This is a genomic window from Fructilactobacillus sanfranciscensis DSM 20451 (assembly GCF_001436035.1).
Taxonomy (GTDB): domain Bacteria; phylum Bacillota; class Bacilli; order Lactobacillales; family Lactobacillaceae; genus Fructilactobacillus; species Fructilactobacillus sanfranciscensis.
On record NZ_AYYM01000001.1, the window covers coordinates 1 to 57,671 of the forward strand.

A 57,671-nucleotide genomic window follows, 5' to 3' on the forward strand; every position below is an offset into this window, starting at 1 on the left:
CCAACTGAGCTATGTCGGAATGAAAACTAAAAATTAATTGCCCTATCAGACAACTATATAATAATAACACGATAAGCGATATAACGTCAAGAAATAATTTGAAATTAATCATCAAAATTATTTCTCAATCTCCCTTACCGGCATTAATAATATTACCAGTAAAGATTAAAAGCGTCAATATCTTTTTTAATTAAATTTAATCAATTTTAAAGTTTTATCGTTTCAATTGTTTGATAGAATATAAGTATTGCATAAAACACATTATGAACGGAGATTTATAACTAATATGAGTACATTGATTGATTTTGTTTTACACATCGATAAGCATCTAATTACCATTGTTAATAATTTTGGTGATTGGACCTATCTAATTTTATTTCTAATAATATTGGTAGAAACCGGTGCCGTGATTCTTCCGTTTCTTCCGGGAGACTCACTTCTCTTTGCTGCAGCTACTTTATCAGCTAATCCTAAATACGGACTAAACATTTGGATTTTTATAATTTTATTTCTAATTGCTTCGGTAAGTGGTGATTCATTAAACTTCTTTATCGGTAAGAAAATAGGAATGGCAATTACCGAAAACCGTTTTCTTAGTAAATTTATTAAGAAAAAGGATTTCGATCACGCTAGAACTTTCTTTGATAAATATGGAGCGGTTGCAATTTTTATCGCGCGTTTTATGCCAATTGTAAGAACTTTCGCCCCATTCGTTGCCGCAAGTAGCGATTACAAATATAGTAAGTTTATCAAATACAACTTAACTGCTTGTATTGCATGGGTTACCCTTTGCTGTGGTGGTGGTTATTTCTTTGGAAATATTCCCTTTGTACAAAAGCATTTCTCAATTGTAGTAATTTCAATCATCTTCATTTCACTTATTCCAGTCATCATTGGAATAATCAAAAGTCACCTAAATAGTAAAAACGAACAAGCCTAATGCTTGTTCGTTTTTATTTGTAATTTGCCATAACCATAAAAACCAATTAATAATAAAAACACTAAACCAAACCACACTGCAAAACAACATAAAAAATATTGATCCGGTAATACATTAATTATCGGATCTTTTTTTGGACTAAAGACCCAGTTATGATTAGGAAAAATCATTTCGTGTAAATAGATAAAAATATCATTAAAATCGATTAAACAAATTAACATTAATAACCATAAAATAATCATGGTACGTTTTAAATAATCAGTTAATTTCCAAAGTTCTCGTTGAATAATTTTTTTATACCAAGTAATTATCAAATAAAGAGTGCTTAACGCTAAAATTAGATAATCAAGCATAACTAACTTACGTACATCCGTAAAATGCTCATACGCACCTTTAGATAAGTGATAAGGGGTTAAATTCATGCCATTAATAAATGGATCCTGAATAAAATCCGTCATCACTTTCAAATTATGTAGCAAAACATTTAGTGAAACATGATATTTATCATTCAAATCTAAATATTTAATCACAATCCCATAAATGAAATTTGCATTGATAACCAAAAAAGTACTCATAGTGATTGAAAATAAAATAATCATCATTAAAAGCACGTAATCACGTTTATTATAAAATCCATTCATCAAAATTATCAATCTCATTCGTTGGTTTATTTGGTAATTTAGCAACTTCATCCCGTTTAGAAACACCAGAATAAACTAATAGAGTGTCGACTCCCGCTTTAATTCCTGCAGAAATATCAGTATCATAATTATCCCCTACCATCACAACTTCATCTTTTTGTAATCCCATCCGTTTTACCGCATTATTCACGATTAAATCATTGGGCTTTCCAATAATAAAGGGATTAGTATGAGTGGCGTAACGGACAGAATCAATAATTGCTCCAGCACTGGGAATCATACCTTGTTCACTGGGGATTAAAGTATCGGCATTTGTTCCAATGAATTTAATCCCCGCATTTACGTAAAGTACAGCTTGCGCTAGTTTTTGATAGGTTAAATCTCGATCTAGGGCAACTACTACATAACTAGGATTGGATGAGTACAAATCAAATCCATTTTCAGTAAGGAGTTGTTTTAACCCCTTTTCACCAATCACATAGGCACTTTTAGTTAACCCATGCTTAACAACATCATTTAGTAAGTATTCAGTAGTCGCTTGTCCAGAAGTATACACATTACTTTCATTGACAAAAATATCGTGATTGTCAGCTAAATTTTTAACCACGTCAGCTGGCTGCTTAGTCGTATTATTGGTGACAAATAAAAATGGAATCTGGTTCTTTTGAAGTCTTTCGACAAATCGTTTGGCCGCTGGAATTTTAATTTTACCTTGATAAATTGTTCCATCAAGATCAATTAAATATCCTTTATATTTTTTCATGAATATTAGTCCCCACTTTTTTGGCGAATAGTAAACTTACGATGATGATTAGGTTTAGTTTGCTTTTGCGGTTGTCGCTTGGGTTTATTTTCGTGATTCTTTTGGATATTACTCTTTTGATGATTACGGTTTCTTGGACGAGTAATTGGTTTCTTGTTTTCCTTTACTTTACTTGCTTCAAGATTATGTAAAACAAAATAACTCGAACCAAAATTACAATAATCAATTAAGTAATCTTGAATTGAACTCTTTTTTAAATCACTTTCAACATTACGTTGATCGTCATAAAAACCTTTTAATCGTAATTGTCCATAACCAATATCACCAACAATATAATCAAAATGAGTAAAAATAGGATTAAAAGTATTCTCAAACTGTCCTAACTCAAATCCATCATTTTTATTAACAATTAAATTATACAAATGACCGTTAATTTTTAAAGTATTTTCATCAACTCGCTTTATATCTGCAAGCTTCGTTCTAGCATCTTTACGAGTATCAATTAATTCTTCAATTTCACTATGCTTCATTCTTTTCATTCCTTATTGGATATTTTTTTGCTAAATACTCAGCAAAAATTTGTTTTAAAGTTCCATCAAAATATATTTTATTTTTACCAGCAATATCAACAGTTGGAAAAAATGGAATAAAATCATAATGATCAATTAATCCAACTTCATATTTTTTAAATAAAATTATTTGTTTTCCATGCCATAATACGCGATTACGTTTATCATCATATTCAACTCCATCGTACTCTAGCAAGCCAAAATATTTCCCACGAAATCCCATTCCTTTTTGTTCAAAATGAATCAAGAACTTTTTATTCTTTTCCATTTCTTTAATTAAACGAACCAAATCAAATCCCCAAAGAGTTGTCTTCATGGCATGGATGTTGTGTGGAAGGACCTGTTGAATTTGATTCATATCAACAATTCCTTTTGGCAAATCTTTTAAAAATAAACCGGTATTCAAAATTGCCGCTTCAGTTTTCGTATAAGATTCAAGTGCTTTCAATCCAACCTCTATCATTGAATTATCAGACTCTAATGAGGTAGTTAAGAGCTTAGGTAAATCAGCAATTTTTTGATCAGCTAACATCGTGTGTCCTTGCTGATCAATTTCTTCGATCCAATCTTTGTCCTCGGGCTGACTAGCTAATTCGCTAACTTTAACTACTTCTGCTTGACGATTTGAAACTTGCTTACCATCAACATCAAAAGTAATCACACCAACATAATGTCCCCATTTTTCTGCAGCAGTTAGCAAAGTTTGGTTTACTAACTTACCTGTTTTCAATAAATGATGGGTGTGACCACCAATAATTATTGAGATTTCTGGAAAACGTTTTGCAATTTCACCATCGTAATTAATACCGAGATGAGAAAGTAAAATCAAAACGTCATAATCTCCACTCCACTTTTTTAGTTGCTTGTTAATTGTTTCGTAGACTGGATAAACATTCCAACCAAGCATTTTAAAGGTGGGATAAGGAAAAGTTAAGGCCATAAATCTAAGCTTAGAACCATTCGGTAAAACATAATCAGCGTATGAATCAGACCATTGTGGTTTTTTGCCTGTTTCTTTTTCATCAACATTGTCTAAAATAACTTTGAAGTTAGCTTTATCATATAGATGTTCTAAGTCGTCATGAGAATTAGTCAAAACTTCATTATTTCCGACGGTTGCAACGTCATAATTAAGTTGATTTAAAAGTTCAACATTTGCTTGACCGTTAGTCACATCTGTTAAGGGATTAGAACGATCCATTGCGTCACCATCATCAACGCGAAAAACAGAGTATCCTTGGAATTCAAGTTCTTTTGTTTTACTTTGCATAAAACGTTTAATCTTAGGGAAATTTTCAAAATGTGAATGTAAATCATTAGTATGTAAAATGGCTACTTTATTTTTCATCTTCATTCCCCTCGTCTTAACATATATTTTAATTCTACCATCTCTCAAAAATTTAAACAGACAAAAAGGCCAACGTACCAAAAAAGCTCTCATTTGAAAAAATCAAATGAAAGCTTTTATTTTTAGATACTAATTAAACGAGCCCAAAATCCCATCTAATAAAGACTCATAATTTTCACCAAAATAATAAACATGCATTAAAGCGTAATAAAATTGATACCAACTAACTCTTTTTTCAAATCCAGGTCTTAATGGATATGTATCGTTATACCCACGATAAAAATCATTATTAAACCCACCAAAGACGGTTGTAATTCCTATATCAAATTCACGGTCGCCATAAAAAACATCTGGATCAATTAACATTGGTTGATGATTGGCAGTGAAAATTGCATTTCCAATCCACAAATCACCATGTAAAAGACTAGGTTCAATTTTGTGGTTTTTATCATAATCAATGATTTGTTGTCTTAAAATTTGATAATGTTGTTCACGTGATTGATTCCAACGACCCTTTTCTTTAGCAAATTTAATCAAGGGTTCTAACCGTTGCTCAATAAAGAATTTAGACCAACTAGTCTGCCAAGTATTAATTTTAGGAAATTTACTAGCTGTAAAATTATGATCCAACCCAAATTTTTGCTGATGAATTTGGTGGACTTGGGCAACCATCTGACCCAAATTGTATTGATTACCAGTACCAATCTCAATCCAAGCTAAAAGCAAAAAACCATCATGCTCAATTTCTCCGTAATCAATCGCAGTCGGAACATTAGCAGCCTGTGACAATAATTTAATTCCCTCAACCTCGTGAGCAAAAAAACTTTTGCCTCGATTCGGTTGAACTTTTAAGAATAAACGTCCTTCGTCACTGATTACTTCATAAGAATCGTTAATGTCCCCACCAGCAACTGGTTTTAAACTTTTTATATTTGTTAGTGGTAATTGAGCTAACCATTCATCTGATAATTTTTTCATCTGATGCCTCTTAATAATTTTAAATTATTTTAATTTATAATTGTCAAATAAATACATTACAACAAACCAAATTACTGAACCGAGTAACGCAATCAAAGTCGATAATTGGAAAAGAAGCACAATTGAAACCATTACCATAAAAGCGAGCACAAATAAGTTGGAATATGGAAAGAGTGGCATTTTAAAAGGTAATGCTTTGATTTCTTCAACACTCAATGACTTCCGGTACTTATAATGAGCAATCACAATTAGTGACCAAATGTATAAGAAACAAGTCGTTGCTACACTAGAAATGAAGTCAAACACGCCACTTGGAATAATGATATCAAGAATAACTGACAAAGCAATCAATAAAGTACATAAGAGAATGGCATTGGTAGGAAGACCTCGTTTTGAAAGAATTCCTAATTTTTTTGCAAACTTATTTTTGCTACCTGAAGTAAGAGAATACAACATTCTTCCAGTTGTAAAGACCGCACTATTACAAGAAGAGACGGCAGCGGTTAAAACGACAAAATTAACAATGGCGGCTGCTGATTTAATTCCAATTCCTTGAAAGACTTGAACAAAGGGACTTGAATCTGGTGATACATAAGTCCAAGGGTAGATACACATTAAAGCGACTAACGCTCCAATATAAAATAGGATAATTCTAACGGGAACATCATTAATACATTTAGGAATAATTTTTTGCGGATCTTTAGTTTCAGAAGCAGTCATTCCAATCATCTCAACTCCAACAAAACTAAAAACTACCATTTGGAAAGAAAGGAAGAACCCGCTAAAACCATGTGGGAAGAAACTTACATTAGTAATATTACTAACAGAAGCATTTCCAACGGGAGTTTTGTAATTAATTGCAACGAGGATTACCCCAACGCCAATTAATACTAAAATTGCAACCACTTTAATAATGGCAAACCAGAACTCAGTTTCTCCAAATGCAGATACAGTAATTGAATTCATAAAAAATAAAATTACTAATAAGAACAGAGCAGTTACCCAAATTGGAAGATGAGGATACCAAAACTGCATATATAACCCGGCAGCTGTAATTTCAGCCATTGCAATGGTTATCCAACAAATTAAGTAGGTCCATCCAGCAACAAATCCTGTTTTTTTGCCTAGATACTTATCAATGAAATCAATAAATGAAACACTGCTTGTATGTGACAATAATAGTTCGCCTAGTGCTCTCATCAAGAAGAAACAAGCTAACCCAGCAATCAAATATGCAAGTAGGATTGATGGTCCTGCAAGATGAATCGATTTACCAGCTCCCAAGAATAATCCGGTTCCTATCGTTCCTCCAAGAGCAATTAGTTGAACGTGACGACTTTTTAAACCACGTTCCATGTTTTGTTCATTATTTTCAGTCAATTAAATTACGTCCTTTCAAATTAACAAATAGATTAACTAAATTATACTTGTTTTTCCTAAATATGTCTAAATAAAAAAGACACTTGTTTAAAAAGTGTCTATAATTATGACTCTACAATTTTAAGTACTGATGGATTTAACATCGATACTTATTTTGGTTTAAATTTAAAATAAAAAACGAAAGATGGCTCGGAACCCCGTCTTCGTAAAGAAAGGACCATCCTTCATGAATTATTCTACCAAAGCTGCTCTTGAAATTAAAGATCCCTACTTTGAATTAGATACAGCACACTTTAAAGATGCAATTGAAGATCAAGGTAACCAGGTAATTGTGCATCTTATTCAGTCTTATCCTTTACATTGCCCGCGTTGCGGTCAATTAATGCTCAAGAATGGCTTTAACCTCGATCAATTCTTCAAGCCTAACTACCACTGGCTACCACGACACATTGCTTTTGATGATTTTAAGTCTGGTCGCTTTGCGCCCAGTGGAATGAGTATGATCTTGATGAACATTGAAAATCATCGTACTTTAGACATTATTTTGTCACGACGAAGTCGCTACTTACGCAATTACTTTCTGCGTTACGACCGCTCGGCTCGTTTAGCGGTTCAAACAATTACGGTTGACCTGTATACACCTTACCGTCATCTTATTCATGAATTGTTCCCTCATGCCATTATTATTGCCGACCACTTTCACGTGGTCGCCCAAGCATATCGTGCTTTGAATCAAATTCGTATCAAGGCTATGAATAGAGCCGGGAAAGGTACTCACCAGTGGCGAGCTCTTAAACACTTCTGGAAACTAATTTTAACTCCAGCAGGACTTCTTAAATATGATAACTATTGGTCACGCCATAATTTTGGTTACGCTCAGCTTACCGACGTTGAAGTAGTTCATCGCTTACTGTCTTTCGATGATGATCTAAGTCAAGCCTATCGTTATTATCAAAATCTAATTTTAGCCGTCAGTCATCGTGATCAAGGTGAATTGAATCAGTTACTCAGTCAAAAATGGACCACGCTACCTTGGCCACTCCAAAAGGTTCAACGAACCTTGCGGAGCCATAAATTAGAGATCATTAACAGCTTCAAATACCAAAACTATACTAATGGCCCAGTAGAAGGGACAAATAACAAAATTAAAGTCATTAAACGAACCGCTTATGGTTTTCGCAACTTCTTCAATTTTCGGGCTCGTATCCTGCTCGCCCTACCTAATTCATATATTGCCATCAACTGGAACCATAAAAGAACAGCTCATGCCAAATTCCAGACACGAGCTGCTTGAAAACTTATTCTATTTTCTCATCAGTACTTCTTGACGAAGAGCCATAATTATTTAATTTTATTTATTTGCTAATGTTTGAACATCGCGTACAATCATCAATTCTTCATCAGTAGGAACTAATAAAGTCTTAATCTTTGAGTCTTTTGCACTAATATCTCTAACAACACCACGAACGTCATTCTTTTCGTTATCAACGCCAATTCCAAAGTAGTTTAATCCTTCTGCTACTTCTTTACGAATAGTAATGCTATTTTCACCAACACCGGCAGTAAACACAATTGCATCTGCACCACCCATTTCAGCAAGGTAAGCACCAACATAACGAATAATCCGGTTAACGTAAATTTCACGAGCTACTTTAGCACGTGGATTAGTTGCTTGAGCTGCTTCAACTTCACGCATATCAGCAGAAACTCCAGAAATTCCAAGAAGCCCAGATTTTGTATTAAGTACTTTAATCATTTCATTGATATCTGTCATGCCTTCTTTTTCCATTACATAAGCAAGCAATGAAGAATCTACATCACCAGAACGAGTAGCCATGGTAATTCCTGTTACGGGAGTGAATCCCATTGAAGTATCAAATGATTTACCATTTTTAACGGCACAAATTGAAGCACCAGCACCTAAATGCATAATAATCATCTTCAAATCTTCAACTGGTTTGCCAAGTAATTCAGCAGCACGTTGACTTACATAACGGTAACTAATTCCGTGGAATCCATATTTACGAGCACTATATTTTTCATAATATTCATAGGGAAGACTGTATAAGAAATTCTTTTCAGGTAAAGTTGCATGGAAAGCAGTATCAAAAACGGCCACACTAATAATATCAGGCAAAACTTTCTTAAAAGCTTTGATTCCAAGAACATTAGCTGGTTCATGAAGTGGTGCTAATTCAGTTAAGCTTTCAATTTTTTTCAAAACATCAGGAGTAATAACTACTGATTTATCAAAGTATTCACCACCAGCAACAACTCGGTGACCAACTCCATTAATTTCTGAGTATTCTTTAATAATATCAAGATCCAATAATTGATCTAATAAAATTTGAATAGCTTGTTCATGATTTTTTACATCTGTTGTTTTTTCATATTTCTTGCCATCACCATATTTAATTTCAACATGTGAAGCAGGAAGTGCAATTCTTTCAATTACACCTTCAGCTAAAACATTTTCTTCAGGCATTTCATATAATTTGAACTTTAAAGTTGAACTACCGGCATTAACAGCAATAATCTTACTCATAATTATCTCCCTTATTTTTTGAAATTTATTTCTTCAATAAATCTTTTTCTTCCCAATCAACAACTTCTTGCATGAATTTTTGAAAAGCCTCGGTATCTTTAAATGATGGGAATTCTCCAAGCATTACTTTGTCTGCCTGTTTAGCACCATTACCGCGTTTTTGTAAAATCATAATTGCTTTTTGAGCACTTTCATTTAAAAACAATTCTTTTGGTAAATTTAAAACACCTTGTAAATAGACAGTGTCTTGCATCCATTTTAACAAACCTTTAGCTTCATTAGTTTGAAATAAGTTACTTGGAACAAGAAAGACTGCAAATTCACCCTCTTTTAAGTACTTAACTGATTGCTCAATTAAAAGGTGATGAACGTATGAATGACCTTTACTAGCTCTAGTTTCAAAACCAACTGTATTTTCATCAATTGGATAATAGCCAACTGGCAAATCAGAAACTACTAAATCGATATCTGGAATATCCATTTCAGCAAGACTGTCTTGATGAATCAATTCAATATCTAATCCTTGCATCTTAGCACTAATACTTGCAATTGAAATCATAGAATCGTCATTATCAATCCCAATTCCAGAAACATTCTCATGTAATTCCAAATTCAGTTGATTCATCACCGCAGTTAAAAGATTTGCCGATCCAACTGCGGGATCAAGAACCTTAACTGACTTTTGTTCTTTGTATAAACGCAAAATCAAATATCCCATAATATAGGCAATCGTATCAGGAGTGATTTGATGAATTGCTTGGATTTTATCAACTTTAATTGCTCTAATCATAGCCATTTGGATAGCTCGACGAATCGAAGGAGCATCCATCTTTTTATAATCAACCGTTTTATAAAGTTCCGTCAATTCTTTGACAATTTTTTCATTTGGAACTCCATCTTCAACACGTACCGTCCCATTATCAATAATGTTATCAGCCGTTTCAATAAAGGCATCCAAATATGAAGTATTAAGGGCTTGCATTAATACCGTGGTAGATTGATCAAAGACTTGATATAAATCTGTGGTATCTTTTTCAGACAATATCTTCAGCTCCTTTAGCTTGTATCTAGGTTAATATTAACGAAATTATTGTCGTTTTTCAAGATTCATTGTTCGATTGTTCGTAACATATGAGCAATTCTTAAATTATTACTGTGAACCTGTGTATCGACAGTTTTTAATTGATAAGTAATCACGATAGCAACTAAAAATGAAAAAATAATTGCAATAAAAGTTAAACTACCTTTTCGTTGTGAGATTACTGGTAAATTCATAAGTATGTCCCCTTAGCTTAATCGTTGAAATCACATGATTTTGGTCTATTTTCCAATTTGCATCTTCAACATGCAAAATTAATGGCATATAGCCACCATCAGTTGTTTTCATTTTAATTTGATCTTTATAACGACTCACAATATAACTTTTTTGTTCTGTTTGACTATATAAAAATAATTGATTGTTTTTAATCATCAAACTTTTAAAAGCAAATTGTTTGGATTCAATTAAATCTAAATAACGAAAAATTTCACTTTCTTGTTGTTGGTTTAAATTATTTTTACGCATTTGTTGGAATGTAAATCCAATCAAACTAACTGCAATTGAAATAATTAATAAAGAAAAAATGGTCTCCACAAGGGAAAAACCATTTCTATGTTTATTTATTTTTAAATTCATAGATTCTCCTAGTTTCCATCAATTTATGATTACTTTGACTTAACCTTTGATTCATAACTTGGCTTATTGAAAAATAAAGGGTCCCAGCTGTACAAATAATGAAGAAACCAATTAAAGTATCTACTAAGGTAAAACCCGATCTACTTATCATCTTCACAATAATAAATCCCCCATCCTAACTGAAATTTTTGATGAATTTTACAGTGACGATTTTGCGAATACCAATTTAGCGTTTGGGGTTTAACAAACCCTTTTTCGGTAATCTTAATTTCCCGAAACTCTACTGGTCTTAATCCATCAGGTAATTGAACTCGCTTATAATGAAGTCCATTATTCCTGTATTGTGAGAAAACCACTTCATCAGAATTTGACCAAAAACTAACCGTTGTAATTTGTCCATTATCTTTTGCCATTTGAATAGCCGAATTCCATTGTTCATCAAAGCAACGCCAAAAAGCTTTTTCTTTTATATTACTTTGTGGAAACATAGCAACTGCAAAAACTAAAAATATCAAAATTAAGGCACTTATTCCGAGTACAATAACAGTTTCAATCAGAGTAAAACCTTTTCTAATCTTTTTTGGCATGATTATCTTGAATTGTAATCTTTTCTTCAGTCGCCTGTTTAACTTGTTTCTTAGTTAAATAATTATTTTCGACTAATTTATCAAATGTTACATTATTATCAGAATGATCATCTTCAAACGCATCAATTTGTGTTTGCACAACACTAACCATTGCATTTCCATGCACTGAATTTGCATGATCCTTTTGCGAACTTAGATTGGGAATGATAATCAAAATTAATAATGAAATTATAAATAGCACAACTGTCATTTCGATTAGGGTGAAACCTTTTCTTTTTTTCATTAATAAATATTCTCCATTGAATGATATAGGGGTAACAACATTTTTAAATAAGTAACAACAATTGTAATTCCTATAATCACAAACGCTGTAGGTTGAATTAGGCTAATTAATCTTTCTGATTTTTTGATTAACCGTTGAAAGCATAATCTACTTAATGCACGTAAATTTTTTGCTAACATTTCATTGGTACTTCCATTGGATAAAAAAACAACTAGTTCATTAGATACAAAATAGTAACGTTTAAAAATTTGCTCAATCCCAATCCCTTGTTTTAAAGATCTATCCATTTCCTGACCAATTTCAAAAAGTAACGTTCGTTCTTTAAATTTTGCGAATACTTGGACAATCTTACGTAAATCTAACCCATTTTGGAGCATAATTGCTAAATTACTGGTTAAATAGTATTCATAATATGAACTAAAAATCATTCCTAAAAATGGAATTTTTGCTAGAAAATTTGCTTTATAGATTGCTTGTTTAGCTAAGAAATCTTTAACACGATAGAACCCAGATATTCCAAAAAATCCAATCACAACAATCGTTAAGTAAGTAATCCAATTTTTGGAAGCAGTTATATTGCCTAAAGCATTTGTTTCTGGTAAAACGAAGAGTTTAATTGATATCAACAATAAAATTAAAAAGAAAAACAAAATTAAGGGATAAATTGCAATATCACGAATCTTATTCTTTTGTTTTAAACGAAGTTGAATAAATTCACTAATTTCTTGCATTCCATCCTCAATCTTACCGTGTTCATCAGCAATTAATAATTGTTGATACATTGAATTGTTTAAAAAGAATTTCATTGATTTAGGCAATGGATAACCACTTTTTAATCCTTGTTCGACTTTTAAAATTATTTTGCGATTCTTTTTCGAAACAGTTTTAATAAAATCTAATGCTTGTGAAATTGAAAAACCAATTTTCATCAATTCCGAAATTGTAGAAAAAATAAAAGATTGTTGTTGCAATGTGACCTTATCCGAATTGATATTTTTTCTGAATTTCACTAGAAATCTTCCCTTCCTTGTACAAATTACACAATTTATTTTTCCAATCTTCCATATCGTACTTTTGGTTTTCAAGCATTTCTAAATTTGAGACTGAAATTAAGGCTTGATTATTTCCTGAATTTGTAGGTAATAATCGCTGATAGACAATCGAATTGGTTGCACTTTTTAATTGTTCATATTTAATCCCTAACTCTAGCATCCGCTGCACAACTCCCGCTGGTGTTTTTGCATGAACCGTGGTAAATACAAGATGTCCACTTAAAGCTGCCCGAACAGCAATCTTGGCAGTTTGTTCATCACGGATTTCCCCGATAATAAAAACATCAGGACGTTGTCGCAAACCAACTTTCAACAAATTGGCGTAACTCATATCAGCTTTTTCGTTAACTTCTAACTGTAAAAAACGATCCTCAAAGATTTCAACCGGGTCCTCAATCGACATAATTACTTCATTTTCGTGTAACGAACGGGCAATTTTATAAATTGTACTAGTTTTTCCTGAGCCAGTAGGCCCTGAGAAAATCATTAAACCCCTTTGATTAGATAATGACTTTAATTTATGTAGCATCTGTTCCTCAAAAAATTGACAATCCTCGTTTCCATTATCGTAAATAATTCTCATTACTAGTGATTCATGATGTTTAAACGTTCCTACAGATGATAATCGAATTCTTAAATTCAGCTTTTGATGCTCATAGGAAAGTGATCCTAACTGTGGTCTCCTTTTTTCTGATACTGACATTCCGCTTTGATATTTACAAAAAGTGATTATTCTTTGTGCTTTTTCAAAAGAAATTTCAGATAACTGAATTACTCCTTTAACTGTATGAATTTTAACTTCATAATTGGTACTTTTGGGCAAAAAATAAATGTCGGAAGCCCGTTGCTGAACCGCTAATTCAATTATTTGATCAAATAAATTACTAATTTCCATTTTTTCACATCCTTTTTTATAAGATACGAAAAAAGACCCAATCTAATTTAAGATTGAGTCTTTTTAGAAATCTATTTAATTATGCTTCTGCATCTTCAGGTAAAACAGCAGCTTCATAGACATCTTGAACATCATCATTTTCAGATAATTCATCAATTAGTCCAGTGTATTGCGCAATTTTATCTTCAGGTACTTCTGTAACAGTTTGTGGGAATAAACGAACTTCTGAGTTATCAAGTTTGTAACCAGATGCTTGTAAAGCATCTCGAACTGCAACCATGTTTGAAGGATCAGTGAAGATTTGATATTCATCATCAGTAACCTTCATATCATCAGCACCAGCATCTAAAGCTTCCATTAACATTGTATCCTCATCGTCTTCAGTATCGTCACGTAAAACAACGATGTATCCCTTACGGTCAAAGTTGTAAGAAACTGAACCATTAGTTCCTAAAGAACCACCATGATGAGTAAAAGCAGAACGAACTGCAGCAGCTTGTCCGATTTCTATTATCAGTCAAAGCTGAAACCATTACAGCAGTTCCACCAGGTCCATAACCTTCATAAGTTACTTCTTCGAAGTTAGCAGCTCCAACACCAGAAGCTTTGTCTAAAGCACGTTGAACGTTATCTTTAGGCATATTTGCAGCTCTAGCTTTTTCTAATTCAAGTCTTAATTGTGGATTACCATCTGGATCAACTCCACCTGATTTAGCAGCTTGGTACAAGTTACGTGAAATCTTTTGGAAAATTTTACCTCTTTTTGCATCTTGAGCGTTTTTACGACCCTGAATATTATGCCATTTTGAATGTCCTGACATGATTCAGCACCCCTCTCTATATCTGAAATTAACAATTTCGATTATACCAACAAAAACCGCCATAATCAAATTTACTGCTATTTTGTTGAATTTCTGTCTTTTAAACCAAACGGTAATAAAATATTTCGTTCAGAAACTTCTTCATTTTTCATTAATTTTGTTAATAATCGCATTGAAACTGCACCAATATCATAAAGCGGTTGAGTAATGGTTGATAACATTGGCCGTGTCATTTCGGTTAATTTAGTATTATCACTTGTTGCAACTTCAAATTGTTCAGGAACATTGATTCCACTATCAGACATTGAGTTCATAACACCGGCAGCAACATCATCATTGCTTACGATTGCTGCAGTAACTTCTTCTTGAACTAACTTATTTCTTAGTTTGTATCCACTATCATAAGTGGCTTCATTTGCCTCAAACAACAGAGTCTTACGGAATGGAATTCCCGCATCTCTTAAAGCATCTTTGTAACCTTCAATTCTGTAATCTTTATTGATTGAACGGTTCAAGTGAGAAGCAACAAATGCCACACGATCATTTCCATTTTTTAACAATTCATTAGTTTGGGCATAAACAGCTTTACGATAATCAATATTTACACTATTAAATTGGTTTTGGGAATCTACTGATCCTGCTAAAACAACGGGAATCCGTTCGTTACTCATATCAGATCGAACGGCTTCACTAATTTCATTACCCATAAAAATAAGTCCATCAACTTGTTTTGAGTATAAAGTGTTAAGTGCTTTAAGCTCCTTTTTTTCATCACCATCTGAATTGGTCAAAATAATATTATATTGATACATTTCTGCAATATCATCAATTCCGCGAGCTAAAGCGGCAAAATAAGAGTTCGTAACATTAGGAATAATTACTCCAACCGTAGTAGTTTTTTTACTTGCTAAACCTCTAGCGACATCGTTAGGACGATAATTTAAACGTTTAACGACATCTAAAACTTTTTTTTCGGTTTCCGGTTTAACGTTATGATTATGATTAATCGCTCGTGAAACTGTTGCCATTGAAACGGAAGCTTCTCTTGCAACATCATAAATTGTAACAGTTTCTTTTTTCTTCATTTTAGTTACTCGACCTTCTTTCAATATAGACTTATTATCTACAAGAATAGCAGAGTAACCGTTTACATTCAAGTAATAAAAAAAACCATTCAAAATGGTCTTTTTCAAAACTAAAATTTAATCACGATGTTCTTCAGTAGTTTTTTCAACAATTCTATTATCATTATCATTTTCGGTAGAAAATGCGTCATCCATATCTAAAGTAATATCATCAGATTCTTTATCTTTTTCAAGATCTTGTTCAGGTGTTTTAGGAACTGTAATCAAGTTTAAATAAGTTTGTAAATCACTTAAATCTTCTTTTAAATCTAAAAGTTTGTTGCTAACTTTTTCACTAGCATCATCAAAAGAATCCTTATAGCTATTTACTCTGTAATTTGCTGAGTCTTTGGCATCTGCAAATGAATCAGCTGCGTAATATGCATAATCAAACGCACGATCCTTAGCATCTTCAACTGCGTCTAAGACAGTATTTCTAAGTTCGTATTGTTTTTCTTCATCAAGTGAATGATATGCAGCAAATGCAGCAGCTCCACCTAAAATTGTTCCTAAAAATAAACCTTTTTTAAAGCTCATGATATTCTCCCTTTTTTAACGAAAATTATTTTTTCTTATTCTTTTTTGAAAACAACTTCATTGCAGTGTTAGCCACAATGCTAAGAATTGATGTCTTGGTAAATAAATTGAGTTTATTCTTTAAATTATCAGTCGTGCTTTTAGCTTTTTCAGTTGCTTCGGTAACAGTTGTACCTATTTCAGCTGCTGCTTGAAAAACTGGGTCAATTTGGTCAATTCGATCATTAACATTTTCAATTAAATCACTAACGTTGTCGCTTAAATCGTTGATATCAATGGTAATTGAATCTAAATTACGACTAGCATCATTTAAAGCCTTAACTAAATTAAGTAAAAAGATTCCGATAAATATTACTAATACAGCAAACGCAATTGCGGCGATTAAACCGGCTATTTGTCCAACAGTCATTGAACTACCTCCTAATGATTTATAACAAGTTAAGAATATCATTATTTCATAATAATGACAATTATTGCAACCATCTAATATAATAAAGGGATTACTTTTTTGATATAATCATAGTATCAAATTAATTATTAGATTGAGGTAACCATATGTACAACAACTTATTTTTGACTGTTACTAATGAAACTTTAAAACAATATACCAAAAATACATTTTTAAATAAATTTCTTAACAAATTTGATTTTGATGAAATCTTGTGGAGCTTAACTACCAAAGTAATCAGTATCATTTTAATATCGATTTTATTTTTTATCATTACTGAATCTGGTAGAAAAATCATCAATCATTTATTTAAAAAGTATCAATACAAGTTAAACGAATCAAATAGCGATAATAAAATTGATAATTCGAAAATTATGATTCAACGGCGAAATAAAACCATTTATACCCTAACCCAAAATGCTTTTCATTACTTGGTTATTTTCTTTTGGCTCTATTCCATCTTATCAATCATTGGAATTCCAGTTGGAACATTAATTGCTGGGGCTGGAATTTTCAGTTTAGCAATTGGACTAGGAGCACAAGGTTTTGTAGGCGATATTGTTAGTGGTTTCTTCATTCTTTTTGAACATCAAATTGATGTAGGAGAACATGTCATTATTAATAGTACCAACGGAATTGTAGATGCAATTGGTTTGAGAACCACGCAAATTCGCAGTTCAAATGGAACCTTAAATTTCATTCCAAATCGTAATATTACAACAATTTCAAATTTATCTAGGGGTAATATTTCAACCCTAGTTAACATTAGAATTATGCCAGATTCTCCCATTAAAGAAATTGAAGATATTATGAATCAAGTTAACGAACAAAAAAAAGGAACCAATGCCAATGTAGTTGGTGATCCCTTGATTTTTGGAACAGTTTATCTAGACGATGGTTCACTTGCCATTCAAGTTGTCATAACAGCTCGTAGCGGCACAGAGAGTAAAATTCAAGCTGATTACCTTGCTGACTATCTAAAAGCGCTTACCAATGCTGGAATTGTTCTTCCAATGTCTCCTCAAACTGTTGAAGTCCCCCAAAAACCTAAAAAGAAACCAGATTCAAACCCAATTACTATTACTAATCCATTACAAAACAAATAAATTAAGCTTTGTTCTGAAATTATCAGAGCAAAGCTTATTTTTTACCACCAATCATTAATAACATCTTTTAATTTTTGTAATGCACGCCCACGATGGCTTATTTGATTTTTTTCATCGTCAGTCATTTCTGCCATTGTCTTATGCATACTTGGAACATAGAATAATGGGTCATAGCCAAATCCATTTTCTCCACGCTTTTCTGTCAAAATTTCACCAGAAACAATTCCACTAACATGAATTTTCTCGCCACTTGGTTTTACTCCTACTAACGAAGTGTGAAAATAAGCATTTCGATCATCAGAATGGCCAAGTCGTTTTAATAATTTAGCATTATTAGCATCATCATCATGATCACCTGCATAGCGTGCAGAATAAATTCCAGGTTCATTATTAATTGAAGGAACAACTAATCCCGAATCATCAGCAAACACAGGTAACCCTAGTGCTTTAGAGACTGTTGTGGCTTTAATTGTCGCATTTTCTTCAAAGGTTTTTCCATTTTCTACTATGTCAGGTATGTTTTCAAAATCCTTAATAGATTTAACATTGTATCCCATTGGTTCCAACATTTCTTTAAATTCACGAAGCTTATTTTGATTACCGGTTGCAATCACAATTTCTTTATTTTTCATAGTCTTTAAGTTGATTTGGTGTAATCAACTCTGAACCCACCTTTCGATTTAACCATTTAGAAGCAACATTGTTAAAATGTATCACACCTTCTGTTGTATAATAGTTTATTTCTGTCGTTTTAGCATTATTTAATTCATTGTTATCTTTTAAAATCTGTTTAGCAACATTAACTGTTTCATAACCAGGATCAATTAATTTAACTTCGTCACCCATTACGTCTTGAATTAAGTTGGCAATAATTGGGAAATGAGTACAGCCTAAAATTAAAGTATCAATGCCCGAGTTTTTAATAGAAGCTAATCCGTTTGCAATTGTATCTCTCGCCGCTTGTGAAGTATAATCACCTTTTTCAACTAAAGGAATAAAGGTTGGACAAGCTAATCCGACTGTTTCAATCTCTGGAGTAAGTTTTTTAATTTCATCGCGATATGCATGACTATTAATGGTAACTTTTGTTCCAATTACCCCAATTTTTCCATTTTTAGTTGCTTTAACTGCCGCACTACTTCCTGGCTTAATCACCCCCACCACTGGAATTGATAATTTAGTCTGTAAATCTTTAAGTGCAGATGCTGTTGCAGTATTACAAGCAACTACCATACACTTCGCGTTTTGTTTTTCGAAAAAGTTGCCAATTTCCATACTATAGTTAACAACTTGATCAACACTCTTTTCGCCATATGGCATGTGTGCTTCATCACCTAAATAAATCATATTCTCATGAGGAAGTTCTTTAAGAGCCACTTTCAAAACGGTTAGGCCTCCGATGCCAGAGTCCATAAACGCAATTGGTTCGGATTTCATAGTGTTTCCCCCTCTTTTTATATATCCATTATACTCATAAATAACTAACCATGCACTCTGTATCATGCTTTATGGTAAAATTGAAATCGTATAAATAACGATTGGAGAACATTATGAGCAAAAAAGAATTAAATGACTATACCAAATTTTTTCAGAATAATCCCAATCCAGGATTTTGGGGAATAGAGCTTTTAAGAGATGCTCTTTTAAAGGATGTTTTATCAGAAGACATTCACGATATTCTTTATTGGGCGGGAAAAAATTTAGCAATTAAATTCCCAATTCATACTGCTGACTTGCCTACTTTCTTTCAACAATCTCAATTTGGTATTTTAGATTTAAAAAGTGGATCAGAAAGTAAGTCCATTTTTAATCTAACAGGACCAGAAGTACAAACAAGATTAAATATTGATAAAGATGCTGATTTCATGTTAGAAACAGGTTTTATTGCCCAAACCATTCAGCAAAATTCTGGTTTTGAAACCGAAGCTGAATATAAAATAAAACGAAAAGACATTATTGAAATTACTGTAATTTCTGATATTTCTCGTCAAATTTTAGATCCTAACGAAATACATCTCATTGAATTAAATCAAGCATAAAGTAAAAAGCCTTATTACAAAACGCAATTGTAATAAGGCTTTTTCTGTGACTACAAAAGTAGATTAATATGCTGCTAATAGCTTTTGTAATTGTTCTTTAGGATGATAACCAACAATTTGGTCAACAATTTTTCCATCTTTTTTAACCAATAAAGTTGGAATACTCATGATTCCTAAACTTGAAGCAGTCGCTTGATTTTCATCAACATTCAACTTGCAAAATTTGATGTTCTTATCTTCTTCAGATAATTCATCAATTACAGGTCCTTGCATTTTACATGGACCACACCAACTTGCCCAAAAATCAATAACAACTAAACCTTGTGCAGTTTCCTTTTCAAAATTTGCATCTGTAATTTCGTGTACCATAATAAAACCTCCTTAGTTCATCTACTTACTTGTTGTAAGTATACTATCTAACAGTTTCTAGTTCAACTAGATTGATTATAATCTACTTAAACTTAACAACGGTCGAACCATCTCCACCAGAATTAGCAGGAGAAAAACCAAACTCTTTTACTTGACGATTTCCACGCAAATAATTAATCACACCTTTACGTAAGGCACCAGTCCCTTTTCCGTGAATAATCGTAACCGATGGATAACCTGCTAATAGTGCAGAGTCAATGTAGCGATCTAAGCGTTGCATTGCATCATCATAGCGAACTCCACGTAGATCAAGGGTAGGCGATGTCGATGAAGAACGAGTTCGATGAACTACAGTTTGAGCTCGATGTTTTGGCTTTTCTTCTTTGACCCTATCCATGTCAGTCTCATCGACTTTCATTTTTAAGATGCCAAGCTCGACTTCCCAACTGTGATTTCCAATCTTTTTAAGCAATACCCCACGTTGGCCATATGTTTTAACTAGAACATCGTCACCAACTTTAAAGGATTTCTTGGCTTTTGAACGTTTCAACACCTTGTTATTCTTCAATTCAGTATGTTGTTCCAATGCATTAATTTTACCTTTTTGTTCGATTAATTCATTTTCTTTCACATCAATCGCAGCATTTTTTTGTCGTTTGTGTAAATCATCAATAATCTCGTTTGCTTGTCTTTTTGTTCTAGAAACAATTTGATTAGCATCCCGTTTAGCCTTATTAATCATAGCATCACGACGTTCAGTAAATTGATTAAATTTTTCAGTTAATTCTTGATGAAGTTCAGTAACTTTTTTCAGTTCAACTTCTAACTTCCGTGCTCGATCATCCGCTGCTTTAGTTTGCTGAGTCAATTTTTTTATCATTGAATTAATATCTTGACTATCTTCGTCAACCAATGATTCAGCTTCCATAATAATAGACTCATTTAAACCTAAACGACCAGCAATACTAAGTGCATTACTTTGTCCCGGAATTCCAATCATCAAACGATAAGTTGGACTCAACGTTTTTTCATCAAATTCCATCGAAGCGTTAATGGTTTCAGGGCGATTATATCCATAAACTTTTAATTCCGGATAATGAGTAGTAGACAAAACTTCAGCATCAGATTGACTAATGGCATCCAAAATTGACATGGCCAATGCTGCCCCTTCTCGAGGATCAGTTCCTGCTCCTAATTCATCAATTAGAACTAAGCTTCGGTTTGTCATCCGTTTTAAGATGCTAATAATATTATCAATATGTGATGAAAAAGTACTCAAGTTTTGTTCAATCGATTGATCATCACCAATATCAGCAAAAACTTCATCATAAAGTCCAGCTTGACTACCTTCATCAGCAGTAATAAATAAACCCGATTGCGCCATTAGTTGAAGTAGTCCTAAGGTTTTCATGGTAATTGTTTTACCACCAGTGTTAGGGCCAGTAATAATAATTTGCCGGTAATCAAATCCCAATTTAATGTCATTACCAACAACTTTTTCTTGATTAATGAGTGGATGACGAGCATTTTTTAAATTAACTTGATTATCAGCTGAAATTTCAGGACGAGTAGCTTTCATACTGGCAGCATACCGAGCTTTGGCATTAATTAAATCAAAGTGACCTAACTGTTTGGCATTTGAAAGTAACTCCATTTGATAGGGACGAATTAAGTCTGAGAGTTGCGCTAAAATACGTTTCTCTTCTTCACGTTCGTTAATTTGTTCCCGCCGTAAATCATTATTTAAACCTACTACACTTGCGGGTTCCAGATAAATTGTTTGACCTGAAGTACTTTGGTCATGCACAATTCCACCAATTTTTTGTTTGTATTCCGCTTTTACAGGAATAACATATCGATCATCACGAATTGTAATAATTGGGTCGCTTAAATATTTAGATTGCTTTCCATGAGTAAAACTTTCCATTTTACTCTTGATATTGCCCTCTAATCGGCTAATTTGACGACGAATTGAACTCAAAGTCCCAGAAGCAGAATCTAAAATTTTTCCCGAATCATCAATTGATTTTTTTAATTGAACGGTAATTTCCGGAAGATTGCTAAAAGTTTTGACTTCTTCATAAAGAACATGAAGTTCAACTTTTTCAGTTTCTAGATTTTCAAAGAAACGATTAATCACTAAAATAGCATTTAAAACAGCACTCACTTGAGCAAGTTCTTTACCATTTAAATTTGCTCCAATTTCTAATCGTTTAATTGATGGTGTAATATCAACTAGTTTAGGAATGGGAATTGTGTGATTTAATCGATAAATATGAGCCCCGTCATCAGTTTCATCAAGCCATCCGTTAACAGTCTCTGCTTCACTACTAGGAAGCAATTGTTTTAACTCTTTTTTACCATTCTCGGTCGCTAAATAATCACCGATTTTTTGCTTAATTTGCTTATATTCTAAAGTATCTAGTACTTTTTGATTCATTTAACCACCTATTCTAAAAAGTAAAAATTTGACCCAGGCCATTGACTAATAATTGTGCAACAGTTGAATCTTGATATGCAAAGGTAATCCAGTTGAGCTTAAATAGTAAAGCAACATCGATAACAATTGTAATTACTAATAAACAAATTATTAAACTAATCATTGCACCTAAAAGTGCATTTAATTGACGAAGAATGGGTAAGGAAACAATTCGATCCAAAAATCGGGTAAATAATCTAACCATCATTAAAACAATACTAAAAACAATTATAAAACCAATTCCATGCCACATTCCGTGATTTGAATACACCTTGTTAACCACAAATAAATTAAAAAAGGTCCTTAACCAAGTTGCAACTACATCGGCTAAATCACTTGCAATAATTAAAGCAAAAATTAATCCAATTAAACGTAAGAATTCATTTACAAAGCCACGATGATATCCGCTAACTAAAGCAAAAATTCCTAAAATTAAAATAATAATTGATAAAATCATTTTTCAGATACCTTTTTTCTTAATTCATCAAGTTCTAGTTGTTTATCTAACTGATCAGAAATCGCATTAAACGCTAATAAAATTGCAGCATCTTCATCGCTAATTCGACTAACTTGTCCCTTAATTTTATTAAGTTCATCATTTAAAATTTTGGTGACTGCTGTCATGTGTTCTTTGGAAGAAGTTCCTATCAAAGTAAAATCTTTATTCCCAATTTTAGCTTTAAATCTCTTTTTGTTATCCAATCTAAGTCCCTCCAGTAATAATTTAATTTTATCATGAATATACAAAAAAGGTATCAACATAACTGCTGATACCTTTTCGTTTTAATGATTCTTAATTATCATCTTCTGGAGCTAGAAATGTGTTCAAAGTTTCTTGTACCATTTCCCATTCTGCATCATCTTCGATTGGCTCTAAATCGCCATCTTCTGGTGAAGTAGGATCAGTTCCCTTTGGTAATGCATATGCTTCAATATTAATGTCTTCGTTTCCTTCTTCAGAAGCTGGATACATTAAAATATATGAACGATCATAATCTTTTGATTCAAAGGTAAATAATTCATTATAAAGAATTTCATCACCATTTTCGTCAATTAAAGTAATTTGTTCTGGTTCATTATTCATTTTAGTCCTCCTTTTTATTGCATATTTTTATCTAAATAGCCTTGCAAAATTAATTCTGCTGCCACTTTATCAATTACCTTTTTTCGTTTGGTCCTTGACACATCGGCTTTTTCAATTAACATTCGTTCTGCTTCGACCGTCGTTAAACGTTCGTCTTGAAACTCGACTGGTAAATGAAAGAAAGCTTTAACCATTTTACCATATCGTTTTGAAGCCTTAACTCTAGGACCCTCAGTATTATTCATATTTTTAGGTAAACCAATAACTACTCTCTGAACATCGTATTCCTTAATTAATTCTCCAATTCGATCTAGTCCGAACTCTTTTTCATCTTCATTAATTCGAACAATTTCAATTCCTTGTGCAGTCCAACCAAGAGCATCACTAATTGCAACTCCAACCGTTCTTGAACCGACATCTAATCCCATTATTCTCATATTTTATCCAATCTTTATGTTTAGAACTACAGTTATTTTTTAATTATTTGTTGTTCAACCATTCTTTTGCTGCTTGCAAGGCATCATCAATTCCAGCTGGATTCTTTCCACCAGCTTGGGCAAGATTGGGTCTACCGCCTCCACCACCTTGAATGTTACTTGAAATGGCTTTAACGATGTCACCAGCTTTAATTCCAGCTTTAACATTTGCTTCATCAACAGCAACTAATAAGTTAGCTTTGCCATCAGTTCCTGTTCCCAGAACCAAAATGTTTGAATATTTTTTATCACGCCAAGTATCAGCCAATTCACGAAGTTGATTCATGTTACCACTCTTTAGCTTGCCAGTGACAATTGAAACTCCATTGATGGTTTCTGGATGATTAAACATATCGCTTGCTTCTTGATTAGCAAGTTTAGTTTCAAGCGATTCTTGTTTACTTTCAAGATTTTTAATTTGTTTAAGCATCTCTTTAACTCTTGCAGGAGTGGCAGCATTATTAGCTGCTTTAACTGTTTGAGTAACTTTATTTAAAAGACGTTCTTCATCATTTAGGTAGTCAAAAGCTGGTTTTGCTGTAACTGCTTCAATTCGACGAATTCCAGCACCAACTCCAGTTTCTGAAGTAATCTTGAACAATCCTAGTTGGCTAGTATTCTTTACGTGGTCACCACCACAGAATTCAACGGAAAAATCACCGGCTTTAACAACCCGAACTTGATCGCCATACTTATCATCAAATAAGGCAATCGCACCCATCTTTTTCCCAGTTTCTTTATCAGTAACTACAGTTTCAACAGGAATAGCTTCAAAGATTTTTTTGTTAACTAAGTCTTCGACTTTCTTCAAATCTTCCTTAGTTACAGAACCAAAATGGGTAAAGTCAAAACGTAAATAACCTGGTTTAACTAACGAACCAGCTTGTTCAGTATGACCGCCTAAAACATTCCGCAAAGCTTGGTCTAACAAGTGAGTAGCGGTATGATTACGTTCAACACCAGCATGGAATTGGCGATCAACAACTAATTTGTAATGAGCACCTTGTTTTAATTCCCCAAGCACCTTAACCGTGTGCAAGTTTTGACCATTTGGAGCATGTTGCACATCTTCAACAGTAGCAACTAAATCGCCATTTTGGTTATAAATGTTACCAGTATCAGCAACTTGACCACCCATTTCAGCATAGAAAGGTGTTTTATCAAAAATTAATTCAGCTTCGCCGTTGCTTTTATCAACTGATTTAACCAGTTTTTCGTCAAAAATAATATCGTTTAATTCAGCATCATCAACCGTTAAATCAGTGTAACCAACATATTCGCTTGGAGTTTTGATTTCAATTAAAAGATCACGTTGAACTTTCATTGAACCTTTCTTACTCCGAGCGTTACGAGCCCGATTTCGTTGATCTTCCATTTCAGCATCGAAAGCTTCAGCATCAACTTTAAGACCACGATCACTAGCATATTCTTCGGTTAATTCTAATGGGAAACCGTAAGTATCATATAGTTTGAAGGCTGCTTTACCTGAAATTTCCGTTTTACCTGCTTGCTTAGTATCAGCAGTCACTTCATTTAATAAAGCAATTCCATCATTTAAGGTTGCATTAAAACGATCTTCTTCACTTTTAACAATCTTTTGAATATATTCACTTTGTTCTAAGACCTTAGGATAATGGGATTTCATAATTTCACCAACTACAGGAACTAGTTTGTAAAGAAAAGCTCCATCAATTCCTAATTGATGTCCATTAACTGTGGCACGACGAAGTAAACGACGAATAACGTATCCACGACCTTCATTTGAAGGAAGTGCGCCATCGCCAATGGCAAATGTAATGGCCCGAATGTGGTCTGCAATTACCTTAAAGGCAACATCATCATCCGCATTATCACCATATTTTTTATGGTCACTAAATGATTGCGTTTTTTCAATCAAAGGCATGAACAAATCAGTTTCAAAGTTCGTTGGTGCATCTTGGAAAACAGAAACTACTCGTTCAAGTCCCATCCCCGTATCAATGTTTTTTCTAGGAAGGGGTTCATATGTACCTTCTGCCGTATGGTTAAATTGTGAAAACACAATGTTCCAAACTTCAAGATAACGTTCATTTTCCCCACCAGGATAGTTTTCTGGATCATCAGGAGCCAAATAATCGTATTTTTCACCACGATCATAGAAAATTTCTGAATCTGGTCCTGAAGGTCCTTGACCAATATCCCAAAAGTTATCTTCCACAGGAATTAAATGATCGGGTGCAACTCCGGCTTTTTCCCAAAGTTCTTTAGTAGCCTTGTCTTCTGGATAATAAGTCATGTAGAGCTTATTTTTATCCCAGCCAAACCAATCTGGACTAGTTAATAATTCTAATGCCCAAGGAATAACTTCAGCCTTAAAATAATCACCAACGGAAAAATTACCGAGCATTTCGAATAAAGTTTGATGACGAGCGGTCCGACCAACGTTTTCAATATCATTAGTTCGGATACTCTTTTGGGAACTAGTCATTCTCGGATTATCTGGAACCACTGATCCATCAAAATATTTTTTCATCGTGGCAACCCCTGAATTAATCCAAAGTAACGTTGGATCATCATGTGGCACTAATGAAGCGCTAGGTACAATTGTGTGTCCCTTTTCCTTGAAAAATTCGAGGAACATTTGTCTAATTTCACCGCTACTAAGCTGTTTCATTTTACTTCCTCCAATAAATAAAATTAAATAAAAAACACCATTGCACACAAAGACGTCTACACGCGGTACCACTTTGTTTGCAACGATGTTTATCGTTTACCTCTCATAAATCTCTATAACGCGAGAACCGTATTTCAAATCAGGTAGCACTAAATAAATTTGTTTTTGATTGCTCTCACTATCCAATCATCGCTGCACAAACTCCTCTATTAGTATGTCCTTGTTGAAAATTATAGCTATAAAAGATATGAGTGTCAATTATTGATAACGTTCTGAACTACGTTTCTTTTGTTTCTTACGTGAACGAATTTGACTACGTAATTCAATCTTACGATTTTGGTCATCTTTATTTTTAATTGCTCGTTTGATTTTTCGTTTATACCCAGGCTTAACATTTTTCTTTTTCTTGTTAATCATGGCTAACGTTGACCCATCAAGCTTTTCATGATGGCCTTTATACTTTTCCCGACGACGTCGATCATAAGTATCAACAACTTCACCATTTTTGATTTCTTTAGGTTTAAATTTAATTCCCATTTTTTCTAATTCAAGCACTTTGGTATCTTCATCAGGACCGTAAAGAGTAATGGCAATTCCCTTCATTCCTTTACGTCCAGTCCGACCAACTCGATGAACGAAGTATTCATTATCAGTAGGAATATCATCATTAATGACATGAGAAACCCCATCAATATCAATTCCACGGGCTGCTAAATCAGATGCAACAACGAACTGGTAATCAAGATTTTGGATTTGCTTCATCACACGTTTTCGAACTCGGGGTTGCATACCACCATGAATCTTGGCAACTTTTAATCCCTGACCTTGAAGATATTCTTCAATTTCATCTACTCGTTCACGAGTATTGGCAAATATCAAAGCCAAATATGGATTCCCCATGGTCAATAATTTATAAATCAAACCGTTTTTATCTTGACCCTTAGTTGAGATTAACCAGTTGTCAACATCTTTATTGATGACCGTTTCCGTTGGAATATCATCCAATACTGGATTTTTCATGTATTTTTTTAAAAATGGCTTTAATTTTGGTGGAATCGTAGCAGAAAAGACCATCATTTGAATGTCTTTTGCCATGGCCGCTGCAATTTTATCAACGGTTTCCAAAAAACCAAGGTCAAGAGTCATATCGGCTTCATCAATTACTAATTGGTTAGCTGTATTGATATCTAAATGACCGGCTTTAGATAAATCTAAAATCCGACCAGGAGTTCCAACTACGATTTGTGGTTGTTCTCTTTTTAATTTTTCAATTTGTTTTTCTTTATCAGTTCCACCAACATAATTGGCAATATGAATTGTTTCTGAACTGAAACTGGTAATTTGTTTTACATTTTCATAAATTTGATAAGCTAATTCCCGACTTGGGGTTGTAATTACGATTTGTGTTTTCGGATTATCTGCGTCTAACTGGTTAATTAAAGGTAGTAAGAAAGCATGAGTCTTACCACTCCCAGTTGCTGATTTACCAATTACGCTTTTACCATGACGAATGGTAGGAATTACTTTAGCTTGAATTGGTGTTGGATTTTTAAATCCTAAGTCATTAATCGCATCGTTGATAAATGGCTTAAAATTATAATCCTTAAAAGATGCACTCATTAATTTTTACCTTTCTTGTTATATTCTTTGGTTAACTGGTCTAATTCGGCCACAACCTGTTTTATTTCATTTTCATCTTTAGCTACCGCACCACTAGCAAGAGCATGACCTCCGCCATTGTGTTGTTTTGCTAATTCATTAATTGAAGGACCTTTGGAGCGAAGTCGAATTCGGTAATCTCCTTCTTTTTGTTGAACAAAGATTGCCCAATCAACTACCGAACCAATGTTACCAGGTAATGGAACAACTGAAGAAGTACTATCATCACCTAGTTTGAGCTTTTCAACTATTTCATTAGTTAAAATAATGTAAGCAGCTCCGCTTTCTGAAATTTTAAGATTTTGATATACATAAGCAGCTAAATGAGCTAAAGGAACATCAATTTCATCTTCACGTTGCGCAATTTCATTGAGTGAAAAATCAAATTTGGTTAAGCCACTAGCAACTTTAAAAGTATGACTAGATGTTGATGGATATTTAAAACGTCCTGTGTCCCCTACAATTCCAGCATATAAATCACGGGCACCATCATCTGATAATTTCATTAAAGCGTTAGCAGCATAAAGATCATAAATCATTTCAGAAACACTAGATGCTTCTGGATTAACCCACATCAAATTACCAAATTCGTCATCATTAGGATGATGGTCAATTTTAAGTAAGTATTTACCTTGATTAAACCGATTATCATCAACTCGGGGTTGATTAGCAGTATCACAAACAATCACTAAAGCGTCTTTGTAATCTTCGTCAGATACTTCATCAGTTTCTCCTAGCCAGGCAAAACTTTTATATTGTTTTCCTACGCAATAAACTTTTTTATTAGGAAAAGTTGCTCTAATCAAGTGACCCAGTCCCATTTGTGAGCCTACAGCATCAGGATCAGGACGTTGGTGACGATGAATGATTATCGTATCGTATTCACTGATTTTTTCAAAAATTTGTTCTTTAATATTCATATTATCTACCTTCTATAAAAACTCTTAATAGTTAAGTATACCTTATTTTTGATACAAAGGTAAGTTAATATTTTGAAAACTTAAATTTGCCAGATTCGTAAGCGTAATTCCTAGCAACCGAATCCCTTTAGATGGATCGGGAAGTTCTTCGAAAATATCAATTACTTCGTTATAAATTAGTTTAGCATCATTTTCGATAAAATCCGCTTCAGTAATACGTTTAGTAATCGTTGTAAAGTCACTATATCTAACTTTTAAAACCACTGTTTTTCCGTGTTTTTGGTGCTTTTGTAAGGAATTTACTACTAAGTCAGCAATTTTACTCAATTCTCGTTCAACGTCCACCATACTATTTAATTCATGGGGATAAGTACGTTCTTTTCCAATTGATTTGCGTTCACGCTGATATTCAACTTTCCGATTGTCGGATCCTCGAACTCGTCGATACAAAATGTAGCCAAACTTACCAAATTCTTTAATTAAAAACATTTCTGATTTTTGATACAAATCAAATCCGTTATTAATGTTTAAAGCTTTCATTTTTTCAACTGTTTTCTTTCCCACACCACGGTACTTTTCAATTTTAAGGCGCATCAAAAAGTCATGAGCATCATCTTCGCTAATTACTGTCACTCCAGCTGGTTTCCGATAATCAGAAGCCTCTTTTGCTAAAAATTTACTATAAGAAATTCCGGTCGAACACGTTAAATGTGTTTTTTCCCAAATTTCACTTTGGATTAAATGAGCTAAATAAATAGGATCATCAATTTTCTTTTTATTTTCAGTTACATCAAGATAGGCTTCATCTAAAGCAACCGTTTCAATCTTATCAGTGTATTCATGAAAAATATCATGAATTTGATCAGAAACACTTCTAAATAATTCAAAGTCTGGTGCTTTGAAAATGGCTTTGGGACATAAGTCTAGTGCTTTACTGGCTGGCATAGCAGAATGAATCCCATACTGACGCGCTAAATAATTGGCAGTTGTAACTACCCCTCTTCCACCAGTCGTCCGCGGATCCTTAGCAATTACTAATGGTTGCGTAACAAATTCTGGATGTTCACGTTGTTCAATTGAAGCAAAAAAGGCATCCATATCAACATGAATGATTTTTCTTGATGCATCAATTTGAATATAACATTCAGTCATCTGAATACCTCCTCTCACTTTAGAACATACGTTCTTTATAAACCAATAAAAAAAGCCCTTTAAGAGGCTTTTTATTTTGCTTCATCATCTGTTTTTTCAGTTGCTTCAGCTGGTTTTGCTTCTGCTTTAGGGGCAACTGTAGCTTCAGGACGAGTTACATTGGCAATGGCATTTAAATCAAAATCTAAATAAATTCCATCGCAATCAATGGTAACTAAACCTTTAGCACGATCAATGTTGCTAACCACACCGTGTAAACGGCCGATTGTAATAACGTGATCACCTTTTTGTAAAGATTTTAAAGTTGCTTGATGTTTTTGTTGTTGTTTCTTTTGTGGTCTAATCATGAAGAAATACATTAAACCAAATAAAACAACTAAAATTACAATTGAACCATATTGTTGCATATTATTTCACCTCAATTAACTTACTACTTATATTTTACCAAAATTGACTTATAAACACCATAAATCTAACTTATTCATTTGGATATGGAATTCCTAAATGTTGATAGCCTTTTTCGGTTACCTTCCGACCACGTGCAGTTCGTTTTAAATAACCTTTTTGTAATAAATATGGCTCATACATTTCCGCAATGGTGTCAGTTTCCTCACCAATATTAGCAGCTAGCGTATTTAACCCGACTGGTCCACCTTGGTAATACTCAATCATTGTTTCTAATAATTTAATATCTGTTCGATCAAGTCCACGATTATCAACTCCCAAAGCAGTCAATGCTTGATCAACACTTTCAATATCAATTTCACTTTTACCCGAAACTTGAGCAAAGTCACGCACTCGTTTTAACAAACGATTGGCAATTCGCGGTGTCCCTCGTGAACGTAAAGCAACCTCATGGGCACCTTCATCCTTGATCTCAGTATGAAAAATTTGAGCCGAACGTTTTACAATTTTTTCCAAATCAGCTTGATTATAATAATTCATGTGCTCCACAATTCCAAATCGATTTCGGAAAGGAGCATCTAGTAACCCAGCACGAGTCGTGGCTCCAATTAAGGTAAATGGAGGTAATGCAAAATGAACAGGATGAGCAGTTGGTCCTTGTCCGATTACAATATCAATATAGAAATCTTCCATAGCTGAATAGAGCATTTCTTCAACTACTTTTGGTAAACGATGAATTTCATCAATAAATAAAATATCACCCGGTTCTAGTTCGTTTAATAAGGCGGCTAAATCGCCGCTTTTTTCGATTGCTGGACCACTGGTAATTTTTAAACTAACATTCATTTCATTAGCAATTACCATTGCTAAAGTAGTTTTTCCCAAACCAGGAGGCCCATATAATAATACATGGTCTAGCGATTCTTCACGTTGTTTAGCGGCTTTAATATAAACGTTTAAAGAACGTTTGATTTCAGCTTGACCAATGTATTGGGCAAAAGTTTGCGGACGTAAAGATTGTTCTAGTGAGTCATCTTGATCCGTACTCTGCGACACAATTCTATCATCTTCCACATTTTACCTCCTTACTTAGTTAACATTTTCAACCCATTACTAATATATTGATCAGTAGTTGTGCTTTCATCTAAAGCAGCTAATTTAGACTGAATTTTTTCAACACTCTTATGTGTAAAGCCTAATGCTTCCAAGGCGTTTAATGCATCGTCAAGTTTTGGATTTTGACCGACAATAGGGTTACTTTCACGAATATTCAAATCTAATTGGAGATTCTTATCAATCTTATCTTTAAGATCCAAAATAATTTGTTGAGCCGTTTTCTTTCCGATTCCTGGAAACTTAACTAAGAAACTAACGTTTTCGGTCTTAATGGCATTAATTAAACCAGTATTGTCATTACCTGCCATAATAGCTAGCGCACTCTTTGATCCAATTCCAGAAACATTAAGAAGCTGTTCAAAAAGCTGTTTATCATCTAAAGTTTCAAAACCATACAAGGTCATTGATGAATCAGTTACACTTTGATGGACATAAATTTTTTTCTTAGTATGAATGTCTGTTTCAAAGTGATAAGGATTAGCTACATTAACTAAATATCCTACTCCGTTAACATCAATGACAATATAACGGTCTGAAATGTCTGTCAATTCTCCATATAAATATTCGTACATCAATCATCACTCATTTCGTTTTTATTCCCATCCATCTGATTCATGGGGGTCTTGAATTCTCTTAAACATCGTTTGTAAATCACTGGGAGAAAAATGAATTAACACTGGTCGACCATGGGGACAATTAAATGGATTTTCACATTTATGCAAATTATCTAAAAGAGCCTGAGCCTGTTTGTGGTCCAAATGATGATTGGCTTTTATAGCCTGCTTACAGCTGGTCATAATTGCTGCTTGCTCTCTAAAGGAAGCCGTTGAAAGTTTGTTATTTTTAAGCACCCAATCAATCATTTCTCTGATGGTCTTTTCTTCTTGACCTTTTTCAAACCAAGTCGGGTGTTGGTGAATCACAAAACTATTGTTGCCAAACGGCTCAAGTTTAATACCCACTGACTCAAGCAAATCGAATCGTCCTTTAATTGCCATCGCATCACTTGCAGGATAATCAAGTACAATTGGAACTAATAAATTCTGTTCATCAGTTGAAATCTCACCAACTTGTTTACGAAACTTTTCGTAATTAATCCGTTCTTGAGCAGCATGTTGATCAACAATATACATTCCATCATGACTTTCGGCAATCAAATAAGTTCCGTGAACTTGCCCAATAAAGCGTAACCGAGGGAAACGTTCTGTTTCGTCATGTTGTTCTGCGTTACCAAATGGTAGTTCGGGACGTTCATTTAAATAATAATTTTTGAATGTTTCAACATCAGAATTAACTAGGTCAGACTTAGTTTTAATCATTACTGGTTCGGCATTTAGTTTTTCTTTTTTCGCATTAATTGATGAAATTTGACCAACAGTGCGATCAATTTCAATTGAACTCGTTAACGTTTCAGTGTCATTAGTTTGCTTTTCTAATTCATCAAAATTTAACGCCACTTCCATCGTATTGTGTTCTGAAAGTCCCCGTTTTAAAGATTGATTATCCAAAGCATCAGGAATCAAATTTCGTTGACTTAAAGAAGCGTAAATAGACTTTGAAATAAAATCGCTTAATTCTCGACTATCTAACAATCTAACTTCCTGCTTAGTCGGATGCACGTTCACATCAATTAGACTAGGATCCATTTCGACGCTAATCACTGAAACTGGATAACGTCCCACCATCAATTTTGAACCATATCCATCAATAATGGAATGATTCAAAGCATAGTCTTTTACAAAACGACCATTAATAATTACTGAAATATACTTACGACTGGCCCGTGTTAATTCAGGCAAACTGGTATATCCAGTTAGTTTAAACTTACTATTCTCATTTTCAACTGAAATCATTTTTTTCATGCTAGGATTACCATAAATTCCCGCAATTACCTGTTGCATATTATTTCGACCAGAAGTGCGTAATAATTCTCGTCCGTTATGCTGTAACGATAAGGCTACCTCTGGATGACTCAAAGCCAAACGATTAACAATATCGGTAATCTTACTTAATTCCGTAGCAGTTGATTTTAAATATTTTAATCGATTGGGGGTATTAAAAAACAACTCATTGACTTCAACTGTAGAGCCTCGTCGAATTTCCGCTGGTCCTTGTTGCACTAATTTACCACCATGAATATGAATTTCACTACCCTCATGTTCACCATCAGAAGTTTTCATCGTGATATCTGAAATTGCAGCAATACTAGGAAGTGCTTCACCACGGAACCCTAAAGAATGAATCTTAAATAAATCAGCTTGATTATTAATTTTACTAGTTGCAAATCGTTTGAAAGCAAGTTGAACTTGATCTGGGGCAATTCCGCTCCCATTATCAGTAATTTTGATTTGTTTTAGACCAGCTTCTGTAATTTCAACGTCAATTCTACTACTACCAGCATCAATTGAATTTTCAACTAATTCCTTAACTACTGAAGCAGGTCGTTCAATTACTTCACCAGCTGAAATTTGATCAGATAAAACATTTGATAATTGATGGATTTGCGCCATTTCAGTTCCTCCTTACTTTTCGTTTAATTTTTGTTTCCATTGATAAACTAAATTCATAACTTCCATTGGATTTAAACTCATTAAATCAGTTTTCTCGATTTCATTCATGATTTTAGTTTCTTTTTTGCTTAAATTACTTTTTTCTGCAGGTTGTGTTTCAACTTTGAATAGTTCCAATTGTTGTTCTTCAGCAGCTTCTGTTTCAACTGAAACTGATTCAGGAGTGATTGCTAAATTAGCATTTCTTCCGGTCTCTTCATCATTATTTTCAAAATGATCTAACACCGATTGGGCCCGTGCCAATAAATCAGTTGGAAGTCCAGCTAATTGAGCCACGTTAATTCCATATGATTTATCGGCCGCCCCATCAAGAACTTTATGAAGAAAAACTAAGTGACCATCTTTTTCTGAAGCCCCTACGTGTACATTTTTTAGTTGTTTTAATTCATCACTTAACCCAGTTAATTCATGATAATGGGTCGAAAACATGGTCTTAGCATGTACTTTATCATGTATATATTCAATAATGGCCTGCGCTAACGCTACCCCATCATACGTTGAGGTTCCTCGACCTAGTTCATCAAATAAAATCAAACTGTTTTCTGTCGCATTTTGAATAGCTTGGTTAGCTTCTTTCATTTCTACCATGAAAGTACTCTTACCAGAAATTAAATCATCGGCTGCTCCAATTCGCGTGAAAATTTGATCAAAAATTGGCATCACAGCTGATTCAGCTGGAACAAAACAACCCATTTGCGCCAAAATTACAATTAAAGCGAGTTGGCGCATATAAGTACTTTTCCCCGACATATTGGGACCAGTAATTAAAAGAATTTTAGTCTTTGCATCCATTAAAACATCATTTGGCACATACTTTTGTGAACCCATCACTTGTTCAACCACTGGATGACGAGCATTAATTAACTTGAGTAACTTATCATGATTAAACTTGGGCTTTACAAATTGTTCTCGTTCACTAATCGTTGCAAAGCTTTGGAGGACATCAATGCTAGAAATTCCACTAGCTAGTTTTTGCACGCGGGGAATTTGTTGCTTAATTTGTTCTCGAATTTTAGCAAAAATTTCATATTCCAAACTACGTGATTTTTCTTGGGCTTCTAAAATTAAAGATTCTTTGGCCTTTAATTCTGGGGTTGAAAAACGTTCTGCATTAGTTAATGTTTGAACTCGGTTGTAACGAGAATCATCGAGTTTTGCAATGTTCCCTTTAGTAACTTCAATGAAGTATCCAAACACTCGATTATAGCCAATTTTCAAATTAGAAATCCCAGTTAATTGACGTTCTTTCGCTTCTAAATCAGCTAACCATTTCTTCCCATTTTGCATTGCATCGCGATATTTATCAAGTTGATCATTGTACCCCTGTTTAATGATGCCACCATCTTTTACTGAGATTGGTGCATCTTCTACGATAGCTTCGTCAATTAACTGATAAACATCATGAACATCATCTAATCTTTCATAGATTTGTTGAAATTCTGGAGTGTCCAATTGATTTAAAACATGTTTAATTTTAGGAATTTGATCTAATGATGATTTTAGCTGAATCAAATCGCGTGCATTTACCCCACCCAATGAGATCCTTCCAGCCAATCTCTCCAAATCATAAACCTTAATTAAGGCTTCACGTAATTCATTTCTTTCGTAATAATTATCTAATAAAGTTTCAACCAAGCTTTGACGAGCTTCAATCTCTTTTTGCTTAATCAAAGGCCGTTCAACCCATTGTTTTAATTTACGTCCGCCCATTGCGGTCTTGGTATCATCCACCACCCAGAGTAAAGTTCCAGATTTTTTGCCCGTACGAATATTTTTCAATAATTCCAGATTATATTGTGAATTATAATCAATTTTTAAATATGAATTAGGTTGATATTGACGAGCTGGTTGAATATGAGAAAGACTGCGTTTCTGCGTTTCTGCTACATAACTTAAGAGAACATTCAATGATAAACGGAGTAATTCATTATCAATATTAGTGATAATTTCACTACCGTTTTCTTCATCAACTGAATTTTGTGGGGAAATTAAAATTCCTAATTTTTTGAAATTATCGATTAAGTTAGTACTGATACTATCATCAACAACAATTTCCTTTGAACTAAGATTGATTACTTCGTTCAAAACAGCATCCGCACTATCCAATAACGTAACCTTTAATTCACCAGTTGAAAGTTCAATGTAAGAAAATCCGTACTGATCAAGTGTGGCACTATAAACCACACTTGCTAAATAGTTATTATCTTTAGCTGTTTCCGAATTATTGTCAGTTTGGGTACCGGGAGTTACTAATTGAATAACTTCTCGTTTAACCATCCCCTGAGCTAACTTAGGGTCTTCAACTTGTTCGCAAATTGCAACTTTGTATCCCCGGTCAACCAGAGTATCAATATATCCTTGTGCAGCTTTATGTGGAACCCCACACATTGGAATTGGATTTTCGGCCTTATGATTTCGTGCGGTTAAAGTTAACTCTAAAAGTTGTGCACCCTTAACTGCATCTTCATTAAATAATTCATAAAAATCGCCAATTCGATAAAACAAAAAAGCATCGGGATATTGGTCCTTGATTTTTTGATATTGTTCCATCATGGCTGTATTCTTTTTTGCCATCGAATCCTCCTTAAAGTTAACTTTGATATGGTTGATATTGACTAATCATAATTGGTCTTATTTTTTTAGCATGTCCATCTTTCTTATCAACGTCAATTAAACAAGCTGATAAAATTCCGTCACCGTTTGTTTCTACTTCAAAACGATTAGGACGAGAAGTTAAAAACTTATTGATGACTGGTTCATATTGCATTCCGATCACACCGTCATCAGGGCCAGTCATTCCAACATCAGTTAAAAATGCTGTTCCTTTTTTTAAGATATGTGCATCATTAGTTTGCACATGGGTATGCGTCCCAACTACAGCTGAAACCCTCCCGTCAAGATACATTGCCATTGCTTTTTTTTCACTTGTGGTTTCTGCATGCATATCAACAAAAATAACTGTGAATTTTTCTGCTTTTAAATGCATAATCAATTCGTCAATTTTTGCAAATGGATCATCGGTTTCTTCCATGAAAATTCGTCCTTGCAAATTAATCACAGCCGCTTTAACTCCATTAATGTTTAATTCACAATAACCATTTCCAGGTACATCTTTACCTGGATAATTTAGTGGTCGAATTAGTTTTTTCGTATCGTCAATAAAATCAAAAATGTCAGCGTTATTCCAAGCATGATTACCTAATGTAACCACATCCGCTCCGTCCTTCATAATTTGCTTAAAAAGTTTTTCATTAATTCCACGACCGACTTTAGTTGCGTTTTCACCATTTACAATTGTTAGCTGGGGCTTTAAATCTTTTTTTAATAATGGTAAATATTGATCTACCATTCCCATTCCCATTTCGCCAACTACATCACCAACAAACAAAATTTGCATTTTTTCTCCGCCATTCTAATTTACTTATATATATCCATTTTACCATGGAAAAAAGCAAAATAAAAAAAGACCACAACGGGTCTTTTTATTTTGCATAATCAACTGTACGTGTTTCTCGAACAACCGTCACTTTTGCGTGACCAGGATGATCCATTTCATTCTCAATTTTATCTTTGATTTCTCGTGCCAAAACGATAGCTTGCGAATCAGAAATTTTATTTGGTTGAACAATTACTCTAATTTCACGTCCAGCTTGAACAGCATAACTCTTTTCAACTTCTGAAAAACTGTTACTAATATCTTCCAGTTTTTCCAAACGATGAACAAAACTTTCAAGGGAGTCACTTTTGGCTCCCGGTCTTGCAATCGAAATTCGATCAGCAACTTCAACTAGTTCAGCAACCATACTATGTGGTTCACTACCAGGTTCACCTAAACGAATTGAATCAATTACAACTGGATCTTCACCATATTTTTTGGCGATATCAATTCCAGCATCTACATAAGATTCATCCGTTACGTTTGAAGAAGCTTTTCCAATTTCATGTAATAATCCAGCGCGCTTTGCTAATGTAACATCTTCACCTAATTCGGCTGCAAAAACTCCAGCTAACTTGGCAACTTGAATTGAACGTGATAAAACATTTTGCCCATAAGAAAGCTTATATTTTAATTGTCCGACTAACTTAACTAAATCAGGATTCATAGAATGAATTCCTAAATCAAAAATCACATTTCCACCAGTTTCTTGAATCAATTGATTGAGTTCTTTTTTACTTTTCTCAATCATTTCTTCAATTCGAGCTGGATTAATACGACCATCTTTGATCAGCTTTTCAAGCGCCATTTTAGCAATTTCACGTCTAACAGGGTTAAACCCACTTAAAACAACCGCATTAGGAGTATCATCGATAATTAAATCAATTCCTGTAAGTGTTTCAAACGTTCTAATGTTGCGACCTTCACGACCAATGATTCTACCTTTCATATCATCATTCGGAAGAGTAACAACTGATACAGTAGTCTCAGAAACAATGTCAGCTGAACTTTGTTGCAAAGCTTCAACAATTAAATTTTTGGCATCACGAACAGATTCTTTTTTAGCTGCTTCGTAATTTTGTTTAATCATTTGAGCTCTTGTATCAGCGAGACCCTTTTTAGTTTCTTCGATTACTAAATCTCTAGCTTCTTCTTGTGTTAAGGAAGAAACCTTAGTAACCTCTGCTTGCCTTTTTTCAATAAGTGCATCTGCATCTTGTTGTTTCTTAACCAAGACTTTTTTCTCATTGCTAATTTTTTCTTCCTGACGATTAAGATTATCCTCACGCTTTTCAAATGCTCGATCTTTACGATCTAATAATTCTTCACGCTTTAATAGATGATCTTCTTGACGTTGAATATCAGCACGACGCTTTTTAAGACCTTTTTCCACACGAGAACGGTAAGCATTACCTTTTTCTTTAGCTTCTAAAATAGCCTCTTTTAAAGCACTCTTTGCTTTCTTCTCTGCATCAGAAATAATATCATTAGCATTTTTGTGAGCAGCATCTAATTTCTTTTCAACTACCCGTTTATGAGTATTTTGACCAATTAAAAATCCAACAATTATAGCGATAGCGGCGCTTCCAATAATAGCAAAAACCATCATTTTTCCTCCGTACCACTTAATTAATTCTTGATTTAAAGTCAGTTTAAAAACCGACCACCTTTTAAGTTTAATGTTAAAAAAATTAAGTGTCAACTAAGTATACCAAAAAAGGATAACATTTTTGTTATCCTTTTTTGTAAATCACTTTAAATTGTCATATATTAATTTAAATCCTGTCTTAGTTGCATAATCACGAACTTCATTTCTCGCTTTTGCAAAGTTAACACTTTTAGTAATTACCTGACCATTTGGTAACGCTAAACCAACCCAGAAAAATCCAGCAGGATGTCCTTCTAAACTATCTGGTCCAGCAACCCCAGTAAATGAAACCCCAATATCAGTTTTCATTTTATCTTTGGAATTCTTTGCCATATATTCGGCAGTTTCAGAAGAAACAACCCCGTATTTTTTAATTATCTCAGTTGGAATATTCAATAATTGTTCTTTAGCATCGGCAGAATAAGTTACGAAGCCACCTGGGAATACCTCAGACGCTCCTGAAACATTTCCAATCCGACTTTGGAACATTCCACTTGTTAATGATTCTGCAGCTGTAATTGATAATTCTTTGTTTTTTAACAAATTAACTACAACTTTTTCAAGGGAGTTATTATCTCCGTAACCATAGAAATATTGACCAACAATCGCTAAGACACGCTTTTCCATGTTGTCAATTAATTCTTTAATCTCAGACTTAGTTTCTCCACTAGCAGTGATTCGAAGAGTTACTTCATTACATTTAGCGTAAGTTGCAAGGGTTGGATTAGTTTGATTATCAATTAGTTCTTTTAAATCCTTTTCTAATTCAGTTTCGCCAATTCCAAAGAAACGAAGTACGCGTGAGTCAATTAATGAACTACCGCTGGTTAATTTAGCTAATTTTGGCATAGCAAAATTAGTAAACATATATTGCATTTCTACTGGTGGCCCTGGTAATACCAAATAATCACATGCATCAGTTTTTAAAAACATTCCGACAGCAAAACCTTTTTCATTTGGTAAGATTTCAGCGCCTTCAATGTATTTAGCCATCATATCAGCATTACTTGGTTTTCCAAGAGCATATGTTGCATAGAAATCATTAATTTTTTTTAATGCCTTTTTATCAATTTCTAAATCTAGTCCTAAATGTTGTGCCAAAGATATTTTTGTAATGTCATCTTCCGTTGGACCAAGTCCTCCGGTTAAAACAACTAAATCACTCCGACTTTCGGCCAAACTGATAGTTGACTCTAAACGATCATAATTATCACCAACTGTGTCTTCAAAATAAACATCAATTCCGAGATTAGCTAATCTTCTGGCAATAAATGGTGAACTAGTATCAACAATTTCACCAAGTAAAATTTCTGTTCCAACAGTAATTATTTCTGCATTCATACCCCCAATATCTCCCTAATTAAAATGAATCGGAAAATACTTTCCGATTTTTATAAAAATACTCAATTCCTGAATAAACCGCAGCAATTAATGAAATATATAAGCAAATTTGGCCAGCAGGAATATCTATATTGTCAAAGAAAACATTGTTCAATAATAAAATAATAATTGTAATCATTTCAAAGAATGTTTTTACTTTACCAGACCAAGCAGCAGCAATTACTTCTCCATCATTTTGAACAATAATTAATCGTAATCCAGTTACAGCAAGTTCACGACAAACAATAATTGCAGCAATCCATGCAGCAACGTTTTCATTTCCACTACCAACTAACATAATGAAAGCCGTCATTACAAGCATTTTATCTGCTAAGGGATCAGCGAATTTGCCAAAATTAGTAACTAAATGTTGCCGACGTGCAATTTGACCATCTGCAAAATCAGTTAGAGAAGCAATAATAAAAACAAATGCCGCTAACAATTGAGCAATTGGAATCAAAGTTCCTGCCAACATAATGCTACCTAAATCCATTGGAACAGCCAATAATATCAAAAATACTGGAATTAAGAAAATTCTAAACATGGTTAATTTATTTGGTAAATTCATTTTTAAAGTTCCTTTCTTTATTAAAGAAAAAACGACCCATTTTTCAACAGATCGTTACTTTGTAACAAAACTAGTTGTTAAATTTAAGATTCATTTGTCTTTGAGTAGCACTTTGACCTTGTGCTGGTGCAGACATTACAACCGCTTTATTATTCAATTTAACACTAGAAATTGGCGCATTGTTCAATGAAATATTTACTTCTTTAGTGTCTTTAGGAATGTCAACAGAATGGCCAACAGTTGGAGTTAAACTACCTGTCCAAACTTGGTTTCCATTAATTTTAACACTAGCTGTAGTAAATCGAGTAGCACTCAATTCTAATTTTGAAGTATCATCACCTGTCTGTACTGTAAAGTCAGAAGTACTATCTTTAACTGGTTCAACCTTAGTCTCACCTTTTTTCAAGGTAGTTTTCTTTGTTACTTTTTTCTTTGCAGGTTTCTTTTTTACATCATCATTAGAAACAGTCACTTTTGAGTTTGTTGGTGCAGAATCACTACTATCATTATGGGTTTTAACAACCGCAAACCCTACTACGACCAATACGATAACCACAATTACTGCAATCACACCTAGTGGTAAATACTTACGAAAGTCCATTTTAGCTTTGGTTTCTGTTGGTGTTGGACGAACAACCCGAGAAACTGTGAGTGCTTGATCTTTAACTGGCTTAGCATCAGACTTAACTTCACCAGTAACATTATTATTTGGCAAGTAATCCTCAACAAATTTATCACCGTTTAAACCAACAGCGTTAGCGAAGGTTTTAACAAAAGCTCTAACATAAAATTTACCAGGAAGGGCTTCAAAATCATCATTTTCAATTGCCACTAAATATTTTTTTTGAATCTTAGTGTCTTTTTGAACTTCATCAATTGAAAGTCCAGCCTTTTCTCTGGCAGATTTTAGTTTCTCCCCAATATTCATCTTTGGGTTTAAATTTTCTTCTGTCATTTTTTCAACTCCAATTCATTTAATTATTGTCAGTATATCACAATGAAAGCGATAAAAAATTTAGTTTATCTTAAATAATCACGTTTCTAGTGGTCTGACTATTTTCAAAAAAGTTTTTTGCTGCATCAATGATTTCATTAAAAGATAAATTCTTAATGATTTCTACTTCATCATATACATTGGTAAAATCGTTCAACCGATCTCCCATTTGATTAGCAATTCCTGGAATTGAATCCATCAAAGCAAAATGATCGCCAATTTCTTCATTTTTGATTAATTCAAATTGTGATTCAATTTTTTTTGGATTAACTAAACAATCATTAATTTCAGCTAAAATAATATCACAAAATTTTTCTGTCTTTTTAGTATCTTCAGCAAAAATCAAGAATTGATACCCATCTTCAATATCAAAATCAAATCCAAAAGAATCATTAATAATTTGATTGTCATATAATCGTTGATATATATCAGAATCTTCTGAGAATATTAATTCCAAAAACATGCCTAACGATAGTTCATAACGTGAAAATGTTCTTCCAAAAAAATTGATTTGTGGTCCCCGAATTCCAAGACCAACTTTAGGGGTTGAAAGTTTCATCGTTGTTTTTTTATATGGAATAACTAGAGAATTTTCAATTTCTTGGTTTACGATTTTTTTTAGATTTTCGATTGAATTATTAGTGGTTAAATTTAAAAAATGTCCCTTTACTTCAGAGATTATCTTAATAACATCAACTTTTCCCACAACAACCAACGTCATATTATTAGGAACATAATATTGATGATAAGTATCATAAAGTTCCTCTGGTGTGATTTTAAAAATTGACGATTTACTTCCCGCTATGTCAAAGCTTAACGGTGATTCACTATATAAACTCGCAATTGTATCAAAATAAATCCTAGAACTAGGATCATCTTGATACATCATTATTTCTTGTCCTATAATTCCCTGTTCTTTAATTATTTTTTGCTCGTCAAAATATGGATTTTCTACTAAATCCAACAATGTTTTAAAGTTGTCATCAAAATCTGTCGTTGCTGAAAAAAGATAACTAGTTTGATTAAAACTAGTAAAAGCATTATTTTCTGCCCCATACTTAGCGAATCGATCACTACTATCATAATTTTTTTTATCAAAAAGTTTGTGCTCAATAAAATGTGCAATTCCTGCCGGTAAATGCTTTATTCCCTGATTTTTACTAATCACGGTATTAATTGAGCCAAAATCAACGGATAAACTAGCATAGGTTGAATTAAAATCAGGTTTAGGATTAATAATCACTTTTAATCCGTTACTAAGGGTTTCTTGATAAACACATTCGTTAAATTGTTCATAATTAATTTTATTCATCATCTTCCCCTTTCAATAAAAATACTGACTTTAACTCTAGCTTTTTTGCAACTAAGGCAATACTTCTTTTATTAACGGATTGAATGCCTTCAATCCAATCATTTTTAGTAGTTTGATTATCAACTAAGGCATTAATAAAAAGATTATTTAACAATTTACGTTCACTATCAAAGTTAGTTAAATAATTTGAAATTAGCGATGTTTTAATTTTATCAAGCAAACCTTCAGAATAATTTTCATCAATTAATCTTTTTATTTGGGATTTAATCATATCTTGAACTTTTTCCGCTTGATTCCCATCAATTCCACTTTGAATCATTAAATAACCTAACGTCGTATTAAAACTACTTGAAATATAATATGCTAAACTTTCTTTTTCTCGAATATTTAAAAACATTAAAGAAGAAGCAGATCCACCCAATAAAGAATTCATCACAAGAGCATCATAATAATCAATGGATTTAAGACTAACTGGAAATTGATACATTAAATTTAATTGTGATTGCTTTTGTTGGGCCAATTCCGTTTTGTATACTACCGAGCGTTGATCTGGTCGAGTTTTTAATTTAACTTTTAAATTAGCTCGTTGAGAAAATTTAAAATGGTCTTGAATAGTTGCAATTTGGCTCTCATCTAATGATCCTTGTACTGAAATATACACTTCATTATGTGTAATCATTTCATGATAATATTCAGCTACGCGTTTAGAGGTGATATTTGCAAGTTTATCAACATCTCCAAAAATTAATTTGGCGTTTTGTGGGTCATTAGCAAAATACATTTTTTTAATTTGACGAGCGGCATAATATTTTTTATTATCACTAAGATTGTTCAAGTAATCGACCAAATTGTCACGTTGTAAATTAAACAATTCATCTGGATAAATTCCATTAATTAAATATGGATGAAAAATAATCTCTTGTAAAAAGTCACAAATTTGATTCACTAAATTAATTTTAGTTTCCAAAAAATGTTCATTAATAAATGTAATTATAATTCTTAGTACAACTACATCTCCAACTTTAAAAATATTAGTTCCAAAACGTGCTCCATATAATTCTGCGAGTTTTCGCGCGACTTTTAGCTTTGAATTATATTTATTACTGTAATTTTCCATCATTTCAGCAACCATTGTCCGCTCAGCCAAATTATCATTAGCCAATGGTTCAACAAAATCAATTGAAATAGCCACATTTTTGAACTTATTTTGCTTTTCAAAATTAAAGCGAACCCCTGATGTTATCTCTTGTTGCATATTTTCCTCCAAAATAAAAATTCCTTAGATTTTATTCTAAGGAAATGATTATTATTACTTAAATGCTCCTTTAAGTTTTTTCCAAAAGCTTTCTTTTTTTACCTTGATTTGCATTAAAGGAACAGTTTCTCCAAGAATTCTTCGAGCAATGTTACGGTATCCTTCAGAAGCTGGATTATCAGGATTTAATACGATTGGTTCACCATGATTTGAAGTTGCAATAACTTGATCATCATCAATAACAATTCCCAATAATTTAATTCCAAGATGATGTGTAATTTCGGAAACATCCATTACATCACCATTATCCATCATATTAGGACGAATTCGATTAATAATTAATCGTGGAGCTTCCTTCATTGGATGTTTTTCAAGCAATCCAACAATTCGATCTGCATCACGAACAGCTGAAATTTCAGGTGTCGTAACAATAATTGCACAATCTGCTCCAGCAACGGAATTTAAGAATCCTTGTTCAATTCCGGCAGGACAATCAATCAAGACATAATCAAATTGTGGTTTCAACTCATCAACAATTTTTTTAACTTCAGCTTCAGTTAACGCATTTTTATCAGTATTTTGAGCTGCAGGAAGTAAATAGAAATTATCACCAAAACGTTTGTCTTTAACTAATGCCTTAGTTAAAGACACTTCATCCTTAGCAGCATCAACAATATCATACATGATACGATTGTCTAAACCTAAAACAACATCAAGATTACGTAATCCGATATCTAAATCCATCAAACAAACTTTTTTGCCCATTAATGCTAAGGCTGTCCCAATATTAGCGGAGGTAGTAGTTTTACCCACTCCACCTTTTCCAGACGTAATTACGATGGCTTCACCCATTGTTATATTCCTCCAATTCTACTAAAGAACTTTGGACTAATTTCTTTGATATTATCTAGATTGCTATACGAAATTGTATGCAAACCATTAACATAAACAACTGTTCTCAAGTCCTCTGAAATTTTTTCTCTATTATCTTCAATGATTTCAATTTGTTCACCAATTCTAACTTGTTGAGCATTATGAAAATTACCAACGGCTAATTTAGATTCATCAACTGGAAAACCAACTTGAACAATTCCATCTACATTACCCATGCAAAATAAATTCCCATTAGTGATTAATTTTCCACCTTTATGAATCTTTCCTAGGAAAAGAACATCACCTTTAATTTTTAAATCCTGACCATTATGAATGGTTTGATCAATAATAGTGACCCGATTTTCATCGCGTAAATGATAAGCTTCATCATTAGACATAACATCAGCTTTAAATTCATTAATAAAAAGGTTATCTCTTTTATTAACTATATCACGTAATGTTTGTTTTTGTTCAGCCGACAAAGCTCGATTACCAGTAATGATATCAAACTTCATTCCCTTTTTTTCTGAATAATCAGAACTATGTACGAGTTGGTCAAGAAGTTCTGTAAATTCGGTTTTGATAGTTTCAAAATTCTCGGAATCATCTAGTGTTATTTCAAATCCATTTTGTGTTCCTTTTAATACAACACTCTTCATATTAAGTAGCTCCTATTTTCTATATTTATCAAATAACAAACTGATTGGAAAATAGAGTACCAAGAAAATTACTAAATTTAGTAATAGGGTTGGTCCAAATGCATAGGCAAAAAAATGAATCCCAGAAAAATAGACTAAATGACTCATTCTTCCACCTGTATAGCCCAAAACTAATACGATAATAATATCAATTAGATAAATCATTATTGAACTATAAATATTTTCATCAACGTACTCTAAAATCAGTTTTGTTACAAGGACTACAATTGGAAAAATAAATGTATAGATTCCTAAAACACCAATGTAATAAGAGTCATATAACAATCCAATTCCAAATGTCCACCAATATATGTGAATATTTTGCTTACGGTCACTAAATAAAATTGTATAAATTAACCAAGTAACCGTTAAATAAGGAACCATAGGAAACTTACCTGCTAATAGATATGGAAAAGCATGCATTAATGCTCCTTCCAAGTAAAAGGAAATAAACAAGCCGATGATAAAGAGCAAATAATGTCTAGATTTTTTCAACATATGCAGTGCTCTCCTTACTATTTCTTACCAATTACTGTTACTACATCAATGTTTCTAGTATCAGCAGCTGGTTTAATGTTAATTTGTTCTGAAGTTCCATCAGCGGCACTAGAAACTCCTGTAACTGTTCCAATGAAAAGTCCTTTAGGAATGACACCACCAAGACCATTTGTCGTGACTTTAGCACCACGCTTGATTTTATCCTTTGCAGTTAAATTACCCATTTCCAATTCATTATTAGCGTTATTATATCCTGAAATTAAACCATTAACCATGGTTTTATTTCCTTTAACTTGAACCGCAAAATGACTAGCTGAATCTCCACTATCAGTAATTAGTTCGACTTTACTGTTAGTTTTGTTAACTTCAACAATTCGTCCAATCACACCTTTATCAACAATTACCGACATGTTTTTTTCAATTCCAGCAAGGGCTCCTTTGTTAATGACAATTTGCTGTTGCCAATTTGAAGGAGTTCTTGCAAGCACTGATGCATTAATTGCAGTATATCCAGTTAAAGTTTCGTTTAAATGTAATTGTTCTTTTAAATCTTTGTTTTCGTTAGTCAAAGCTTCATTACGAGCTTCAGTAGATTGAAGTCGACAAACTTTAGATTTTAAATAATTGTTTTCGCTATAAGTATTGATTAAATTATCAACCGACCCAAATACCTTATCAATTCCATTAGCAGGAACGGCGATTACTCGATCACCTATACCGACGACATCATTTCCAAATTCTTGGATAAATATTGGCATAGCACGATTATTTCTAACAGCAGCTGACCCACCAATTAAACCGACACTAGCAACTAAACCAACCACAAAGATAACTAAGTTACGGCTAGAAAAAAACTTATGCATAACAATCCCCCAATAAAACGATAAAACAAATAAGCGGGAAATCCCCGCTTATTTTAAATTATTTTTTCTTCATAACTTCAATGCTCTTAAGTGATTCACCAGTCCCTTTAACAACACAATCCAATGGATCTTGTGCAACCGTTACAGGTACTTGCGTAGCGTCAGAAATTACTTCATCAAGGTTTTTAATTAATGCACCACCACCGGTTAAAACAATTCCGTGGTCAACAACATCAGCAGAAATTTCTGGAGATGTAGCCTCTAAAGTATCCTTAATAGCACCAATAATTTCCAATAAATCCTCATGAATAGCAATTGCAATATCTTCGGCAGTAACTTCAGTTGATTTTGGTAAACCAGTTAATAAATCACGACCACGAACAGTTTCATTTCCCATTTCTTTTGCTTTTTCGATTGAAGCAGATCCTGCTTCAATTTTTAATCTTTCAGCACTAGGAATTCCAATGAGTAAGTTATAGTTTTTTCTAATATAAGAAACGATTGCTTCATTCAACTTATCTCCAGCCATGCGAACCGAACGTGAAGAAACAATTCCACCAAGTGAAATTGTTGCAACATCTGTTGTTCCACCACCCATATCAACAACCATACTACCAATTGGATTCATTACAGGAAGTCCAGCACCAATTGCAGCAGCACATGGTTCTTCAATAACATATGCATCACGAGCTCCAGCCACCCTTGCAGCATCAATTACTGCACGTTTTTCAACTGTAGTAATTCCACTTGGAACAGAAATCATCACGTATGGTTTATTACCGCGACCACCTAATGCTTTTTCCATGTAGTATTTAAGCATTGATACAGTAGTATCATAGTCAGCAATTACTCCATCACGCATTGGACGAATAACCTCAATACTTGCAGGTGCTTTTCCGGTCATGGCTTGAGCTTCATTACCTACGGCTACAATGTCGCCTGTCTTAGTGTTTTTAGCAACTACTGATGGTTCACGAAGAACAATTCCTTTTCCATCAACGTATACTAAAGTATTTGCAGTACCTAAATCGATACCAATATTTTTATTTCCTAAACCTAACAAAACGTTCATCCCTTTATAATTATTTATTTTTGTTTTTTTATATTAATAGCCTAAGTATACCATAATGTTAAATTTTTTAAGGCTTAATTCAAAAACGAAAAGTTTAGCTTTTCCTTAATTTTTTTAATAAATATTTTCTCACTTCAGAAATAAACAATAATGATCCAGTAATTACAACCATCCTATGTGCAATATTAGCATCTTTTTTTTCTAATTCACTAATAATTTTTTCCCATTGCGGATAATATTTAACACGACTCTCATCTGCAAAACTAAAATCAGCCACTTTTCGGTTTTCATCTGGTACAAACGATGTTAGATATAAATTAACATTTGGCATGGATTCCAAAATTGATAGCATTTGTTGATATTGTTTATCAGCAAAAACAGCCATCACTAAATCAATCTGATATTTTGAATATTCCTCAAGACTTTCTTTTAATTTTTGAATTGCAGGAACATTATGAGCACCATCAATAATAGTTAACGGATTTTGATCAATCGACTCCATTCTTCCAATCCAAGTTGTCTTTTGAATTTGCCTTTTAACATTAGTAGTAATCTGACCATTATTTAAATTAAAGCTATTTTTGTTTAACTTAATGAAAGCCGCAATTGCAACTCCAGCATCTTCTATTTCAAATTGACCTAACATCTCAATTTTGATTTGGTTAATCGTCAAATCTGCACTTTGATAATTAAACATTTGCTCCCCGTTAGCTTTAACTGAAAAATCTTGGTTAGCAATGACTAATTCACTGATTTTTTTAGTTGCAATTGCTTTAATCTCATCCAAAGCCTCATTTGAAACCTGGCCTACAACTGTTGGTGTTCCTGTTTTAATAATTCCAGCTTTTGTGCGAGCAATCTTTTGAATCGTATTCCCTAATAATTTCATATGATCCATCCCAATTGTGGTAATGATGGTCATAATAGACCTATCATCAACATTAGTAGAATCATTTTCGCCACCAATTCCAGCTTCAACAATTGCCAAATCAACTTTTTGTTGAACAAAATAAAGATACATAAGGGCTGTTATAACTTCAAATTCGGAGGGAGCTAGTTCACTATCAGATTTATCAATCTCTTCAATAACTGGTTTTACAAAATTAACTAAAGCTAATAAATCTTTATCAGAAATTGGTTTCCCATCAATACTAATTCGCTCATTAAATCGAATCATAAATGGAGATGTAAAAGTTCCCACCTTTTGCTTGATTCCCATTAATAAATTCATTAAATAGGCAACTACAGAACCTTTTCCATTTGTTCCGACAACATGAATTGCGGTAACTTGACGTTGGGGATTATCAAGTTTATTTAATAGATTCAAAATCCTTCTTTGTGTTGTTTCTTTTTTCAATCGTGGTCGTGAATGAATGTAGGCCACAGCATCTTGATAATTTTTCAACAAATTATTAACCTTTCAAAAAAGCCCAGCTACTTAGCTGGACTTTTTATTTTTGAATAGCAGTTTTAATTTCAGCTAAACGTTTCTTAGTAGCAGCTAATTTATTTTCGTTGTCGGTCAACTTACCTTTTTCTTCATCAACAACTTTTGCTGGTGCATTATTAACAAATTTTTCGTTTGCCAATTTATTCTTTGCACGAGCAACTTCTGCTTCAAACTTCTTAACTTCTTTTTCAAGACGCGCAGCTTCATCATTTAAATCAATTAATTCTGCAAGTGGAATACTAATTTCTGCATCAGTAATCACAGAAGTCATTGATAAATTAGGAACTTTAACATCCGCACCAATTTCAAGCTTGCTTGGATGACCAAAACGATCAATGTATTCACGGTTAGCTTCAAAAACATCTTTAAGTTCAGGATTATTAGTTTTAACCAAAATATCAACTGGACTACCTAATGGAGCATTAGCTTCAGCCCGAATATTACGAACTGCCTTAATCAATTCAATCAAATGATTCATATCTGATTCAGCTTTGTCATCCACAAAATTTTCGTTTACAACTGGATATTTTGCAGTAACTAATGAATCACCCTTGTGAGGCATTGATAACCAAATTTTTTCGGTAACAAATGGCATTACGGGATGTAAAAGACGCAAGAACTGATCAAGTACGTATGCCAAGACATTTCTCGTTTTGGCTTTAGCTTTTTCATCATCACCAGTAAGAATTTCTTTACTCATTTCGATGTACCAGTCACAAAAATCATTCCACATAAAATCATATAAGGTCCGGTTAGCTTCACCAAAGTTATATTTATCATAATTTTCAGTGACATTTGCAATTGTTTTATTTAAACGAGAAAGAATCCATTTATCTGATAAATTCAAATCAGCTTCATTAGGAACTTCTGGTGCGTCCATCTCTCCTAAATTCATAATTACATAACGACTGGCGTTCCAAATCTTATTAACAAATTTCCAAGATGCATCAACTTTATCATAACTAAATCGTTCATCTTGACCTGGTGTAGTTCCCGTTGATAATGACCAACGTAAAGCATCGGCACCATATTTAGCAATTACATCCATGGGATCAATACCATTTCCAAGTGATTTACTCATTTTGCGACCTTGTTGATCACGAATAAGTCCATGAAGTAAAACATCTTTGAAAGGACGACGCCCAGTGAAATGCAAACTTTGGAAAATCATTCTAGAAATCCAGAAGAATACCAAATCATCACCCGTAACTAAAGTTGAAGTTGGGAAATAACGTTTAAAATCTTCTGAATTTTTATCAGGCCATCCCATGGTAGTAAATGGCCATAAGCCTGATGAGAACCAGGTATCTAACACGTCAGGATCTTGTTCCCAGTTTTCAGAATCTTTAGGTGCTGACTCTCCAACATACATTTCTCCTGTTTCTTTGTTATACCAAGCAGGAATTTGGTGACCCCACCATAATTGACGCGAAATACACCAATCGTGAACATCTTCCATCCATTGTTTAAATGTATGTTCAAAACGTTTAGGCACAAAGTTAACTGCATCATCAGTATCTTGGTTCTTCATAGCAGCTTTAGCTAGTGGTTTCATTTTAACGAACCATTGAGTAGAAAGTCGTGATTCAACTTGAACTCCAGTTCTTTCCGAGTGACCAACAGCATGCACGATTGGATCAATTCTTAACATGTATCCTTGATCTTCAAGATCTTTAACCATCGCTTTTCGAGCATCAAAACGATCCATACCTTCATACTTACCAGCATTTTCGTTCATCGATGCATCTTCATTCATCGTGTTAATTTCAGCTAAATCATGGCGTTTTCCAACTTTAAAGTCATTAGGATCATGAGCTGGTGTAATTTTAACCATCCCAGTTCCAAATTCAATGTCAACGTAATGATCAGCAATAATCGGAACTTTACGGTTTACTAAGGGAACGATTACTTCTTTACCAACTAATTCTTTATAACGATCATCACTTGGATTTACAGCAATTGCTGTATCACCAAACATCGTTTCTGGACGAGTTGTAGCAATTTCAATATAGTCTTTACCATTGAAGGTGGTTCCATCAGCAAATTTATATTTAACGTGATAGAATGCCCCTTTATCGTCTTTGTGTTCAACTTCGATATCTGATAAAGCAGTTCTAGCTTGGGGATCCCAATTAATGATGTATTTAGCTCGGTAAATTAAGCCTTGATTATATAGATCAACAAAAACTTTACGAACGGCTTTTGACACATTTTCATCAAGAGTAAAAGTTTCACGACTGTAGTCTAATGAAAGACCCAGTTTAGCCCATTGTTGGTGAATGGTATCGGCAAATTTGTCTTTCCATTCCCAAACTTGATCAATAAATTTTTCTCGACCAAGGTCATAACGGGAAATTCCTTTTTCACGTAACATTGCTTCAACTTTGGCTTGGGTTGCAATTCCAGCATGATCCATTCCGGGAAGCCAGAGTGTATCGTAACCTTCCATCCGTTTTTGTCTGATTAGCATATCTTGTAACGTGGTGTTCCAAGCATGACCTAAATGCAACTTTCCAGTAACATTTGGTGGTGGCAAAACAATGGAATATGGTTTAGCTTTCTGATCACCGCTAGGTTTAAAAACACCAGCGTTAAGCCATTTTTGGTACATCCCTTTTTCAACTTCTTGGGGATCGAACTTGGTAGACATTTCTACTTCTTTTGACATAACTTCACCTCATTTAATTTAAATAAAAAAGCACTCATCCTATTAAATAGGACGAATGCTCGCGGTACCACCTAAATTGGATTATTTAGTCAATAATCCCAACTCAAAACGAATAACGGTCGGTACCGGACATAGTTATTATTAATTCACTATATCTGCTCACAAGCTACAATTAATGGTTACCTTAAGAATCTCTCACTACTATTCTCTCGCTGAAAGGGATTACCATTAATCCTCTTGCTCAATGCATTTATATTTACAACAATAATACTCAACAAATTAGAATTCGTCAACCATTAAACTATTTTTATAGTAATTCTGCAAAAACGTCTTTTTGGGCGTTTAAGTAGTCATCACCAACATGAATCTTGGTTACTTTAAGATTTTCAAGAGCCATTTTCATTAAGCCTTCAACATCAATATTCTTTTCAAACTTGATTGTTTTATCTAAATCAGGCTTAGTTTTAGGTGATGGTGGCGTAAAAATCGTACAACAATCTTCAAATGGCATGATTGAAAGATCATAAGTATCAATTTTACGGGCAATCTTAATAATTTCGGTTTTATCTAACGAAAGCAATGGACGCAAAACGGGTAATGATGTCACTTCATTAATTACTCGCATACTTTCAATTGTTTGTGATGCAACTTGACCTAATGATTCACCGGTAAAGACTCCATTACAATGACGATCCAAAGTAATTGCTGCAGCAATCCGAAGCATCATCCGTCGTTGAATGGTCATTAAATAACCCTCTGGAACCTTTTCTTTAATATCTTCTTGAATTTTAGTAAAAGGAACTTCAATAAAATCAATGGTCCCACCAAAAGCAGTTAACTTAGCCGTTAAATCCTTTGCTTTCGCTAATGCTTGCTGACTAGTATATGGAGGGCTAAAGAAATGAATCATATCGACTTTGACGCCCCGCTTCATTGCCATATATGCGGCAACTGGGGAATCAATTCCTCCAGATAACATCATCGTTCCTCTTCCACCTGTACCAACAGGTAAACCTAAAGCCCCTTGAATGGTAAGACTAGATAGATAAATTCCAGTTAGCCGAACATCAACTCGCAAGTCGATATCAGGCTGCTTCATTTGGGCGTTAATTCCTTCAATGTTATCTAAAACATAGCCACCAACGCCGTTATCAACTCCATAAGTATTGAGGGGATAGTCTTTATTTTGACGCTTAGTGGTAATCTTGAAGGTTTGTCCCTCTTCATATTGTTCGTTAATCATTTCAAGCGCTGTTTTTTGGATATCTTCAAGCGTTGCATCTTTGGACAATCTTACAACTGGGGAGTAGGTCTCAATTCCAAAGACTTTTCCAATCGCATCCATTACTGGAGTAGCATCATTGCCATTTAAAATGACATGGAGTCGATCTCGTTGTGCTAAAACTTCAATTCCTTCAAACTCAGTTAAAACATCACGTACATTTTTACCTAATTGACGAATAAAATCACGCCGATTTTTTCCTTTGGTGGATAACTCACCGTATCGCACCATAATTTCGCTATATTTCAAATCTTCACTTCTTTTCTATAAAATAAACAACAATTAACTTAATTTTTTAAATTGATCATACAGTTTATCAAAAACCTGATTAAATTTATCGGCCTCTGCTAATTGGTTATGATCTCCTAGGGAAATCCGAACTGCACTTTTAGCTTCTGATTGTGGGACGCCCATTGAATTTAGTGTACCAGATGTTACCCCTTTTTTTGAAGAACAAGCACTAGTCGTGGAGATGTAAATTCCTTCTTTTTCAAAAGCATGAACGATTGTTTCTCCCTTCACTCCTAAAATAGCAAAGCAAAGAATATGATGAGCAAAATGATCATTTAATTTAGAAAAAATTCGTACCTTATCAAGTTTAATAATATGATGATAAATTTTTTCCCGAATTGCTTGTTCTGTAACAATGCTTTCATTCTCATGGTCTTTAACAATTCGAACTGCTTTAGCCATTCCAACAATTGCTGGTAGATTTTCGGTCCCACTTCTTTGACCACGTTCTTGACCACCACCATCCATCAATGGATTGATTTTACGTCCATTCTTTCCATAAATAAATCCGATTCCACGAGGTGCATGAAATTTATGTCCAGAAAAGGTAATAAAATCTACCCGATCATTAAAAATCAAGTCATGGATTCCTTTAGCCATTCCTTGAACTGCATCAACATGAAAATGAATCTTGGGATATTTTTTCAAGACTTCTGCAATCTCAGCAAGCGGTTGAATTGAGCCAACTTCATTATTAACTGCCATGATTGATACCAAAATAGTATCTGGACGAATGGCTGCTTCTAAATCTTTAGCAGAAACGCGTCCCTCTTCATCAACTGGTAAATATGTTACGTCGAAGCCTAAATCTTCTAGGGCCGCAGCAGAGTTTTTTACAGCCGCATGTTCAATTTGGGTAGTAATGATATGCTTTCCAAATTCACGTTTAGCCATTGCAGTTCCCTTGATGACCCAATTATCACCCTCAGTACCACCACTAGTAAAGTATATTTCAGCTGGAGCAACGCCCAAAATATCCGCAATTTGTTTACGTGATTGTTGTAATAAATTAAATGATTTCTCACCGAAATTGTGCAAACTAGATGGATTTCCCCAATAATTTTCACTAACTTTTTGATAAGTATTTAATACATCATTATCAACTTTAGTGGTCGCACTATTATCAAAATAAATCATGATTTCCTCCAATTTTTATAGAAAACGAAACCAGGTCGAGACATCGACCTGGTAATTATTATTTTTTAGTAGATTTTGCTTTGTTATCATAGTACCGATCTTCGATTTTTTGATATGCACCAGGTTCAACTTTATCAACCGCATTTGCAATGGTAGCTAAACTATCGGCATACCGAAATTTGTGATCAAAGAAGTCTTTCGCCTTAGCTAAGGCTACATCAATTTCAGGAGCATTCCCTACATAACGATTAGCATATTGCATCACTTGCTCTGCCAAGATTGATTGATCAATCAAATCATCTGTTTTTTCTTGTAATGAATCTCGATCTGATTTGATTTGTTCGAGTTGTTTTTGAACATCATCCATACTAATTTTAACTTTATTCATAGTTGAACTAAGATGGTTAATTTCATCTGCAACAACACCAAAATAGTCTACATAATCATCAGAAATGCCAGGCAAATTCAAATTTTCTATTTTTCTTTGAATAGCATGTAATTCTGCATTTAAATCATTTAAAATTTGATGAGCTTTTTTCTCTTCAGCACTAAACTCAGAAATCGAATCGTTTAAAGCCATCTGTTTCTTTTCAATTGTAGTTAGTTCAGTTTTGAAAGTCTCAAGATTTTTTGCGATTCTAGTATAGATTGCATTACCATCATTAATTGAATTTAAATCAGTTTCGTGTTGTTTACCAATTGAATTTATTTTACTACCAAGTTGTTGCGTAATCTGAATTTCACCATGCTCTAAAGAATAATTATGACTCAATTGTTCTAATTCATCGCTTAAAGCCTTATTTTGATAGTACGCGTGTTCAATAAACTTACCAATTTGCTTAATTGATTTATCAACTTTCTTACGAGCATTAATTTGCACTTCCATTTTTTCATACAAATCATTAATTCGTTTATTGATTTGTGAATCCTGATCCTTAACAAACTCAATATCTAAATGTTCAATATTAATGATGTTGTCATTTACAGATTGACGTAGTTCTTTCAAAGAAATTTCAAAATCATCATCTTCAAAAGCAAAACCCTCTGATCTCATTTTTTGATATGCTTCTGTAATTTCATTCAGTTGATTATCAAATTTAACATGATTTTCTTGATATAAAGCTGGAATTGTCTTAACCATATCTTCTAAATTAACAGTTGCATGATTTAAATCAACCAAAATTTTTTCAGCGTTAGCATGGTCACCCTGCTTAGTTAAATTAGAAAAATCATCAAAAGTTTCTTCAATGCTAGATAAGCGTTCTTCTAGCGCATCAAGAGCAGGACCAAAATCACCATTTTTTGTTAACAAAATTTTGCGTAAACTCTTATAACGATTTTCTAGATCAGAAACGGCAGCTCGATGCTCTTTTGCTAACTTAAAAGTTTTATTTAAGGTTTCCTCAACATCGTCTAACTCAGTAGCAATTTTTTCTAAAAGATTTTGTGCCTCATCTGATGAATCTCTAGTTTTAAGTATATTAAAACTATTAGAACTATTTTCAACACTCATTAAAATTGAATTTAATTGTGGCAATTCTTCTTTAATAATCTTATTGAATTTTGTTTCAGCAGCATTAATTTTATCTAAAGAGTCTCCAATTAATCCAATCTGCTTTAGCTGATTAAATT

The 57,671-nt window shown here is 33.5% G+C and carries 55 protein-coding genes, 1 pseudogene and 1 other annotated feature (1 of these 57 running past the window's edge); of the genes and pseudogenes, 4 read left to right on the forward strand and 52 right to left on the reverse strand.

The features are described from left to right. The first annotated feature begins 286 nt into the window (after nucleotides 1–286). Nucleotides 287–940: a VTT domain-containing protein gene (locus FD36_RS00005; RefSeq protein ID WP_056957441.1), complete on the forward strand. Its 654-nt coding sequence runs from the start codon at nucleotides 287–289 to the stop codon at nucleotides 938–940. Here the strand turns inward: FD36_RS00005 and FD36_RS00010 are convergent. From FD36_RS00010 to FD36_RS00035, 6 genes are all read right to left on the reverse strand, one after another. Continuing rightward, on the reverse strand, nucleotides 937–1,581 hold the full coding sequence (locus tag FD36_RS00010) for a TIGR01906 family membrane protein (protein ID WP_056957442.1): 645 nt from the start codon (nucleotides 1,579–1,581) through the stop codon (nucleotides 937–939). The genes FD36_RS00005 and FD36_RS00010 overlap by 4 nt on opposite strands. Beyond that, complete coding sequence (locus FD36_RS00015; protein WP_056957443.1) at nucleotides 1,565–2,344, reverse strand: TIGR01457 family HAD-type hydrolase; 780 nt, start codon at nucleotides 2,342–2,344, stop codon at nucleotides 1,565–1,567. The genes FD36_RS00010 and FD36_RS00015 overlap by 17 nt, the downstream gene beginning before the upstream one ends. Before the next feature lie 5 nt (nucleotides 2,345–2,349). Next, nucleotides 2,350–2,874 carry a YutD family protein gene (locus tag FD36_RS00020; RefSeq protein ID WP_014082134.1) on the reverse strand — a complete coding sequence of 175 codons (525 nt, stop codon included), beginning with the start codon at nucleotides 2,872–2,874 and terminating at the stop codon, nucleotides 2,350–2,352. Next, complete coding sequence (locus tag FD36_RS00025; RefSeq protein WP_056957444.1) at nucleotides 2,864–4,261, reverse strand: bifunctional metallophosphatase/5'-nucleotidase; 1,398 nt, start codon at nucleotides 4,259–4,261, stop codon at nucleotides 2,864–2,866. Before FD36_RS00025 ends, FD36_RS00020 begins: the two co-directional genes overlap by 11 nt. 129 nt (nucleotides 4,262–4,390) lie before the next feature. Continuing rightward, nucleotides 4,391–5,239 (reverse strand): fructosamine kinase family protein, encoded by an 849-nt coding sequence (locus FD36_RS00030; RefSeq protein WP_056957445.1) that lies wholly within the window; start codon nucleotides 5,237–5,239, stop codon nucleotides 4,391–4,393. Between the two features lie 24 nt (nucleotides 5,240–5,263). Beyond that, nucleotides 5,264–6,595: an amino acid permease gene (locus FD36_RS00035; RefSeq protein ID WP_056957562.1), complete on the reverse strand. Its 1,332-nt coding sequence runs from the start codon at nucleotides 6,593–6,595 to the stop codon at nucleotides 5,264–5,266. A 250-nt stretch (nucleotides 6,596–6,845) separates the two neighbouring features. Between FD36_RS00035 and FD36_RS00040 the strand changes: the two genes are divergently transcribed. Further along, entirely contained in the window at nucleotides 6,846–7,913 is a 1,068-nt protein-coding gene (locus FD36_RS00040; protein ID WP_056957446.1) for an ISL3 family transposase, read from the forward strand. Between the two features lie 57 nt (nucleotides 7,914–7,970). On the opposite strand, the gene FD36_RS00045 is transcribed toward FD36_RS00040, so the two are convergent. The 12 genes and pseudogenes from FD36_RS00045 to FD36_RS00095 all read right to left on the reverse strand — a co-directional run bounded on the left by FD36_RS00045 (nucleotide 7,971) and on the right by FD36_RS00095 (nucleotide 16,547). Continuing rightward, nucleotides 7,971–9,164 (reverse strand): acetate/propionate family kinase, encoded by a 1,194-nt coding sequence (locus FD36_RS00045; protein ID WP_056957447.1) that lies wholly within the window; start codon nucleotides 9,162–9,164, stop codon nucleotides 7,971–7,973. Nucleotides 9,165–9,189: 25 nt separating this feature from the next. Continuing rightward, entirely contained in the window at nucleotides 9,190–10,206 is a 1,017-nt protein-coding gene (locus tag FD36_RS00050; RefSeq protein ID WP_082610551.1) for a class I SAM-dependent methyltransferase, read from the reverse strand. 65 nt (nucleotides 10,207–10,271) lie between these two features. Continuing rightward, the gene (locus tag FD36_RS06630; protein WP_153198635.1) at nucleotides 10,272–10,439 is read right to left on the reverse strand and encodes a hypothetical protein; all 168 of its coding nucleotides are present in this window, start codon (nucleotides 10,437–10,439) and stop codon (nucleotides 10,272–10,274) included. Next, complete coding sequence (locus FD36_RS00055) at nucleotides 10,405–10,839, reverse strand: competence type IV pilus minor pilin ComGF (RefSeq protein WP_056957449.1); 435 nt, start codon at nucleotides 10,837–10,839, stop codon at nucleotides 10,405–10,407. Before FD36_RS00055 ends, FD36_RS06630 begins: the two co-directional genes overlap by 35 nt. 140 nt (nucleotides 10,840–10,979) lie before the next feature. Continuing rightward, on the reverse strand, nucleotides 10,980–11,426 hold the full coding sequence (locus FD36_RS00060) for a type II secretion system protein (protein WP_056957450.1): 447 nt from the start codon (nucleotides 11,424–11,426) through the stop codon (nucleotides 10,980–10,982). Beyond that, nucleotides 11,410–11,709: a competence type IV pilus major pilin ComGC gene (comGC, locus tag FD36_RS00065; protein WP_014082143.1), complete on the reverse strand. Its 300-nt coding sequence runs from the start codon at nucleotides 11,707–11,709 to the stop codon at nucleotides 11,410–11,412. Before comGC ends, FD36_RS00060 begins: the two co-directional genes overlap by 17 nt. After that, nucleotides 11,709–12,719, reverse strand: a complete 1,011-nt coding sequence (locus tag FD36_RS00070) for a type II secretion system F family protein (protein WP_056957451.1) — start codon at nucleotides 12,717–12,719, stop codon at nucleotides 11,709–11,711. Before FD36_RS00070 ends, comGC begins: the two co-directional genes overlap by 1 nt. Then, on the reverse strand, nucleotides 12,688–13,656 hold the full coding sequence (gene comGA / locus FD36_RS00075) for a competence type IV pilus ATPase ComGA (protein ID WP_056957452.1): 969 nt from the start codon (nucleotides 13,654–13,656) through the stop codon (nucleotides 12,688–12,690). Before comGA ends, FD36_RS00070 begins: the two co-directional genes overlap by 32 nt. A gap of 79 nt (nucleotides 13,657–13,735) precedes the next feature. Continuing rightward, nucleotides 13,736–14,477: pseudogene (locus FD36_RS00080) on the reverse strand (YebC/PmpR family DNA-binding transcriptional regulator). Between the two features lie 77 nt (nucleotides 14,478–14,554). After that, nucleotides 14,555–15,562, reverse strand: a complete 1,008-nt coding sequence (gene ccpA, locus FD36_RS00085) for a catabolite control protein A (protein WP_056957453.1) — start codon at nucleotides 15,560–15,562, stop codon at nucleotides 14,555–14,557. A 117-nt stretch (nucleotides 15,563–15,679) separates the two neighbouring features. Further along, nucleotides 15,680–16,138, reverse strand: a complete 459-nt coding sequence (locus FD36_RS00090; RefSeq protein WP_056957454.1) for a YtxH domain-containing protein — start codon at nucleotides 16,136–16,138, stop codon at nucleotides 15,680–15,682. 25 nt (nucleotides 16,139–16,163) lie between these two features. Beyond that, a complete protein-coding gene (locus FD36_RS00095; protein ID WP_056957455.1) occupies nucleotides 16,164–16,547 on the reverse strand; it encodes a DUF948 domain-containing protein in 384 nt (127 codons plus the stop codon). A 146-nt stretch (nucleotides 16,548–16,693) separates the two neighbouring features. Here FD36_RS00095 and FD36_RS00100 point away from each other — a divergent pair, with 146 nt between their 5' ends. Next, on the forward strand, nucleotides 16,694–17,692 hold the full coding sequence (locus FD36_RS00100; protein ID WP_056957456.1) for a mechanosensitive ion channel family protein: 999 nt from the start codon (nucleotides 16,694–16,696) through the stop codon (nucleotides 17,690–17,692). Nucleotides 17,693–17,733: 41 nt separating this feature from the next. Here FD36_RS00100 and FD36_RS00105 read toward each other — a convergent pair whose 3' ends face one another. Next, nucleotides 17,734–18,324, reverse strand: a complete 591-nt coding sequence (locus FD36_RS00105) for an XTP/dITP diphosphatase (RefSeq protein WP_041817845.1) — start codon at nucleotides 18,322–18,324, stop codon at nucleotides 17,734–17,736. Then, nucleotides 18,314–19,129, reverse strand: a complete 816-nt coding sequence (gene murI, locus FD36_RS00110) for a glutamate racemase (protein ID WP_056957457.1) — start codon at nucleotides 19,127–19,129, stop codon at nucleotides 18,314–18,316. Before murI ends, FD36_RS00105 begins: the two co-directional genes overlap by 11 nt. Nucleotides 19,130–19,242: 113 nt before the next feature. Here murI and FD36_RS00115 point away from each other — a divergent pair, with 113 nt between their 5' ends. Then, complete coding sequence (locus FD36_RS00115; protein ID WP_056957458.1) at nucleotides 19,243–19,731, forward strand: DUF2507 domain-containing protein; 489 nt, start codon at nucleotides 19,243–19,245, stop codon at nucleotides 19,729–19,731. Between the two features lie 63 nt (nucleotides 19,732–19,794). On the opposite strand, the gene trxA is transcribed toward FD36_RS00115, so the two are convergent. The 32 genes from trxA to ezrA form a co-directional block, all read right to left on the reverse strand. Next, the gene (trxA, locus tag FD36_RS00120) at nucleotides 19,795–20,100 is read right to left on the reverse strand and encodes a thioredoxin (RefSeq protein ID WP_014082153.1); all 306 of its coding nucleotides are present in this window, start codon (nucleotides 20,098–20,100) and stop codon (nucleotides 19,795–19,797) included. A gap of 82 nt (nucleotides 20,101–20,182) precedes the next feature. Continuing rightward, nucleotides 20,183–22,540: an endonuclease MutS2 gene (locus FD36_RS00125; RefSeq protein ID WP_056957459.1), complete on the reverse strand. Its 2,358-nt coding sequence runs from the start codon at nucleotides 22,538–22,540 to the stop codon at nucleotides 20,183–20,185. A gap of 13 nt (nucleotides 22,541–22,553) precedes the next feature. After that, complete coding sequence (locus FD36_RS00130; protein WP_056957460.1) at nucleotides 22,554–23,036, reverse strand: CvpA family protein; 483 nt, start codon at nucleotides 23,034–23,036, stop codon at nucleotides 22,554–22,556. After that, nucleotides 23,033–23,281 (reverse strand): cell division protein ZapA, encoded by a 249-nt coding sequence (locus FD36_RS00135; protein ID WP_056957461.1) that lies wholly within the window; start codon nucleotides 23,279–23,281, stop codon nucleotides 23,033–23,035. The genes FD36_RS00130 and FD36_RS00135 overlap by 4 nt, the downstream gene beginning before the upstream one ends. Nucleotides 23,282–23,372: 91 nt before the next feature. Then, nucleotides 23,373–23,663: a DUF1292 domain-containing protein gene (locus tag FD36_RS00140; protein ID WP_056957462.1), complete on the reverse strand. Its 291-nt coding sequence runs from the start codon at nucleotides 23,661–23,663 to the stop codon at nucleotides 23,373–23,375. A 14-nt stretch (nucleotides 23,664–23,677) separates the two neighbouring features. Further along, nucleotides 23,678–24,100, reverse strand: coding sequence for a Holliday junction resolvase RuvX (ruvX, locus tag FD36_RS00145; RefSeq protein ID WP_041817848.1), 423 nt, complete (start codon nucleotides 24,098–24,100; stop codon nucleotides 23,678–23,680). A 43-nt stretch (nucleotides 24,101–24,143) separates the two neighbouring features. Further along, the gene (gene alaS / locus FD36_RS00150; protein ID WP_056957463.1) at nucleotides 24,144–26,792 is read right to left on the reverse strand and encodes an alanine--tRNA ligase; all 2,649 of its coding nucleotides are present in this window, start codon (nucleotides 26,790–26,792) and stop codon (nucleotides 24,144–24,146) included. A gap of 258 nt (nucleotides 26,793–27,050) precedes the next feature. Next, entirely contained in the window at nucleotides 27,051–28,412 is a 1,362-nt protein-coding gene (locus FD36_RS00155; protein WP_056957464.1) for a DEAD/DEAH box helicase, read from the reverse strand. Continuing rightward, nucleotides 28,412–29,371, reverse strand: a complete 960-nt coding sequence (locus FD36_RS00160) for a DHH family phosphoesterase (protein WP_056957465.1) — start codon at nucleotides 29,369–29,371, stop codon at nucleotides 28,412–28,414. Before FD36_RS00160 ends, FD36_RS00155 begins: the two co-directional genes overlap by 1 nt. A 42-nt stretch (nucleotides 29,372–29,413) precedes the next feature. Next, nucleotides 29,414–30,523 carry a DNA polymerase IV gene (dinB, locus tag FD36_RS00165; RefSeq protein WP_041817850.1) on the reverse strand — a complete coding sequence of 370 codons (1,110 nt, stop codon included), beginning with the start codon at nucleotides 30,521–30,523 and terminating at the stop codon, nucleotides 29,414–29,416. A gap of 71 nt (nucleotides 30,524–30,594) precedes the next feature. Next, nucleotides 30,595–30,930, reverse strand: coding sequence for a preprotein translocase subunit YajC (yajC, locus tag FD36_RS00170; protein ID WP_056957466.1), 336 nt, complete (start codon nucleotides 30,928–30,930; stop codon nucleotides 30,595–30,597). 70 nt (nucleotides 30,931–31,000) lie between these two features. Then, complete coding sequence (ruvB, locus tag FD36_RS00175) at nucleotides 31,001–32,002, reverse strand: Holliday junction branch migration DNA helicase RuvB (protein ID WP_056957467.1); 1,002 nt, start codon at nucleotides 32,000–32,002, stop codon at nucleotides 31,001–31,003. An 11-nt stretch (nucleotides 32,003–32,013) separates the two neighbouring features. Then, the gene (gene ruvA / locus FD36_RS00180) at nucleotides 32,014–32,616 is read right to left on the reverse strand and encodes a Holliday junction branch migration protein RuvA (protein ID WP_014082165.1); all 603 of its coding nucleotides are present in this window, start codon (nucleotides 32,614–32,616) and stop codon (nucleotides 32,014–32,016) included. A gap of 21 nt (nucleotides 32,617–32,637) precedes the next feature. Then, nucleotides 32,638–34,554 carry a DNA mismatch repair endonuclease MutL gene (gene mutL, locus FD36_RS00185; RefSeq protein ID WP_056957468.1) on the reverse strand — a complete coding sequence of 639 codons (1,917 nt, stop codon included), beginning with the start codon at nucleotides 34,552–34,554 and terminating at the stop codon, nucleotides 32,638–32,640. Nucleotides 34,555–34,566: 12 nt separating this feature from the next. Then, the gene (gene mutS / locus FD36_RS00190; RefSeq protein WP_056957469.1) at nucleotides 34,567–37,188 is read right to left on the reverse strand and encodes a DNA mismatch repair protein MutS; all 2,622 of its coding nucleotides are present in this window, start codon (nucleotides 37,186–37,188) and stop codon (nucleotides 34,567–34,569) included. Between the two features lie 16 nt (nucleotides 37,189–37,204). Then, nucleotides 37,205–38,011: a TIGR00282 family metallophosphoesterase gene (locus tag FD36_RS00195; RefSeq protein ID WP_056957470.1), complete on the reverse strand. Its 807-nt coding sequence runs from the start codon at nucleotides 38,009–38,011 to the stop codon at nucleotides 37,205–37,207. A gap of 85 nt (nucleotides 38,012–38,096) precedes the next feature. Next, a complete protein-coding gene (rny, locus tag FD36_RS00200) occupies nucleotides 38,097–39,656 on the reverse strand; it encodes a ribonuclease Y (RefSeq protein WP_056957471.1) in 1,560 nt (519 codons plus the stop codon). 144 nt (nucleotides 39,657–39,800) lie between these two features. Next, complete coding sequence (locus FD36_RS00205) at nucleotides 39,801–41,039, reverse strand: competence/damage-inducible protein A (protein WP_056957472.1); 1,239 nt, start codon at nucleotides 41,037–41,039, stop codon at nucleotides 39,801–39,803. A 19-nt stretch (nucleotides 41,040–41,058) separates the two neighbouring features. Beyond that, a complete protein-coding gene (gene pgsA / locus FD36_RS00210; protein WP_041817852.1) occupies nucleotides 41,059–41,646 on the reverse strand; it encodes a CDP-diacylglycerol--glycerol-3-phosphate 3-phosphatidyltransferase in 588 nt (195 codons plus the stop codon). A 70-nt stretch (nucleotides 41,647–41,716) separates the two neighbouring features. Continuing rightward, on the reverse strand, nucleotides 41,717–42,601 hold the full coding sequence (locus FD36_RS00215) for a helix-turn-helix domain-containing protein (protein WP_056957473.1): 885 nt from the start codon (nucleotides 42,599–42,601) through the stop codon (nucleotides 41,717–41,719). Nucleotides 42,602–42,671: 70 nt separating this feature from the next. Continuing rightward, nucleotides 42,672–43,952 carry an EF-P 5-aminopentanol modification-associated protein YfmH gene (gene yfmH, locus FD36_RS00220; protein WP_056957474.1) on the reverse strand — a complete coding sequence of 427 codons (1,281 nt, stop codon included), beginning with the start codon at nucleotides 43,950–43,952 and terminating at the stop codon, nucleotides 42,672–42,674. Beyond that, a complete protein-coding gene (gene yfmF, locus FD36_RS00225; protein ID WP_056957475.1) occupies nucleotides 43,945–45,207 on the reverse strand; it encodes an EF-P 5-aminopentanol modification-associated protein YfmF in 1,263 nt (420 codons plus the stop codon). The genes yfmH and yfmF overlap by 8 nt, the downstream gene beginning before the upstream one ends. A 54-nt stretch (nucleotides 45,208–45,261) precedes the next feature. Continuing rightward, a complete protein-coding gene (minD, locus tag FD36_RS00230; protein ID WP_056957476.1) occupies nucleotides 45,262–46,059 on the reverse strand; it encodes a septum site-determining protein MinD in 798 nt (265 codons plus the stop codon). Between the two features lie 2 nt (nucleotides 46,060–46,061). Next, on the reverse strand, nucleotides 46,062–46,739 hold the full coding sequence (locus FD36_RS00235) for a septum site-determining protein MinC (RefSeq protein ID WP_056957477.1): 678 nt from the start codon (nucleotides 46,737–46,739) through the stop codon (nucleotides 46,062–46,064). A 12-nt stretch (nucleotides 46,740–46,751) separates the two neighbouring features. Then, nucleotides 46,752–47,276, reverse strand: coding sequence for a rod shape-determining protein MreD (mreD, locus tag FD36_RS00240; protein WP_056957478.1), 525 nt, complete (start codon nucleotides 47,274–47,276; stop codon nucleotides 46,752–46,754). Between the two features lie 17 nt (nucleotides 47,277–47,293). After that, a complete protein-coding gene (gene mreC / locus FD36_RS00245) occupies nucleotides 47,294–48,139 on the reverse strand; it encodes a rod shape-determining protein MreC (RefSeq protein WP_056957479.1) in 846 nt (281 codons plus the stop codon). A gap of 58 nt (nucleotides 48,140–48,197) precedes the next feature. Beyond that, nucleotides 48,198–49,202 carry a rod shape-determining protein gene (locus FD36_RS00250; protein WP_056957480.1) on the reverse strand — a complete coding sequence of 335 codons (1,005 nt, stop codon included), beginning with the start codon at nucleotides 49,200–49,202 and terminating at the stop codon, nucleotides 48,198–48,200. Between the two features lie 103 nt (nucleotides 49,203–49,305). Then, a complete protein-coding gene (locus tag FD36_RS00255; RefSeq protein WP_056957481.1) occupies nucleotides 49,306–50,616 on the reverse strand; it encodes a bifunctional folylpolyglutamate synthase/dihydrofolate synthase in 1,311 nt (436 codons plus the stop codon). Between the two features lie 46 nt (nucleotides 50,617–50,662). Further along, complete coding sequence (locus FD36_RS00260; RefSeq protein ID WP_056957482.1) at nucleotides 50,663–53,329, reverse strand: valine--tRNA ligase; 2,667 nt, start codon at nucleotides 53,327–53,329, stop codon at nucleotides 50,663–50,665. Nucleotides 53,330–53,373: 44 nt separating this feature from the next. Continuing rightward, nucleotides 53,374–53,583: a binding site (T-box leader), on the reverse strand. 53 nt (nucleotides 53,584–53,636) lie between these two features. Continuing rightward, entirely contained in the window at nucleotides 53,637–54,860 is a 1,224-nt protein-coding gene (gene thiI / locus FD36_RS00265; protein ID WP_056957483.1) for a tRNA uracil 4-sulfurtransferase ThiI, read from the reverse strand. Between the two features lie 33 nt (nucleotides 54,861–54,893). Continuing rightward, a complete protein-coding gene (locus tag FD36_RS00270) occupies nucleotides 54,894–56,039 on the reverse strand; it encodes a cysteine desulfurase family protein (protein WP_056957484.1) in 1,146 nt (381 codons plus the stop codon). A gap of 58 nt (nucleotides 56,040–56,097) precedes the next feature. Then, nucleotides 56,098–57,671 carry the 3' portion of a septation ring formation regulator EzrA gene (ezrA, locus tag FD36_RS00275; RefSeq protein WP_082610556.1) on the reverse strand. It continues 142 nt past the right edge of the window, so 1,574 of the gene's 1,716 nt are visible here — the last part of the coding sequence; the start codon falls outside the window, past its right edge — the gene reads right to left on this strand; its stop codon occupies nucleotides 56,098–56,100.

Excerpts from the sequence above, each read along its gene's own strand:
- FD36_RS00005 (WP_056957441.1), top strand. The coding sequence starts at position 287 with ATGAGTACATTGATTGATTTTGTTTTACACATCGATAAGCATCTAATT.
- FD36_RS00010 (WP_056957442.1), bottom strand. The coding sequence starts at position 1,581 with ATGAATGGATTTTATAATAAACGTGATTACGTGCTTTTAATGATGATT.
- FD36_RS00015 (WP_056957443.1), bottom strand. The coding sequence starts at position 2,344 with ATGAAAAAATATAAAGGATATTTAATTGATCTTGATGGAACAATTTAT.
- FD36_RS00020 (WP_014082134.1), bottom strand. The coding sequence starts at position 2,874 with ATGAAGCATAGTGAAATTGAAGAATTAATTGATACTCGTAAAGATGCT.
- FD36_RS00025 (WP_056957444.1), bottom strand. The coding sequence starts at position 4,261 with ATGAAAAATAAAGTAGCCATTTTACATACTAATGATTTACATTCACAT.
- FD36_RS00030 (WP_056957445.1), bottom strand. The coding sequence starts at position 5,239 with ATGAAAAAATTATCAGATGAATGGTTAGCTCAATTACCACTAACAAAT.
- FD36_RS00035 (WP_056957562.1), bottom strand. The coding sequence starts at position 6,595 with ATGGAACGTGGTTTAAAAAGTCGTCACGTTCAACTAATTGCTCTTGGA.
- FD36_RS00040 (WP_056957446.1), top strand. The coding sequence starts at position 6,846 with ATGAATTATTCTACCAAAGCTGCTCTTGAAATTAAAGATCCCTACTTT.
- FD36_RS00045 (WP_056957447.1), bottom strand. The coding sequence starts at position 9,164 with ATGAGTAAGATTATTGCTGTTAATGCCGGTAGTTCAACTTTAAAGTTC.
- FD36_RS06630 (WP_153198635.1), bottom strand. The coding sequence starts at position 10,439 with ATGAATTTACCAGTAATCTCACAACGAAAAGGTAGTTTAACTTTTATT.
- FD36_RS00055 (WP_056957449.1), bottom strand. The coding sequence starts at position 10,839 with ATGAATTTAAAAATAAATAAACATAGAAATGGTTTTTCCCTTGTGGAG.
- FD36_RS00060 (WP_056957450.1), bottom strand. The coding sequence starts at position 11,426 with ATGCCAAAAAAGATTAGAAAAGGTTTTACTCTGATTGAAACTGTTATT.
- comGC (WP_014082143.1), bottom strand. The coding sequence starts at position 11,709 with ATGAAAAAAAGAAAAGGTTTCACCCTAATCGAAATGACAGTTGTGCTA.
- comGA (WP_056957452.1), bottom strand. The coding sequence starts at position 13,656 with ATGGAAATTAGTAATTTATTTGATCAAATAATTGAATTAGCGGTTCAG.
- ccpA (WP_056957453.1), bottom strand. The coding sequence starts at position 15,562 with ATGAAGAAAAAAGAAACTGTTACAATTTATGATGTTGCAAGAGAAGCT.
- FD36_RS00090 (WP_056957454.1), bottom strand. The coding sequence starts at position 16,138 with ATGAGCTTTAAAAAAGGTTTATTTTTAGGAACAATTTTAGGTGGAGCT.
- FD36_RS00095 (WP_056957455.1), bottom strand. The coding sequence starts at position 16,547 with ATGACTGTTGGACAAATAGCCGGTTTAATCGCCGCAATTGCGTTTGCT.
- FD36_RS00100 (WP_056957456.1), top strand. The coding sequence starts at position 16,694 with ATGTACAACAACTTATTTTTGACTGTTACTAATGAAACTTTAAAACAA.
- FD36_RS00105 (WP_041817845.1), bottom strand. The coding sequence starts at position 18,324 with ATGAAAAATAAAGAAATTGTGATTGCAACCGGTAATCAAAATAAGCTT.
- murI (WP_056957457.1), bottom strand. The coding sequence starts at position 19,129 with ATGAAATCCGAACCAATTGCGTTTATGGACTCTGGCATCGGAGGCCTA.
- FD36_RS00115 (WP_056957458.1), top strand. The coding sequence starts at position 19,243 with ATGAGCAAAAAAGAATTAAATGACTATACCAAATTTTTTCAGAATAAT.
- trxA (WP_014082153.1), bottom strand. The coding sequence starts at position 20,100 with ATGGTACACGAAATTACAGATGCAAATTTTGAAAAGGAAACTGCACAA.
- FD36_RS00125 (WP_056957459.1), bottom strand. The coding sequence starts at position 22,540 with ATGAATCAAAAAGTACTAGATACTTTAGAATATAAGCAAATTAAGCAA.
- FD36_RS00130 (WP_056957460.1), bottom strand. The coding sequence starts at position 23,036 with ATGATTTTATCAATTATTATTTTAATTTTAGGAATTTTTGCTTTAGTT.
- FD36_RS00140 (WP_056957462.1), bottom strand. The coding sequence starts at position 23,663 with ATGAATAATGAACCAGAACAAATTACTTTAATTGACGAAAATGGTGAT.
- ruvX (WP_041817848.1), bottom strand. The coding sequence starts at position 24,100 with ATGAGAATAATGGGATTAGATGTCGGTTCAAGAACGGTTGGAGTTGCA.
- alaS (WP_056957463.1), bottom strand. The coding sequence starts at position 26,792 with ATGAAACAGCTTAGTAGCGGTGAAATTAGACAAATGTTCCTCGAATTT.
- FD36_RS00155 (WP_056957464.1), bottom strand. The coding sequence starts at position 28,412 with ATGAGTGCATCTTTTAAGGATTATAATTTTAAGCCATTTATCAACGAT.
- FD36_RS00160 (WP_056957465.1), bottom strand. The coding sequence starts at position 29,371 with ATGAATATTAAAGAACAAATTTTTGAAAAAATCAGTGAATACGATACG.
- dinB (WP_041817850.1), bottom strand. The coding sequence starts at position 30,523 with ATGACTGAATGTTATATTCAAATTGATGCATCAAGAAAAATCATTCAT.
- yajC (WP_056957466.1), bottom strand. The coding sequence starts at position 30,930 with ATGCAACAATATGGTTCAATTGTAATTTTAGTTGTTTTATTTGGTTTA.
- ruvA (WP_014082165.1), bottom strand. The coding sequence starts at position 32,616 with ATGTACGAATATTTATATGGAGAATTGACAGACATTTCAGACCGTTAT.
- mutL (WP_056957468.1), bottom strand. The coding sequence starts at position 34,554 with ATGGCGCAAATCCATCAATTATCAAATGTTTTATCTGATCAAATTTCA.
- mutS (WP_056957469.1), bottom strand. The coding sequence starts at position 37,188 with ATGGCAAAAAAGAATACAGCCATGATGGAACAATATCAAAAAATCAAG.
- FD36_RS00195 (WP_056957470.1), bottom strand. The coding sequence starts at position 38,011 with ATGCAAATTTTGTTTGTTGGTGATGTAGTTGGCGAAATGGGAATGGGA.
- rny (WP_056957471.1), bottom strand. The coding sequence starts at position 39,656 with ATGGTTTTTGCTATTATTGGAAGCGCCGCTATCGCTATAATTGTTGGA.
- FD36_RS00205 (WP_056957472.1), bottom strand. The coding sequence starts at position 41,039 with ATGAATGCAGAAATAATTACTGTTGGAACAGAAATTTTACTTGGTGAA.
- pgsA (WP_041817852.1), bottom strand. The coding sequence starts at position 41,646 with ATGAATTTACCAAATAAATTAACCATGTTTAGAATTTTCTTAATTCCA.
- FD36_RS00215 (WP_056957473.1), bottom strand. The coding sequence starts at position 42,601 with ATGACAGAAGAAAATTTAAACCCAAAGATGAATATTGGGGAGAAACTA.
- yfmH (WP_056957474.1), bottom strand. The coding sequence starts at position 43,952 with ATGAATAAAATTAATTATGAACAATTTAACGAATGTGTTTATCAAGAA.
- yfmF (WP_056957475.1), bottom strand. The coding sequence starts at position 45,207 with ATGCAACAAGAGATAACATCAGGGGTTCGCTTTAATTTTGAAAAGCAA.
- minD (WP_056957476.1), bottom strand. The coding sequence starts at position 46,059 with ATGGGTGAAGCCATCGTAATTACGTCTGGAAAAGGTGGAGTGGGTAAA.
- FD36_RS00235 (WP_056957477.1), bottom strand. The coding sequence starts at position 46,739 with ATGAAGAGTGTTGTATTAAAAGGAACACAAAATGGATTTGAAATAACA.
- mreD (WP_056957478.1), bottom strand. The coding sequence starts at position 47,276 with ATGTTGAAAAAATCTAGACATTATTTGCTCTTTATCATCGGCTTGTTT.
- mreC (WP_056957479.1), bottom strand. The coding sequence starts at position 48,139 with ATGCATAAGTTTTTTTCTAGCCGTAACTTAGTTATCTTTGTGGTTGGT.
- FD36_RS00260 (WP_056957482.1), bottom strand. The coding sequence starts at position 53,329 with ATGTCAAAAGAAGTAGAAATGTCTACCAAGTTCGATCCCCAAGAAGTT.
- FD36_RS00270 (WP_056957484.1), bottom strand. The coding sequence starts at position 56,039 with ATGATTTATTTTGATAATAGTGCGACCACTAAAGTTGATAATGATGTA.